Source organism: Brachybacterium sp. sponge, assembly GCF_001613775.1.
In the GTDB taxonomy this organism is placed as follows: domain Bacteria; phylum Actinomycetota; class Actinomycetes; order Actinomycetales; family Dermabacteraceae; genus Brachybacterium; species Brachybacterium conglomeratum.
This window is the reverse complement of the sequence record NZ_LRMP01000001.1, coordinates 1129815-1186187: the sequence shown is the minus strand read 5'-3', so window position 1 is coordinate 1186187 and position 56373 is coordinate 1129815. Positions and strand designations below refer to the sequence as shown.

The window sequence follows — 56373 nt, the reverse complement described above, 5'->3', positions numbered from 1 at the left end:
CATGTGCTCGATGCTCTCGCGCTGCGCCTCCTCGGTGGGGAAGCCGCCCGCGAGGGTCGCCGGCTCCACGGGCTCGAGCGCCTGATCGAGCTGCTCGAGGCCCTCGGCGCCGACGGAGATCTGGGTCGAGTCGTAGTACTCGGAGACCTCGCCGGTCACGCGCACCGAGTCGCCGAACGCGACCTGGGAGGCGGTCTCCGGGGAGTGCACGAACACGGCGGTGGAGCCGGTGTGCGTGGAGAAGTCCAGCGCACCGCCGGTGCCGCCGGTCTGGATGACGTAGCCGTTCAGGCCGCCGGTCGCGTAGACCGCGGTGACCACGCCCTCGGTGACCACGTTCTTCCCGACCATCGGGCTCTGCGCGCCGGTGCCCTGGATCTCGGCGATGCTCGCCTCGACCGTCTCGCCGGGCTCGCCCGGCTCCTCGGGATCGGTACCGTCGCCGCCGGAGTTGGTGGGCGTCGGCTCACCGGCGACGAAGTCGGTGGAGTTCTCGCCGGTCGCGGCGACGCGCGCGACGGAGGTCGCGTTCGTGGTGCGCGGGGCGGGGGCGGTGCCGGAGAAGGTGGTCGCGCCGCCCCAGCCGACGAGGTCGACGACGGCGGGGTCGTCGGCGCAGGCGCTGCCCGTGCAGACCAGGCGGCCCTCGGCGTCGGAGAGGGCGAAGACGCCCTGGGTGCCGGAGACGGCGGTGGTGCCGGTGAGGTCCGGCTCGGGCAGCGCCTCGGTGCCGCCGGCGCCCTTCGCGAGCTGGATCAGGAAGGTGCCGCCGGCGGGGACGGTGCCCTCGAGGGCGAGGACGCCCGGGGCGGTGAAGGTGCCGGTCGCGGAGGCGTACTGGAGGGACCAGCCAGCCAGGTCGATCGGCTCCTCGGAGGTGTTCACGAGCTCGACGAAGTCGTGGGTGAAGGTCGAGCCGGAGTTGCCGCCGCCGCCGTAGACCTCGTTGATCTGCAGGTCGCCGGGGACGACGACGCCGTCGGCCGCGCCGCCGCAGTCCTCGCTCACGGGCAGCTCGGTCTCGATCGAGGTGCCGGCCGCGGGGTCGGTCGCGATGGTGAGCGGGACGGGCGACTCCTCCGTGGCGCACAGGTCCGCGGGGAGGGCGACGTCGGCGACGAGCTCGCCGGACTCCTCGTCCTTCGCGTAGGGCGCCTCGAAGGTGCCGTGCTCGCCCGCGTCGACAGTCACGGAGGTGATCTCGGGGGCGCCGAGGCTCTGGGACTCGAGGCCCGAGAGCCGCAGCACCGGGGCCTCGCCGTCCGCGCCGCCGACGAGCTGGAGGTCGGCCTGACGCTGCGAGTAGTCGGGGGCGAGGTCGGGGTGGGCCTCGAGATAGGAGATGAACGCGTCGCGATCCAGCACACCGGTGTCTCGCACGTCCTGCGCCTCGGAGAGCGCCCACATGTTGTCGCCGCCCTCGAAGAGGAAGCTCGCGGTGACGATCGTGTAGGTCCCCTCGGGGTCGATCGGCTCGCCGTTCACGAGGATCTCGACGATGCGGTCGTCCCTCTCGCGGCTGCTGTCGAAGACGTACTCGACGTTCTCGGAGACGCTGAAGGCGAGGAAGGACTCGTCGCCCTCGTCCACGCCGCCGCCGTCGGCCTTGCGCTGCCACTGCTCCTCGAGCATCTGCTCGAACTGGGCGCCGGTGACCTCGCCGGAGTTGAGGGTGTTGCCGAAGGGCACCATGCCGTTGGCCTCGGCGTAGGTGACCACGCCGTCGCCCTCTCCCGTGGGCGAGGAGGCGTCCCACAGCTCGGCGCGGATCCCGCCGGGGTTCATGAAGCCGATGACCTCCCTCTCGCCCGCGAGCCCGGCGTCCTCGAGGTACCACTTCATGGAGTCGGCGAGCATGTTGCCGGCCGCGGAGTGGCGGAGGCGGTTGTCGCCCTTGGTGGTGGCCTGGTTCGTGACCGGGGCGCTCGGGGTGCGCGTGCCGTCCGCGTACTCGGCCTTGGAGTCGTCCCAGGAGGTGGTGATGTCACCGGAGATCGAGCCGACGGGCTCGGCGCCGACGACCGCGGCCTCGTCGATCGCGGTCTGCGCGATCGTGGTGACCTCCTCGGTGACCGGGGTGGAGGTCGCGCACTCGGCGTCGGTGGGGCGCAGGGCAGGGGCCGCGGCAGCGTCCCAGTCCCCCTCGGCGTCGCGCTCGAGGGTGACGGCGCCGAGGTTCGCGGCGCTGGAGCCGGTCTGGAGGATCGGGCGGGTCTCGCCCTCCTCGCCGGGAACCGCGGCCTGGTAGGCGTAGGTGCGGTGGGAGTCGCCGTTGAAGATCGCGTCGACCTCGGCGTCGGTCTCGGAGACGATCTTGTCGAAGATGGGGTCGGAGTTCTCCGGGGCGGAGCCGACCTCCCCGCTGCCGGAGGCGCCCTCGTGGTAGAGCGCGACCGCGGCGTCGTACTCGACCCCGTCGGCCTCGAGCTCGCCGATCACGTCGTTGACCGCGTCGACGGGGTCGCCGAAGGTGAGGCCCTCGATCGCGGCGGGGCTGACCTTGCCGACGGTCTTCGTGGTGACGGCCCCGATCACGGCGACCTTCACCCCGTCGCGCTCGACGATCGTGTATGCGTCGTGCACCCGCTCGCCGTCGGCGTCGTAGACGTTCGCGGCGAGGTCGGGGAACTCGGTGCGCGGCTCGATGCGGCCCGTGAGGTCGTCCTGCCCCTGGTCGTACTCGTGGTTGCCGATCGCGGTGGCGTCGACGCCGAGGGCGTTCAGCACGTCGATCGTCGGCTCGTCGTCCTGCACCGCGGACTCGAAGGCGGAGCCGCCCACGCTGTCACCGGCGGAGAAGAGGAACGAGGTCCCGCTCTCGGAGCGCACCGTCTCGACCTGGCAGGCCAGGGCCGAGGCGCCGCCGAGGGCGCCGTGGAAGTCGTTGAAGCCCATGAGGGTGATCTGCTGACCGGGCTCGGCGGCGGCCGCGCCCAGGGGCACGAGGGCGCCTGAGACGGCGAGGGCGGCGGCGCCGAGGCCGACGGTCGCACCGCGGACGACTCCTCTGACGGGATGGGGATGCATGGGGAGGCTCCTGGAGGGGTGGGGCCGCGGGATGGGGCACGACCTGGCGGGGAGAGCAGCGGAGAAGGGCGCACGGGGTGATGTGCGCCATCTCATCTCACCTCATCCGGGCACCGTCCGCCACCGGTTCGGCGATCCGGTCGGGAGTCGTTATCGAGAGTTCACCGGGCGGCAGTGCCCCGCCCTCTGTCCGGGAGACCCCGGTCACTGCGTACGGCGCGGAGGATGTGAATCGTGACGACCCGTCCCGTCGCCCGCTGTGCCGATGGGCGGCGAAGTGGGTAGCATCGATGGGGACTCTGGACGGACCGGGTCGCCCGCATCGCGGCATCGGCCCGACGATCTCGGACCGGCCGGCGGACATCCCGCCTCCGCCCGAAGCCCGCTCACTCCGCCGCTCTCCCTCTCGAACAGACGCGGTGCACGACCCGGCCGGCCACCGCCGCGCCCCGTCGGCCGACGCGTCGCCCCTAGGAGTCCTCCCCATGTCGCTGCCCTTCCTCACCCGCCGTCCCACGGTCCCCGCGAAGGACGGCGCGAGCTGGCCCCACGTGGTCATCGTGGGCGGTGGCTTCGCCGGCGCCAACGCCGTACTGGGCCTGCGCGACGCCCGCGTGCGCGTCACCCTCATCGACCGCAACGTCTACAAGACCTTCCAGCCGCTGCTGTACCAGGTGGCGACCGCCGGTCTGAACCCCGGCGACGTCACCATGTTCCTGCGCGGCCTCTCGCTGAAGGTCCCCAACATGCGCTACCGCCAGGGCGAGGTGGTCGGCGTCGATCCGGAGCGGAAGGTCGTCACGCTCAACGAGGGCCAGCGCGGCGATCAGGAGCTCTCCTACGACTACCTGGTGCTCGCCAACGGCGCGACCACCACCTACTTCGGCACCCCCGGCGCCGAGGAGCATGCGATGCCGATGTACACGCGCGCGCAGTCCCTCGCGATCCGTGACCGGATCTTCTCCGAACTCGAGCGTTCCAGCCGCGAGGCCGGCGTCACCCACGACAAGCTCCACGTCTGCATCGTCGGCGGCGGGCCGACGGGCGTGGAGATCGCCGGCGCCCTCGCGGACTTCCGCATGCAGGAGCTGGACATCCTCTATCCCGAGATGGATCCGGGGACCCTGCAGCTCACGGTGCTGCAGCGCGGCGACGAGCTGCTCAAGGAGTTCAGCGACAAGTACCGCCAGTACGCCGCCGACGAGCTGCGCGACCGCGGGGTCGTGCTGCGCCTGGGCCACGGCGTGAGGGAGGTCGGCTACGACCACGTGATCCTCGACGACGGCTCGATCCTCGAGTCCGACATCACCATCTGGGCCGCCGGCGTCGCGATCCCCAAGGCGGTCTCCCGGTGGGGCCTGCCGCAGGACAGGCGCGGCCGCATCGCCGTGGACGACACGCTGCAGGTCAAGGGCATGCCGGGGGTGTACGCCGCCGGCGACGTCGCCGCTCAGGACGAGGCCCTCCCCCAGCTCGCGCAGCCTGCGATCCAGACCGGTGCGGCGGTCGCGAAGTCCATCGCCGCCGACGTGAAGGGCAAGCAGCGCCCGACCTTCACCTACACGAATCTCGGCACCATGGCCACGATCGGCCGCCATGCCGCGATCGCGGAGATCCCCTTCGTGGGCGGGCTCTCCGGATCGCTCGGCTGGGCGGCCTGGCTCGGCGTGCACATCACGAAGATGCTCGGCCACCGCAACCAGCGCGCGGTCGCGATGAACCTCGTCTCGCTGTACGGCGGCACCCGCGGCACCCACCAGCCGAACCCCGTGGTGGGCGAGGTCGACTCGCTGCGTGCGGCACGTCTGTTCGAGGAGCAGGCGCCCCACCGCCGCTTCGGCCTGAACGCCGGGGCGCGGGAGAACCGAGCGGCGGCCGAGGACGCTCCCGGCGCGGCCGACGTCGCCGCCCCTTCCCAGGACTGATCCGGCCCCGCGCGGCTCAGCGCGCGGTGCGGATGAGCTCGACGATCCGGTCGGCGTCGCGGCGCAGGGGGTGCTGCGCCGTCCCGCCGGCGGCGTCGTCGCTCGGTGATGCGGTGCCGCTCGGCGCGGAGACCGTGGCCGGTTCGGGGAGCGGGGCGGCGTAGGCGGCGGCGGTGTGGGCATCGGCGAGGCGCGCGGCGGCGGCCCGGTCCTCGGCAGTGACCTCGGGCGTGCCCTCCGCGATTCGGTCCAGCAGCGCCTCGACGGCGCGGTGCGGGGGCAGCGCCGTGTCCATCGCCAGGCGCGTCGGCGGCCTGCCCCAGGCGCCGGTGAGGCCCAGCCAGCGGATCGCCGTCGAGCGCACCTCGAGCTCGTGGGTCAGCTCCGACCACGCCAGCTCGCCGGCGGCGCGGCGCAGCCGCTCGGCCTCGAGCGCGGAGAGAGAGCCGTCGCTAGCCGCACCGGGCCCTGCGCCCCCGGCGAGCGCCGCCCAGCGCTCCTCGCGGGAGCGGATCCGTCGGCGCCGGATCACCAGCACCACGGCGGCTGCGGTGGCGGCCAGGAGCGCGCCGAGGCCGAGCACGCTCACGGTGCCCCACTCGATGCGCTGGACCGTCTGGGGTGAGGGGCCCTGCTCGGCGGTCTCGTCCTCCTCGGTGCTCGCGCTGCTCTGCTCCTCGGTGGTGCCCTCCTCGCTGCTCGCGCTCTCCTCATCGGCGGTAGGGGTGTCGGAGGTCGTCTCGGGGGTCTCGACGTCCTCCTCGCTCGCGGAGAGGTCGGTGAGCTCGGGGGTGCGCACGCCGTTGTTCGCGGCGGCGGGGGTGGGCTCGAACTGGACCCAGCCGTGCTCGGGGCCGAACCACACCTCGGGCCAGGCATGGGCGTTGCGGGCGCTGACGGTGCGCTCGTCCCCGTCGGCGTCCCCGGCGGTGAAGCCGATGACGACACGGGTGGGATACCCCTGCGCGGTCATCATCAGCGCGAAGGTCGAGGCGAACTGCTCGCAGTAGCCGATGCGGTCCTCGAGGAAGGACTCCAGCGGCTCCTCCCCCGGCGGGGTGTTCACAGTGAGGGAGTATGCGAAGGCGGTGCGGAAGTAGTCCTGGAAGGCGACGGCCGCGTCGAAGCCGTTCTCCGCCCCGGCGTCCTGGACGAGCTGCTCGGCGAGGTCGGCCGCGACCTGCGGCACCTCGGCGCGGTCGGTGTAGCCGGTGTCGAAGGGGGCGCTCGCCGCGGCAGGCGTGACGGCGCGGAGCTGCTCGGGGGTGGAGGAGCGCGGCTCGGAGAGCACGGTGTACTGCTGCCCGGTCAGTCCCTCGGGGACGAACTCGAGCGCCGCCTCCCCGTCGACCGGCCGCAGGGTGAGCGCACGCTCCAGCGCCGGGGTCGGGGAGCTCACCTCGCGCACGTTCTCCGGCATCGGCAGCCGGTCCCCGCCCAGGCTCATCACCTGGACGTCCGTCTCCTCGAGATCGCCCGTGCCGCCGCTGACCGCCCTGCCGTCGTCGCGGGCGTCGGAGAAGGAGGATACGAGGTCCGGCTCCTCCCCGTCGCCGGCGTGGAAGGTCTCCCCGTCGAAGCGGTTCAGGGTGCGCAGGCGCAGGTAGGAGGGGTCCTCGGCGGTGGTGGTGTACCGCAGCACCTCGGTGTCGGACTGCTCGAGCAGGGAGCGGCGCACCGAGACGTCGTCGTCGATCATGACGGGGCCGAGCTGCGGAGTGTCGGGGTCCTTCCAGCGGTTCAGCACGTCGACGTTCAGCGCGATCCGCGGCGGGACCAGCTGGGGCAGGGCCGCGCCGAGCACGGGGGCGCCGGCGGCGACGAGCGCGACGCACAGCACCGCGGCGCCGAGGGTGCGGCCCGGTGCGGGGACGGGGCCGGCCTGCGGGCGGCGGTCCCCCTCGAGATAGCGGGGATCGCCGTGGACGGTGCGGACGGCGAGGACGGCGGCGCCGGCGGCGACCGGCGCGGCCACCTGCCACCACGCCCCGCCCGAGGGCTGCTGCAGCGCGGGCACGAGCACGGTGCCCATCAGCAGCAGGGCGGTGGGGGTGTGCCAGCCGAGGTCGAGATACAGCAGGTCCAGCAGCAGGGCGAGCAGCGCGACGAGCACGACGATGATCACCGTCCCGGGCCCGCCGAGCACCAGCGGCGGCAGGCCGGAGGCGAGTTCCTGAACGCCGAGCCGCAGCACCTCGAGCTGGGAGGCGAGGACCGCGACCGGCCCGTCGGACCACGGGGCGAGCCCCTGTGCCGTCTCGACGACGAGCATCAGCACGAGGATCAGGACCAGCTGGAGCAGCGGCACCAGCGCGGTCCGGGAGAGCAGGTGCCGCAGCACGATCCCGCCGAGGATCACGGGGGCGGCGCCGGTCAGGGTCAGCACCAGCCAGGACGCGCCGGCCAGCAGCTGGGAGGTGGGCGCGGCGGCGAGCAGCAGCGCGACCAGGAGCAGCAGGGCGCGGCCGGTGAGGTGGGGGCCCTCGAGGGAGGGGCGGCCCATCAGCGGGCTCATCGCGGGTCCTCCACGGCGGTGGTGAGCAGGTCGTCGAGGGTGTCGGCGGAGGAGCCGCGCACGAGGGCCCAGGTGCCCAGGCGCGAACGGCGCGGCGGTCGCTTGGCGCGCGCGGCGGCAAGCTGCTCGGCGTGCTGCTCGTGGGCGTGGCCGAAGTCGTCGCCGTCGGCAGGGCCGATGCGGCGGGCACGACGGGGCGTCTCGGGCTCCTCCTCGGGCAGCGCCGCGTCCAGCGCGATCGCGGTGCGGCGCGTGGCGCGGCCGGCGAAGCGGTCCAGCTCGAGGCCCGCGAAGGGCTCACCCAGGTCGGCGCCGAGCGCGATCGCGAGCTCGGCATGGCCGGCGGCGTGGTCGCGGCCCACTCCGTGCTGCTCGTCGTCGTCGAAGTCGACCTCGGCGAGCGCGAGGAGGGAGGCGCGGCGCTCGAGCGCGTCGGCCTCGCCCCCCAGCAGGGACGGGCCGGGGACGCCGCGTCGGCGCTGGGCGCGGGTGATCTCGTCGCCCGAGGCGTCCACGATCCGCACCTCCCAGCCGTTGCGGCCCAGGGAGTCCAGCACGGTCGCGGCATGGGAGACGAGCGCCTCCTCGACCTGCCCCTCGAGCCCGTCCCGCCGGGTGGTGTCCAGCACGACCACGGCGCTGCGGCCCGCGGTCGGCTCGTCCTCGCGGGTCATCAGCGTGCCGGTGCGGGCGCTGGCCCGCCAGTGGATGCGGCGGATGTCGTCGCCGGTGGCGTAGGGGCGGGCGATCGGTCCGATCTCCCCCACGCCCGCGACGGGCGCCGCGCCGGCCACGGCGCTGTCGGCGATGCCGGTCGAGCGCTCCGCCGCGGTCGACATCTCGGCGACCACGGGCAGGCCGGTGATCCGCAGCCCGTCCTCGACGGTGCGGCGGAGGTGGAACAGCCCGAACACGTCGCGCACCAGGATCGAGTACGGGCCCAGCGCATGGCCGCCGCGCCGGCTCACGTGCAGCACGTGCGGCATGCGCCTCGCCAGCGGCAGGTCGCCCTGGCCCCCGAGCTCCTCCGGGAGGTGCTCGCGCACCACCCCGCGGCCGAGCGGCACGACGGTGATCCACGGGCGGTCCTGCATCTCGAGCATCACGCGGGCGGAGCCGCCGACGGGCACCGCGTCGTCCACGACCCGGCGCCGCGGGGAGATGCCGCGGCCGGCGACGAGGATCCCGATCGCGCCGACAGCGAGGACCAGCACGAGGCCGGCGGCGAGCTGCCGGGCGGGCTCGATGCGGGTGAGGTCGCCCAGCAGCCACAGCGCCGCGCAGGCCACGAGCACGACGACGCCCCGCCCGGTGGGGCGGAGGATCGTGCGTGCGCGGCCCCTCACGTCTGCGGGGTGCTGCGCAGGACATGGTCCACGAGCTCCCCGGCGCTCGCGCCGCGGGAGAGCGCCTGCGGGGTCAGGTGGAGCCGGTGGCGCCAGACGGGGAAGATGACGTCGGCGATGTCCTGCGGGGTGACGAAGGTGCGGGCGGCGAGCGCGGCGTTCGCCTTCGCCGCGCGCACCAGATGCACGGCCGCGCGGGGCGAGGCGCCGAGGGTGACCTGGGGGTGGGAGCGGGTCGCCTCCGCCAGGCGCACCACGTACTGCAGGATCACGGGCGAGGCGTAGACGCTGCGCACCGCCCGCACCTGGGCGGCGATCCGCTCGGGGCTGGTGCGTCGGCGGACCGCGTCGACCACCTCCCGGTCCCCCTCGGCCACGGGCCCGGCCTGCGCCTCGAGCATCCGCGCCTCGGCGGAGGCGACGGGATAGCCCATCGAGGTCTGGGCGAGGAAGCGGTCGCGCTGCGCCTCGGGGAGGCGGTAGGTGCCCTCCATCTCGACGGGGTTGGCGGTCGCGACGACCATGAACGGCTCGGCGAGCGCGTAGGTGGTGCCGTCGACGCTGACCTGCCGCTCCTCCATCGCCTCGAGCAGCGCGGACTGGGTCTTCGGGGAGGCGCGGTTGATCTCGTCGGCCAGCAGGATCTGCGTGAACACGGCGCCGGGGCGGAACTCGAACTCCCCGCTGGCCTGGTTGAACACGCTCGCACCGGTCACGTCTCCGGGCAGCAGGTCGGGGGTGAACTGGATGCGGTGGCGGTCCGCGCCGAGCGCGGCGGAAAGGGACTTGGCGAGCATCGTCTTGCCGACGCCGGGGATGTCCTCGATCAGCAGGTGCCCGCCGGCCAGGAGCACCAGCACCGCGATCCGGGCCACTTCCTCCTTGCCCTCGACGACGGTCGCGATCTCTCTCACCACCGCGGAGGCGTCCTCGGCGATCTGGTGGGCCCGCTGCTCCGACAGGACCTCGGGCGGCTCGCTCCCCTGCAGGTCAGGGGCGGTTCCGGCACCGGATTCTTCCAGGATCATCACAGGCTCCTCCGATGCGCACCCCAGCGGTGTTCATGAAAAGTTTGCCGGGGGATGAATTCGTTGAGGTCCCCCGAGGCGCCGTCGCCTCCTACAGTATGGCTGGTCCTCCCCGTACACCCGAAGGGTTCCGATGTCTGTCCGCCGTACCGTCGCCCAGTCCTCTGCCGGGCTGCTGCTGCTTGCGGCGTTCGCTGTCGGGCCGACTGCTGTGTATGCCGCGCCGGGCGGTCCGTCCGACGGAGGTGGCGATCCGCCCGAACAGACCGAGTGCCCGCCGGACGCGATCCCGCAGGCGTTCGTCAGCCCGACCTCCCCGAAGGTCGGGGAAATGGTCACGATCACGGGTCAGTGCTTCCCGGAGCGCGGGGCGATCAAGCTCGACGTAATTGGGCCTGATAATGCCCCAACGCCAGTTGACGTTTCCACCGATGGATTCGGCTCAGTCAGTGGCACCTTCGAACCCGAGGTCGGCGGAGTGCACAGATTCATCTTCACTTACGAGGGCTCTGGGGCGCAGCCTGCAGACGGCTCGTTCACCGTCGAGGGAGCCCCGCCGGGGACTGGCGGTGGCGGCGACAACGGTGAGGGCGAAGACGACGGGGATGAAGGCTCCGACGAGGACGAGGGCGGCAGCGGCGACAATCCCGATGAAGGCGAAGACTCCGAGGAGTCCGGCGACGATGAGCAGGGCGGTGAGGGCTCGGACTCGGGCGACGAAGGCCAGGAGCAGGGCGGCGACGACCAGAACTCGGACGACGACGAGGTCGTCGACGGCGGCGGCTCCGACACCGGTGGCTCCGGCTCCGACGACGAGACGAATCAGGACTCCGTGAACAGCGACGAGTCCGGCAACGTTGAGGGCTCCGAGGAGGAGCAGCAGGGCGGCGACACCGCCGCGTCCGGCTTCCCCACCAAGCCCTTCCCTGGCGACGAGGAGGACGGCGAGACCTCGGCGTCCTCCGCGAACGACAGTGCCGCGAGCGGCAGCAACGCGCCCGCGCAGCCGCCGGTCGCGCCCGGCTCGGCGACCAACGATTTCCCGGCCGCCCAGCAGGAGGCGACCGCTGACCAGAAGCAGTCGGCCGCGCTCGCGGTGCTGATGACCAAGCTGTTCGCAGGCGGGGTCTCCACCGGCTCGGTCGGCACGACTCCCGAGCAGGCCCGCACCGTGATCGACCCGTCGGCCGACGCCTCCGAGATCGAGGTGCCCGCAGGCTCCGACAACGGCGGCTCGAGCGACGACGGCTCGGGCTCCGAGTCCTCCGACGGCGATGCGCTCGCCGCGACCGGATCGAACATGCTGGTCCCCGCCGGGATCGCGGCCGCCGCGATCCTCCTCGGCGCTGGGCTGAAGATCCACCAGATCCGCCGCGGACTCTGACCCGTCGGCGGGCACCGACCCGCACCGCCCCACGGTGACTGCTCGGCCGCCGGGCCGAGTCCCTCGACGACGCAGGTTTTGTGGCCTGGAGGACCGATGTCGGCCCCCGCATGAGTCGTGGGCTCACAAAAGGTGCGCTCCGCACCGGTCGGGTCGAGCGGCGCGGAGCCCGGCGGCAGTCGGAACGCCGGATGCGGTGACCCGCGCCCGCCGGGGCGATGGTGCGCCGGAGCCCGCGTCAGGCGGTGGCGCCGCGGCGAGTCTGCAGCGCGATGAGCACGCCGATCAGCAGCGCGCCGACCACGAGCGCGAGCCCGCCCACGGCGACCGCGCCGCTGACGCCGAGCAGCGCGCCGAGCCAACCGATCGTGATCCCGTTGCCGGTGCGCATGCCGCTGCCGATCATCGAGTAGACGCCGACGACGCGGCCGCGCTGGTCCTCCGGGGCGCGCAGCTGCACGAGGGCCTGCCCGATCGCGGTCGCGGCGAGGTTCGCGACGCCGCCGATCACCAGCGCGATCAGCGCGATCGGATAGCTGGTCGTGGTCGCGACGATCAGCGAGGTCAGCCCGAACATCACCGCCGCGATCACCGCACCGCGCACGTCGACCTTCAGGATCCCGGTGGCCTCGAGCAGGAAGCCGCCCACCACTCCCCCGATCCCGTTGGCGAACAGGAGCGCGCCGTAGCCGAGGCCGCCCTCGTCCCCGGCGCCGAGCACCTGGGCGAAGTTCGGCATCGCCACCTGCAGCGACGCGCCGACGCACACCGCGATCAGGCCGGCGAGCGCGATCATGCCCACCAGCACCTTGTCGCTGCCGACGGTGCGCAGCACCCGCGGGGTGTCCAGGATCGAGATCCGCTCGCGGCGCACGAAGCCGCTGCGGGAGTGGCCGGTGAACGGGGTGCGCAGCATCAGCAGCGTCATCGGCAGGTAGAAGACGATGTTGGCGAGGATCCCCCACGTCGGCCCCAGGAGCAGCAGCAGGAGCGAGCCGACGACGGGGCCCGCGAGCACGCCGAGGGACTTGAACGTCGCGTTCAGCCGCACGGCGCTCGGCAGCTCGGCGGGCTCGGCGAAGTCGTGCAGCATCAGCTGCTCGGCCGGACCCCACAGCGCACCGGCGCAGCCGTGCAGCACCAGCAGCACGCAGGCGCTCCACATCTCCAGCGTGCCCGTCAGGAACAGCAGGCCCCAGCTCAGGGACACGAACGCGAACAGGCCCTGGGCGATCTGGATGATGCGTCGGCAGTCGTACTTCTCCGCGAGCCCGCCGAACAGCACCGAGAACAGCAGGAACGGCAGCCAGTGGCTGATCACCTGGAAGCCCACCAGCCACGGCGAGGCGAACACCTCCCACAGCACCCAGTAGGTGATGACGTGCTCGATGTTGTCGCCCATCATCGACAGGCCGGCGGTCATCAGGTACGGGCGGGAGTAGCGGTCGCGGAGCGGGCCGAAGCGGCGCAGGGTCGGCGTGGCCGTGGGGATCGACCTTCTTCGTGGATCTCGTGGGCGGGACAGGCTTGTCGTGCGGAGCCCGTCTGCGCCGGAGAGGCGCTGGTCAGAGGGCCGGGGTCGGGCTCAGCCTACGGTCGGCCGCCGACGGCGGACAAGGGCGGCCCGGCAGGAGAGACTTCGCAGACAGGGCCGCGTCACTCGGCCCTGGATAACTCTTAAGGTGGTCTGCCACGGTCAACCATCCAACTTTAAGAGTTTTCCTTGGATCGCCGAGCAGTCCGAGCGTGCACCCTTCACCCCGGCCCAGCAGGGCCTGCCGTCGGCCGCCGCCGCATCCGCTGATCATCGGCGATTCTCCTGTCGTCGGTTCGCGTCCCCCGTACTGCTACGTCAGCCCCTCACGGCTCCAGCAGCACCGCGAACAGCTCGAGGGTCTGCTGCAGCTGGATCGAGGGCTCGAGCAGCCACTGGATCTGCAGGCCGTCCGAGGCGGCCACGATCAGGGCCGCCATCTGCTCGGGGTCGACGTCGCCCCGCACACGGCCCGCGGCCTGGTCCTCGCGCAGCCGGGTCGCGAGGCCCCCGCGCACGTTCTCGAACCGGGCGGTGAAGAACTCCTTCGCCGGTCCCCGCTCGCTCTCGAGCGAGGTCGCCACCAGCGTCGAGTAGAGCTGGACGAGTCCCGGCACCTCGAGGTTCGCCAGCGCGGCATTGGCCATCACCTCGACGGCGAGCTCGTCGTCGAGGGCGGTGGGACCTTCCCGCTCGAGACGGTCGAGGTCGCGTCGGCGCTCGGCGTGCTCGTAGACGGCGACCAGCAGCTCCTCGCGGGAGGAGAAGTAGTGCAGCAGCGCGCCGTGGGAGACGCCGATGGCCTCGGCGATCCGGCGCAGCGAGGTGCCGTCGGCCCCGCGGTCGCGGAACACCTCGATCGCGCGGTCGAGGATCTCCTGCCTCCGCGCGATGCCCTTGGAGTAGGAGCCTTGACGGCCGATGCCGCGGGCCCGCGGCGCTCCGGCGGCCGACGGACCGGCCGGTCCGGCGGCGTCGTCGGCAGGGGTCGCGGGATCCCCGGCGGGGCTCGAGGCGGAGCTCGCGGCTGGGTTCGCGGGGTCCTCGGCGGGCTCGTCGTCGGTGCTCATGGCGCCACAGTATGCGCCGTCGGACGCCGATCCCAGACAAAACCTCCAACTGGTGGGATCCGGTGTTACGCTGTCGTCCACGCACCGCCCCATCCCTCGCGCGCCGCGGGCCGGCGAGTGCGACCCGCCCTCTGACGACGACGTACCGAAAGCAGGTCACCCGTGGCATTGCCCCTCGCCTCCGTCCAGCTGTACACGCTGGCCGCGGAGTTCTCCGCAGACATGAACGGCTCCCTCGACAAGCTCGCCGGCATCGGCCTGAAGAACGTCGAGGCCTTCGACTTCGTGCGCCGCCCGAAGGAGATCCGCGTGGCACTGGATGCCTCCGGCCTCGCCTCCCCCACCGGTCACGCCCCGCTGCTCTCCGACGAGCTGTGGACCCCGGACGGCTCCATCCCCACCCCCTCCAACGAGGTCGTGTTCGAGGCCGCCGCCGAGATCGGCATGAAGACCGTCATCGACCCGATGGTCCCCACCGAGCGCTGGCTCACCGAGGACGGCGTGAAGGACATCGCCGAGCGCCTCAACGCCGCCTCCGAGAAGGCCAAGGAGTTCGGCCTCGCGGTCGGCTACCACAACCACGCCCAGGAGTTCCTCGCGGACTTCGACGGCCAGACCGCCTACCAGCGCTTCCTGTCGCTGGTCGATCCGTCGGTCGAGATCGAGCTGGACCTGTACTGGGCCCTCGTCGGCGGCCAGGACGTCGTCGCGCTGGTGCAGGAGCTCGGCGACCGCCTCGTCGCGATCCACGTCAAGGACGGCGTCAAGCCCGAGTCCAACCCCTTCGCTCCCGGCGCCCCGAAGTTCAGCTCCTCGAGCCTGGACCAGCGCCACGCCGGCCAGGGCGAGGTGCCCACCGTCGAGGCGATGAAGGCCGCGACGAACGTCAAGTACGCCGTCATCGAGTACGACAACGCCCCCGGCGACGTCTTCGCGGACGTCGAGAACAGCTACCGCTTCCTGATCGACGGAGGACTCGCAGCATGAGCACCCCTTTCAACGGCCCCGTGGGCGTCGGCTTCATCGGCACCGGAGTCATCTCCGACCAGTACCTGACGAACCTCACCACCTTCCCCGACCTCGAGGTCCTGATCCTCGGCGATCTCAACACCGAGGTCGCCGCGGCCCAGGCCGAGAAGTACGGCATCCCCGCCTCCGGCACCGCGCAGGACGTGCTGGACCACCCGGGCGTGCAGGTCGTCGTGAACCTGACCATCCCCGCCGTGCACACGGAGATCTCGTCGCAGGCGATCGCCGCGGGCAAGCACGTGTGGACCGAGAAGCCGCTGGGCCTGGACCGCGAGTCCACCGCCGCGCTGCTCAAGCAGGCCGACGAGGCCGGGCTGCGCATCGGCTGCGCCCCCGACACCGTGCTCGGCGCCGGCGTCCAGACCGCCAAGCGCGCGATCCTCGACGGCCTCATCGGCCGCCCGCTGTTCGCGCAGACCTCCATGCAGTGGCAGGGCCCGGAGGTCTTCCACCCCAACCCCGCCTTCCTGTTCGCCAAGGGCGCGGGCCCGCTGCTCGACATCGGCCCGTACTACTTCACCACCCTGGTGAGCCTCTTCGGCACCGTCGAGAAGGTCGCCGCGATGGGGCTGAAGGCGCAGGAGGAGCGCGAGATCCTGGTCGGCCCGAACAAGGGGCAGAAGTTCCCCGTCGAGCCGCCGTCGACCATCTCCGTGCTCACCCAGTTCGAGGGCGGCCAGACCGGCACCTCGCTGGTCAGCTTCGACTCGCCGCTGGCTCGTCAGGGCATCGTCGAGATCCACGGCACCGAGGGCTCGCTCTCGATCCCCGACCCGAACATGTTCGAGGGCCGCATCGCCTACGTGCGCCCCTTCGAGTCCTTCGGCGAGGCGCCGCCCGAGCAGGAGTGGATCGAGATCCAGCAGGAGGGCCCGGTCACCGGCCGTGGCCTGGGCCTGCTGGACATGGTCCGCGCCATCCAGGACGGTCGCCCGCACGTGGCGAGCGGCGAGGTGGGCTACCACGTGCTGGACATCATGCTCTCCGCGGAGGAGTCGGCCGAGCGCGGCGAGTTCGTCACCGTCGAGTCGTCGGTGGACACCGTGCCGGTGCTGCCCGAAGGCTTCGACCCGCTGGCGAAGACTCTCTGAACAGGGCTTCCGCAGGATCCTGACCCGCCGGGGCCGGTGCGAGCGATCGCATCGGCCTCGGCGGGTTGTTGCGTGGGTGGGGTGGGGGCAGGACGGGACGGCGCGGGGTGCGGGCTGGACGGGGCAGACCGGGCAACACGCGATCGAGATCTGAGTTTGTGACGGTATGAGGCCCAATACCGTCACATCGCCACGCCTCGGCGGCGGGAAGCGACGTCGTGGACCCGGCCGGCGCGGTGCCGGTGAGCTTTCGTGGCCGTGAGGACTCATCTGCGGGCTCGCATGAGTCGCCGCAGGCACAAAACTTTCGGCCCGAGCGAGGTCCTGCATGACGCGCCGTCGCAGGTCGGCCGGTCAGCAGACATGGGCTTTCGAGCACGCCCTTCGCCCATGTTCGCTATCCCTTCGTCGTGGATCTGTCCACCGGCCTGCCCGCGGTCGGGCCGCGTCGGCTCGGCGTCGGACCGCTCCCCTAGCCTGGACGCCATGACGTCCCCGCAGCCTGCCGTCTCGCCCGACACCCCGCCGAGCGCCGCCCTGCACTCGACAGATGAGGGCAAATCTGCGCACGCCGGGGGCGAGGACGTCTCGCGCCGGGTCGACCTCGTGATGGAGGGCGGCGGGGTCAAGGGCATCGCCCTGGCCGGGGCGATCGAGGTGCTCGAGGAGCGCGGCCACCGGGTGCACCGGGTGGCGGGGTCGTCGGCCGGGGCGATCGCGGGGGCGCTCGCGGCGTCGGGGATCGACGGGCCCACGATGGTGGAGATCCTCCGCGCCACCGACTACCGGCGCTTCGAGGACGGGCCGTGGTGGACCCGCACCCTGCCTGGCAAGGCGCTCTCGATCCTGCTGCACAACGGCATCCATCGCGGCACCTTCCTCACCCGGTGGCTCGAGGAGCAGCTCGCCGAGCACGCCCCGGCAGGCGGCACCGGCACCTTCGGCGACCTCGTCATCGACGATCCCGAGGTGGGCGTGAGCAGGGACGATCCGCGCCGTCACCGCCTGGTGGTCACCGCCTCGGACCTCTCGGCCGGGAAGCTGCGACTGCTGCCTCGCGACGCGGCCGAGTTCGGGCGCGACCCGGAGCGTCTGCGGATCGCGGAGGCGGTGCGGGTCTCGTCCTCGATCCCGCTGTTCTTCCGGCCGGTGCGATGGAAGTCCCCCGCGGGCGGCATTGCGGTGCTGGTGGACGGCGGGATGCTCTCGAACTTCCCGGTCTCCGTGTTCGATCGGCCGGGCGGCGAGCCGCCGCGCTGGCCCACCTTCGGCATCAAGCTCTCGGCCAAGCCGGAGGCGGACTTCGGCCAGCGCAACCGGATCCGCGGCCCGCTCTCCTTCGGGAAGGCGGTGGTGGACACGGTCACCGGGTTCTACGACCGGATGCACATCGACGCCCAGCATGCGGTGGAGCGGACCATCTTCATCGACACCGCGGCGGTGCGCCCCACCCAGTTCGACCTCTCCGACGAGGACCGCGACCTGCTGTACCGCAAGGGGCGCAAGGCCGCGACGGAGTTCCTCGACGGTGACGAGCGCGGGCAGGAGCCGTGGGACTTCCGGCGGTACGTGGAGCGGCACAGGAGCGGGCTGGCCCGCCCAGGGGGAAGCTGACGCCGGTGAGGTCCTCGGAGAGGCTCCACAGGCTGCGGGCCATCTGGGTGTCCTCCCGGCTCCGCGACCGTACGGTCGGACGCTCTCGACCTGGGCTACCTGGCGCCGGAACGCCGCAGGTCAGCGGCGCGCGACGGGCGGAGGACCTCCGCGCCGGTCCGCCGACCATGGCCGGTGCTGCCGCGCCGTCCCTAGGCTGTGGCCAGCACCACCAGATCCGTCTCGCACCCCGCCGCACAGCGCGCCGGGGCGGGGCTCCGCCCCGATCATCGGCGCGGCGTGGTGGGAGCGACTGCTGAGAAGGGAGCATCCCGTGACCACCTCTCGACCCCCCGGGGAACCGTCCGTCGCCGATCTCGTGGACCGATTGTCGGAGCAGACCGCACGGCTGGTGCGGGACGAGCTGAAGCTCGCCCGCGCCGAGTACACCGAGAAGGCCAAGCAGGGCGGGACCGCCGCCGGGCTGTTCGGCGCGGGCGCGATCCTCGCCTGGTTCGGCGTCGGCACGCTCCTGGCCACGCTGATCCTGGTCCTGGCTCTGTTCCTGCCGGCCTGGGCCGCGGCATTGATCGTCACCGTCGCCGTGTTCATCGCCGCGGGGATCGCCGCGCTGCTCGGCAAGAAGAAAGCCGAGGGCCTCACCCCCGCGCCGGAGCGCACGGTCGAGACCGTGCGCCGCGACGCCCGAGAGATCAAGGAGCGGATCTGACATGTCCCACTCAGCTGCCACGCCCGGCCAGGACGAGAACATCCGCGTGAACCCCGGCGCCGGCGAACCCCGCGAACCGGCCGACGACGCGAGCCCCGACGAGATCGAGGCCGACATCGCGCGCACCCGCCGCGATCTGGGCGAGACGGTCGAGGCCCTCTCCGACAAGCTCGACCCGAAGGCGCAGGCCGATGAGCAGATCAGCCGGCTCACGCACCGCGCCCGTGAGCAGGTCGACCACGCCCGCGAGAGCGCACTGTCCACGCTCTCCCACGCGCGGCACACAGCCGCCGACCCGCACAGCCCCGTCCCGGCGCTGCTCGCCGCGGTCGCCGGCGCCGCGGTCCTCGCCGGCGTCGGCCTGCTGATCACCCGCCGGCGCTGACCCGGCCCCTCCCGGCCGGGCCCGCCACACTGCACTGCACTGCGCGAAGGAGCACCTCATGGCCCATCGGAAACCCACCAGCACGTCCGCGAAGATCCTCTACCGGCCCGTCGGCCTGGTGAGCGGGATCCTCAGCGGCGCCCTCTCCGGGGTGCTGTTCAAGCAGCTCTGGAAGGTCGCCTCTCCCTCACGGTCGAAGGACACCCCCAAGGCGCTCGAGTCCGAGTTCCCGCTGCGGGAGATCCTCATCGCCGCCGCGCTCCAGGGCGCGATCTACGCGACGGTCAAGGCGCTCGTGGACCGCGGCGGAGCCCGAGCCTTCGAGAAGACGTTCGGGGAGTGGCCCGGCGACTGACCCGTCCGGAGACACCACCGGACCGATCGACCAGGAGACGAGGAACCGACATGACCAGCACACCGATGCACCACCCTGATGACGAGGCGCGCCCCCACCCGGAGGACCAGAGGGAGGAGAGCTCGTCGACGGACGAGATCGAGGACCTCGTCGACGAGCGCACCAAGAGGCTTTCCCGCGAGGAGGCCGAGCAGCACGACGGCATCATCGAGGCGCAGCAGGACGAGATCGATGCGGAGGAGCGGACCGAGCCGGGAAGCGGCTACGGGCACTGACCCGTCGGTCGCCCCGGGGCCGTCGGGCCGGCCGGGGGTCCGCGCCGCCTGAGCCCGACGCTGCGGGTCCAGGCGGCGAGGCCCCTCTGAGCGGTCGCGGAAGACCCGGGACGGACCAGGCCGGCAGTGCGTACTGTGGGTGCATCTCCGCCCCCCTCACCGGCAAGGTTCCTCGATGTCCTCCGTGCTGCGACTGTCCCGGCCGGCGCTCGCGCTCGGTGCGCTCCTGATCATCGTGACGGTCTCGCTGGGCCGCGGGATCGATGTCTTCTATCTGCTGGGGGTCGCGCTCGTCGTGCTGGGCCTGGTCGGCCAGTTCCTCCAGACCCGCCTCCAGCGCCCCTCGCAGGAGCAGGACCCGGTGCCGGTCGCGGTGCCGGTGTGCGGGCGGTGGCGCGGCCTGAACTCCCCCGCCTCATCGGTCCCGTCTCACACCCATCATCTCGCGCAGACCTACGCCCTGGACATCACCCACGAGCCCGAGGGCGCCTCGCCCCGGGCCCTGGATCCGTTCTGGGCGCCGATGCGTCGGCCCGAGGGGTTCCCGTCCTTCGGGCAGGAGGTGCTCGCCCCGTTCGACGGGGAGGTGATCGCTGTGCACGGCACCAGCCGCGACCATCTCAGCCGCCTCTCCCTGCCCGGCATCGCGTACCTGCTGCTCGAGGGATTCGTGCGCAGCCTCGGCTCGCCGCGGCACCTGCTGGGCAACCACGTCATGGTGGGCGCGGCCGGGAGCGGGGAGGCCCCCGACGACAACGGGGCTGACGTCCCTGCCGGGACGGTCGCGGTGCTCGCCCATCTCCGGCGCGGCTCCCCCACGGTGCGGGCGGGTGAGCGGGTGCGGGCCGGTCAGGTGCTCGGGCAGTGCGGTAACTCCGGCAACTCCTCCGACCCGCACGTCCACGTCCAGCTCATGGACGGTCCCGACATCACCACCGCGAAGGGTGTGCCGTTCCTCTGGCGCTATCTCGACGAGGAGGGCGCGGTGCGGACCGGGGTGCCCGCGAACGAGGAGCTGTTCACCGCAGTCGCGGAGGAGGCCGCCCGCTGACACCGGCACGGTGCCCGTCGGTCCCGGCTCAGCGGGCGACGACTCCCAGATGAGCGGCGAGCGCCTCGGCCTGGTCCCTCACGACGAAGCCGGTCGCCTCGATCTTCGCGAGGTCCAGCACCGAGCTGCGGGGGCGCGGCGCGATGGTGCCGTCGCCCTCGGCCCTCCCCTGGGCGGCGTAGTACTCGGCCGTCGGCACCGGGGTGACGCGCTCCGGATCATGGCCGGTCAGCGCGAACACCTGGCGCGCGATCCCGGCCCAGCTCGTCGGCTCCCCGCCGGCGCTGAGGTTGTACACCCCCGGCTCGGGCCGCACGGCGAGCAGGTGCTCGATCGCGGCAGCGAGGTCGTCCGTGAAGGTCAGCCGGCCGATCTGGTCGTCGACCACGGAGGGGTCGATGCCGCGCTCGGCGAGGCTCGCCATGGTCGCGACGAAGTTCTTACCCTCCCCCACCACCCAGCTAGTGCGCAGCACGTAGTGCTCCGGCAGGGTTGCGACGAGCCGGTCGCCGGCGGCCTTGGTCTGCCCGTAGACGCCGAGCGGGGTCAGCGGCTCCGGGTCGTCGTGGACCTTCGCGGTGCCGTCGAAGACGTAGTCGCTCGAGACGTGCACGAGGGCGGCGCGCTGGGCGCGGGCGGCCTCGACGAGCCGGGCGACGCCGTCGACGTTCACGGCCCAGGCCTCGGCCCGGCCCTCCGGCGTCTCGGCGGCGTCGACGGCGGTGTGCGCGGCGGCGTTGACGATAGTGCCGTAGGGGCGGAAGTCGAAGGCGGCGACCGACTCCGCCGAGGCGAGGTCCAGGCGATCGCGGCCGACGAGGTCCACGTCGGCCCGCCCCTGCCAGCGCGCGGCGAGCGCGCGCCCCAGCTGACCGTTCGCGCCGACGACGAGGGTGCGGCGCGGCGGGACCGGGGCGACGTCCGCCAGGCGCGGGTGGTTCAGGTCCTTCTCCGAGAGCTCCGCCTCCGCGAGCGGGATCGGCCAGGGGATCGCGACGGTCTCGTCGGCGAGGTTCAGGAAGGTGTACTGCGACTGCGCGGCGGCGGACCAATGATCATTGACCAGGTAGGTGTAGGCCGAGGGCGCATCGAGGGTCTGGAAGGCGTTGCCCACCCCGCGGGGCACGAAGATCGCGACCTCCGGGGTGATCTCGTGCCAGAACACGGCGCCGAACGAGTCGCCCTCGCGCAGGTCCACCCAGGCGCCGAACACCCGACCGGTCGCCACGGAGATGTACTTGTCCCAGGGCTCGGCGTGGATGCCGCGGGTGACGCCGGGGGCCTGGTTGAAGGAGATGTTGTTCTGGACGGGCCCGAAGTCCGGCAGCCCGGCGGCGAGCATCTTCTCGCGCTGCCAGTTCTCCTTGAACCAGCCTCGCGCATCCCCGTGGACGGGCAGGTCCACGACGAGCAGGCCGGGGATCGGGGTCTCGTGGACGACGGGCAGCGCGGTCACTGGCCCACCTGCGCGTACTTCGCCTCGGTCGCGGCCTTCTGCGGGCGCCACCAGGCCTCGTTCTCCCGATACCAGTCGACGGTCGCGGCGAGGCCGGCGGCGAAGTCCGGGTAGGCCGGGGCCCAGCCGAGCTCCTCGCGCAGCTTGGTGGAGTCGATCGCGTAGCGCAGGTCGTGGCCGGGACGGTCGGTGACGTGGTCGAAGTCGTCGGCCTCCCTCCCCATCAGCTGCAGCAGCATCTGCACGACCTCGAGGTTGTTCCTCTCCCCGTCGGCGCCGATCAGATAGGTCTCCCCGATCCGGCCCTTCTCCAAGATCGTCAGGACCGCGGAGGAGTGGTCGTCGGCGTGGATCCAGTCGCGCACGTTCTCGCCCTTCCCGTAGAGGCGGGGGCGGATCCCATCGATCAGGTTCGTGATCTGGCGGGGGATGAACTTCTCCACGTGCTGGCGGGGGCCGTAGTTGTTCGAGCAGTTCGAGAGCGTGGCCTGCACCCCGAAGGAGCGCACCCAGGCGCGGACCAGCAGGTCACTGCCGGCCTTGGTGGCGGAGTAGGGGCTGGAGGGGTTGTACGGGGTGGTCTCGGTGAACCGCTCGGGATCGTCCAGCGCGAGATCGCCGTAGACCTCGTCGGTCGAGATGTGGTGGTAGCGGGTGCCGTGCCTCCGCGCCGCCTCGAGCAGGGTGAAGGTGCCGGTGAGGTTGGTCTGCAGGAACGGGGACGGGTCCGCCAGGGAGTTGTCGTTGTGGGACTCGGCCGCGTAGTGCACGATCGCATCGCCCTCACCGGTCAGCGGCGCGACGAGCTGCTCGACCAGCGCCGCATCGGCGACATCGCCCTCGACCAGGCGCACCCGGTCCTCGGGAAGCCCCGCGAGGGTGGCGGCGGAGCCGGCGTAGGTGAGCTTGTCCAGGACGGTCACGCGCGCGTCCGTGTGGGCGAGGACGTGGTGGACGAAATTGCTGCCGATGAAGCCGGCACCGCCGGTGACGAGCAGGTGGGGGGACATCAGCGGGAACCTCCGGGGGTCGTCTCACGGTCGAGGACGTCGAGCAGGTAGCGGCCGTAGCCGGACTTCACCAGCGGCTGCGCCCGCTCTCGCAGCTCCTCGTCGGAGAGGTGGCCCATCCGCCAGGCGACCTCCTCGGGGGAGCCGATGGACAGGCCCTGCCGCTTCTGGACGGTGGCGATGAACTCGCCGGCCGCGGCGAGGTCGTCGAAGGTGCCGGTGTCGAGCCAGGCGGTGCCGCGGGTGAGCACCTCGACCTGCAGCTGCCCGTCCTCGAGGTAGCCGCGGTTGAGGTCCGTGATCTCCAGCTCGCCGCGGGCCGAGGGCCGCAGTGACTTCGCCCGCTCGACGACGGTGTGGTCGTAGAAGTACAGGCCCGGCACGGCGAGGTTCGAGCGGGGCGCGGCGGGCTTCTCCTCGAGGGAGAGCGCACGGCCGTCCTCGCCCATCTCCACCACGCCGTAGGAGCGCGGGTCGCTCACCCAGTAGCCGAACACGGCGGCGCCGTCGACCTCCGCGTAGCGGCGCAGCTGGGTGCCCATGCCCTGGCCGTAGAAGAGGTTGTCGCCGAGGATCAGCGCGCAGCGCTGCCCGTCCAGGAACTCCTCCCCCAGCACGAACGCCTGCGCGAGGCCGTCCGGGGAGGGCTGGACGGTGTACTCCAGCTCGATCCCGAAGCGGGAGCCGTCGCCGAGGACGCGCTGGAACGCGTCCCGGTCCTCGGGGGTGGTGATGATCAGGATCTCCCGGATCCCCGCGAGCATCAGCGTGCTCAGCGGGTAGTAGATCATCGGCTTGTCGTAGACGGGCATCAGCTGCTTGGAGACGCCGAGGGTGAGCGGGTGCAGCCGGGAGCCCGTGCCGCCCGCGAGGATGATTCCGCGCATGTGCCCATTCTGGCAGGCGAGAGGTGGAATCCTTCGTCCGTTCCGCGGGATGTGGCCGACACGGCAGGCGGCGCGGCCGACCGGCGCCGACGCCTTCGAGGACGTCGTGCGGGCGCCCCCGAGGACGGAGGTCCGACGCCTCCGTGGGCCCCGTGCGGGCGCCCCGCCGGGGCATCGGCCGGGGGATTCCCCCACCCCGGTCCGTGCAGGTCGTCCGGTCGTTCCGGTCCCCGCGGCGTCCTACGCTGGCCTCCATGACCTTCGCCGGCCTCCTCGCCTTCCTCGGCCTCGCCGTGGTGACGATGGACGTGCTCGGCGGGGTGCTCGCCATGGGGATGCTGCTGCGCGGCGGCACGATGCGGCACCTGCTGGCCTTCGCCGCGGGGTATGTCGCGGTCGTGGTCGCGGCGACGCTGGTGCTGCACCCGCTGCTGACCCTGCTGGGACGCTGGCTGCATCCCGTGCTGGAGTCGAACGACGCGATCGGCGCAGTCGAGGCGGTCGTGGGCCTGGCGCTGATCGGGTTCGGCGTGCACCAGTTCCGCGCCGCGTCGCAGCCGCCCGGACCGCACGGGCCGCTCGAGGAGAGGGCCGCGCCGAAGCGCCTGGCCACCGTCCCGCTGGTCCTCGGCGGGGTGGCCTTCGCCGGGACCGCGCTGGCCGATCCGTCGTTCACGATCGCCGTGGGGATGGCGTCCCAGGAGCAGCACCTCACGCTGCGGATCGCGCTGCTGGTGGTGTGGAACCTCGTCTACCAGCTGCCGCTGGCGACGGTGATCGTCGCCGCCGCCGTCGGCCGCCACGAGCAGATCGTGGCGCGGGTGCTCGAGATCTTCTCGCCGCGCCGGCGCATGCTGCGGACGGTGCTCGCGGCCGTGCTCGTCCTGGCCGGCCTCGCCGTGCTGGCCGACGGAGCGGTCGCCCTGCTGGGCGGGCACGTGCCCTGGCTGCGCCAGCTGATCATGCTGCGGTGAGCGAGGCCGGGCGCTCGGCAGCGGTGCCGCCGCGGACGACGCCCCGCCCCGCCCGGTCTCACCGCCGCGCGAACAGCCCCAGCGCGTCCCAGGCGACCCAGCCGCCCTCGGCGAGCTCGAGCTCGATGACGTTCTGCCCCTCCTGCAGCGCGGCGGCCGGGACGGGCAGCTCGAGCAGGGCGCGGCGCAGCGCCGTGCCGGGCACGGTCGCGTCGCCCTCGCGGGAGCCGCGGGTCGCACCGATCGGCAGCTCGAGATCGGTGACGTGCTCGCCGTTCGCCGCGATGCGCAGCACGCCGCCGAGGCGGGTGGTGTCCACGAGCCAGAGGGCCAGGTCGTGGTCCTCGCTCGGCGCGCCCTCGAGCGTCACGGTCCAGCGGGCGCGGTAGGCCCTGTTCCCCGCCCAGGCGTCCCCCGGGCCGGGCAGCAGGTAGGGCCAGGCCTCGCCGGGTGCGTCGGTCCCGTCCGCGTACTCGATCAGCGCGTCGGGGAACCGCCCGGGGATCTGCGCGTAGGAGGCGGGGGCGAGGAGGTGCTCGAGGGTGCGGCCGTCGAAGTCCCCGATGGTCGCCACCGGGGCCCCGGTCGCGGTGACCGAGGGCTCGGAGTCGGCGGTGACCGGGGCGGAGGGCTCGCCCCGCTCCCCCGCGTCGGTGACGGCGAGGACCGCGTAGGTCCAGGTCTCGCCGGCGACGTCCAGGCCGGTGTGCCGGAAGCGGGGGTAGACGGTCTTGGCCAGCAGCGCGGACTCGTCGGCCGTGTCGGGGGCCGTCCCGCCGGGAAGGCCGTAGATGCGGTAGTGGTCGATCAGCGGGTCGAAGCCGAGCGAGTCCCAGGTCAGGGAGATCGCGACGAGGGCGGGCTCGGCGGCGAGGCCGGTGACGACGGCGGGGCGCGGGCTCATGGCGGTGCTCCTTCGTCCGGCTCAGGCCGGGATCAGGCGGGGATCGCCCGCGGGGGTGGTGAAGCGGGCGGTGAGCTGCTTCGGAGCGGTGTCGTCGGCCTCGATCCAGTCCACGATGTGGAAGCTGGAGACCATCTCCTCGGGGGTCAGGCGCACGTGGACGTAGCCGCGTCGGCCGTCGTAGAGCTTCACGTAGTCGTGCCGGGTCCAGGTCTCGGGGCTGCCGGCGTCCTCGGCGCCGTCCCCGTCGGAGGCGACCGAGGTGCACACCAGCTCCACGCCCAGCCGCTCCGCGCCCGGGTCGTCGGGGTCGGCGGGGATCTCGGCGGCGACGTGCTTGTGGATGTCGCCGGTGAGCATCACCGGGTTCTGCGCCTCGGCCATCTGGGCGAGCAGACGCCGACGCGCGGCCGGGAAGCCGTCCCACATGTCGGTGCGGTCCTCGGTGATCGGCACCAGCACCACGCCGTTGGCCAGCAGGTTCCAGGTCGCCTCGGAGCTCGCGAGCCGCTCGCCGACCCACTCCTCCTGCGCGGCGCCGAGGATGGTGCGGTCCTCGCGCTGCTGCTCGTCGGCGTCGGCCGGCTCCGCGTCGCGGAACTGGCGGGAGTCCAGCAGGGAGAAGCGGGCGAGGGCGCCGACGTCGAAGCCGGCGGTGATGTCGGTGTCCCGGCCCTCGGGCAGCGCGGCGACGTCCAGCGGCATGTTCTCGTAGAACGCGCGATAGGCGACCGCAATCCGGTGGGCGAAGTCCTCCTCGCCGATGCCGGTGTCGGAGAGGGGGCCGGCGTAGTTGTTCTGCACCTCGTGGTCGTCCCAGACGGCGACCGCCGCGGCGCGGGCGTGCACGGCCTGCAGGTGCGGATCGGACTTGAACAGGGCGTAGCGCAGACGGTACTGCTCGAGCGTCTCGATCTCGACCCGGTGCGCCTCGCCCACCTCGGCGCCCTGGCGCCACAGGTTCGTCTCCGTGATGCCGTACTCGTAGATGTAGTCGCCGACGAAGACGACCAGGTCGAGGTCCTCCTCCGCCGCGAGGTGGCGGTGGGCGGTGAAGTGGCCGTGGTACCAGGCCTGGCAGGAGACGAGCCCGAAGGAGAACGACTCCGGGGTCTCGCCCGCGGCGGGCAGGGTGCGGAAGCGGCCGACGGGGCTGAGCTCGCGACCCACCCGGAAGCGGTAGAAGTGCTCGGTGCCGGGCTCGAGCCCCTCGACGCGCGGGTGCACGGAGTGGGCGAGGCCGGGCTGGGCCAGCGCCCTGCCATGGGCGACGATGCCGCGGAAGTCCTCGTCGGTCGCGACCTCCAAGCGCACCGTCACCTCCTTCAGCGGCATCCCACCGTGGCCGTCCTCGGCCAGCGGCTCGGGGGCCAGACGGGTCCACAGCACGGCCCCGTCGGGGCGCGGGGCGCCGGAGGCGACGCCGAGGGAGAACATCCCCGCGGTCTCAGGCGGCGGGGCGGCCTCGACGGAGGGGGCGTCGATGCCGAGCGCGATCATGGCGGCGGAGGCGCCGCTGAGCTGGAGCAGGCGGCGACGGCTGACGGGGGCGGCGGTGGGCGCGCTGGGCATGGGGACTCCCGGTCGGGGGCAGGGGTGCTCCTTCACCGTCTCCGTCGCACATGGACGCGGGATGAATCGCGGCGAACATCGGTCGGACGATCCCGCGACGCCTCGCCCGATTCCCGACACAGCGTGCTCAGGGCCCCGGAGGACTCAGCCGATCCCGCAGTGGGCGCAGAAGAGGCCGACAGTCAGGATCTGGCGACGTCGTCACGCGGCGGTCAGCTCGACGCTACGCGTCCTACGCGCCGGTGGTGCACGATCCGGTGCGGGTCGCCCCGAGAGAACTGTCCGCAGAGAGGAATCGTCCGGCGAGCGCTGACCACTCGGCCGAACCCGCTCACGCCGCTCGCGCACCCTCCCGCTCGCTCTGCAGCGCCGCCCCGGGCGGGTATGCCTCGCGCGAATGTACCGTTGATGTCAAGACCGTCGGTCGTCCCGGGCCACGGCCGATCACCCGCACGGCAAGAACGGAGCCGAGATGACCGATGACGTAGTCGCGATGGATCGACAGGAGCTCCAGGATCTTCTCCTGCACAGCGACGACATCTCCGCGTTCCTCGAGGACTTCACCGCGATGCTCGCCCGGGAGATCTCGGATGGCGACGCCCCGGCGTGGTGCGCGGTGACTCTGCTGCGGAAGAGGAAGGCGAGCACCGCCGCGGCCTCCGGGCTCGAGGCGCAAGCCCTCGACGAGCTGCAGAACAGCTTCACCGACGGGCCGTGCATGACGGCGATCCGGGAGGACACCGTGATCAGAGTGGGCGACGTGCGCGAGGACACGCGGTGGCCGGACTATCTCCCTGCGGCTGCGGAACAGGGCGTGCGCTCCATCCTCGGCGTCCCTTTCGAGGTGGACGACGATGCCTGGGCCGGCCTGAACGTCTACTCCCCCGCGCCCCACCATTTCGAGGCGGACGTGATCGCGAGCATCCAGCAGGAGGTCGACCGGGCCTCGGGCGCCCTGCGTCTCGCCATCCGCCTGGCCTCGCATCGCGAGGCCGAGCACGACCTGCACGCCGCGATGAGCTCCCACACGGCGATCAGCCTCGCGGCGGGGATCATCATGGGCCAGAACCGCTGCACCCACGCCGAGGCGATGCGCATCCTCAAGGACGCCTCCAACCACCGCAACGTCAAGCTCCGCGATCTCGCCGTCGAGCTCGTCTCGTCCCTGGACCCGGACTACCTCGAGAACCACTTCCGCGCGTAGGACGGCTCCTGCGGGGGCCCGAGGGGCGCGGACGGCATGCGGTTCCGGACCGGGCACCATGTCGTGGTCGACCGCACGCTCGATATCCATACGATCGGTCCGGCCCCTTCTGGTCGGGACCCGAGCGTGCCAGGGTGGTATGCACTAACCGAGATTCCGAACATCGCCTCCTCGAGGAGGTGGGAGTGATGGCGAACCACATGTACGCCGCCGGCCTCGTCTCCATCGGCCTCTCCCTCGCCCACATGGGGGATGTCGGCGATGAAGGCCGAGGACTCCCGCGCACAGGCCGACCGCTGGGGCCTGTTCGTCGGCGAGTGGGCACCGATCTCCTTCGCCATGGGCAGCGCGCTCAGGCTCGAGGAGCAGGGAGGCCTGCCGCACCGCGACAAGGGCTGACCGCAGGCGCTCATCGTCCCGTGCCGGAAGGCAGGCCTACCCTTCCGAACGTCCGCGGACCTCTGGACCGGGGAGAGTGGAAGCCTTCATGACACTTCACAAGCACCAGAACTCCGAGATGTTCCCGCGCAGATGCGAGGTCCGTCGATGCACGGCACCACCGCAGACGTGGTACTCCGCCGGGAGCTTCGAGTACGAGATATGCGGCAGGCATGAACTCGAGCTGCGTGCCGGCGAACCCTACTCGGTCGACGAGGGAGAGATCCTGGTGGGTCAGGACGCCACCGGCGAGCTCCTCGCTGTCGAGGTGGATCGGACAGCGGGCAGCGTTCTGCTGCGCCTCGGCCGGTTCGGTGCGGTGCACCAGGTGGTGCGCCTCGACATGCCGTCGGGGCTGGGCTCCGCCCTCGATGCTCTCGGCGCCGACGAGAGCGCCCTCTCCGACCGCTATCGGGACGACCGCTGAGTCACGTCCGCGAGGACAGGGCAGCCCAGGAGCACACCACCGTCAATCGGCCGAGAGCTGCTCCTCGAGGAAGAAGATGTCCACCTGCATGGCCAGGTCCTTCAGCGGCGCATCGTCATGGGAGCGGTGCTGCAGCGGCTGCACGGTCTTCTCACGAACGGCGAGGTTGAGCACCTGGGCGAACAGGGCGCGTCCCGCGAAAGCCGGATCCGTTCCGGCACGCAGGAGCCCCTGCTCGGCGAAACTCGTGAAGCAGTCCTCCAGGATGTGCTCGTGCACCTTCCGCAGCCTGGCCATCCGGTAGCGACCGGGGTGGTCCTCGCTGACGGATTCCGCATCCAGCGTGGCGAGCAGACGAATCGGAAGAAGAGCGGGGTGCCAGAGCTCGACGAGCCCTTGCAGCAGCGCACGCCGGTTCGCGCGCAGCTCCGGAGCGCGGTCCAGGGCGCTCTGGGCGTGCTCCTCGAGCCGGTCGATCACGCCGTCGAGCAGCGCGGTCTTGCAGTCGAAGTGGTGCAGCATCCCTGAGTGGGAGATACCGATGTGCTTCGAGATCTCGCGCAGGCTGGAGCCGTGATAGCCGTGGTCCGCGAACATCTCCGCTGCACCGTCGATGATCTCCTCGCGGCGTCCTCGAGCACCGGCGCGGGTCTCGGGGGGTTCCTCCCCTGCCGGTCTCGCCGACGTCGTGGCGCCCGACCCTTTCGCGATGGGCCGCGGGGCCTCCGGACTGTCGACCGTGCATCCTTGTGCAGACATCGTTCTCCTCATCTGTGGTCCCGCGGGGCTGAGGCGGCAGCCGACGACCTGGCTGCAGGCGCCGACCGTGATCGGTGTCATGGCGCCGTGATTGAAGATTACTGCATATCCGCCCGGACGCAGCCCGTTCTCCTCGATCACCTGCACGGACGCCCTCGCGTTCGAGTTCTCCGGCACGACTCCGATCCCCGGGGTGCGGGAGGCCGCGCACGGGCACGGTCGCGACGAGGCACCGGACGCGTCACCGGCTCCCCGGCCCGATCGGGACGGCTGACTCCGGCGCGATCCCCGCGACGCCGATGCCCCTCACGACCGGAGGCTGCCCGCCGTCTCCGGCGACTGCGTACCCCGGTGCCGCAGCGACAGCGCGCCGCCGACGGCGAGGGTGACCAGCACGCCCAGCAGCGGGTACCACTGCCAGGCCACCCACACCTCGCCGATCACGTACTTCTCCATCACGAAGAAGAAGGCGTTGACCGCCACGGCGAGCACGAAGGCGATGTTCGCGTCGGCCGACCTGGCCCTGCGGTTCACGATCCCGAGCACGAAGGCGCCCAGCAGCCCGCCGTAGGTGATGCCGGCGACGCCGAGGGCGAGCACCACGATGCTGCCCTCGTCGGAGCGGAAGATCGTGGCCGGCGCGATGAAGGCCAGGCCCCAGCAGATCGTGGCCCAGCGGCCGATCCGCAGGCCCTCCGCGTCGCTGAGCGGGGTGCGACGCAGCTTCGCGACCACGTCGGTGACGGTCGAGGAGCTCAGCGCGGATAGCGAGGAGGAGAGGGTCGACATCGCGGCGGCGAGGATCCCCGCCAGCAGCAGCCCGGACACACCCGCGGGCATCTCCTCGACGATGAACAGGGGGAAGATCTCGTCGTCACGGGTCAGGCCCAGCTCCGCCGGGGCGGCGGCGCCGTACCAGCCCCATAGCGCGAGCCCCACCAGCAGGAAGATCCCGAACTGCACGGTGACCACGACGCCGGAGACGATGATCGCTTTCTGCGCCTCGGCCTTCGAGCGGCAGGCGAGCAGGCGCTGGACGACCAGCTGGTCGGAGCCGTGGGAGGCCATCGCGAACACCGCGCCGCCCAGCACCGAGACCAGGAAGGTGTCGTCGCCGCTGAACGGGCTGCCGGACCACACGAGGACCTGGCTCTTCCCGGCCTCGGCCGCCTCGCCCAGCCAGCCGGTGCCGATCGAGGAGACGACGACGGCGATCGCGATCAGGCCGCCGACCACGTAGAGCAGCATCTGCACCACGTCCACCCACACCACGGCCGTGATGCCGCCGATGAAGGTGTAGAGGATCGTGACGACGGAGAGGATCACCGTGATCGCGAAGTAGGAGAGGTCCACGCCCAGCCCGTCGAGGATCACCTTCAGCGGGATCGCGGCGGCGAGCACCCGGATCCCGTCGGCCAGCAGGCGGGTGATCAGGAAGGTGACCCCCGCGGTGGTCTGGGTGCTCGTCCCGAACCGCTTGCCCAGGTAGGCGTAGGCGGTGATCATCTCGCCGTCGTAGTAGCGGGGCAGCATGAAGAAGGCGACCACGACCCTGCCCAGGATGTAGCCGAGGCCGAGCTGCAGGTACGAGAGGTTGCCCAGGTAGCTCATCACCGGGATCCCGATGACGGTCAGGGCGCTGGTCTCGGTGGCGACGACGGACAGGCACACCGCCCACCACGGCAGGTCCCGCCCGCCCAGGAAGTAGTCCTTCAGCCCGGTCTGCTTCCCGCTGAGCTTCAGGCCGAGCCAGGCAGTGGCGACCAGATAGGCCGCGATCACCAGCAGGTCGATCGTCTGCATGTCCGCTCTCCTTCGAGGTCCGCTGTCGACGGCGGCCCCGCGGCGACGCGGCCGGCGGCGGTCGGTCGGCGGCGCGGCCGATGCGGGGCACGGCCGCCCATTCGCTCACACCCGGGCCGACGGGGCAACCCCGGGACGGCGGACCCGCGGCCGCCGACGGCGGGGCACCCGGCTCCTGGCGACCGGGAGCCCGGTCTCGCGCAGCGGGTCCCGTGCCGCCCTCGGCAGGGCGCTCGACCCCGGTCTCGTGGCGCCGGTCACCGCGGGCGCATAGGCTCGAGGGCGATCCGCCCCCGCCGTCGGCACCGTCGCCGACCCCGGCACCGGGCGCACCGACTGACAGGAGGGACATCGATGTCCAAGGTCTCGGACGACATCGCCGCCGTGCTCGGCGAGACGCTGCGCGACGGGATGACGATCGCGGTGGGGGGATTCGGGCTGTGCGGCATCCCCAGCGATCTCATCGCGATCGTGCGCGACAGCGGGGTCGGCGGTCTCACCGTCGCCTCGAACAACCTCGGCGTGGACGGCAAGGGGCTGGGGATCCTGCTGGAGAACGGCCAGATCGACAAGGTCCTCTCCAGCTACGTCGGCGAGAACAAGTACTTCATGCAGCAGTACATCGACGGGAAGCTCGACGTGGAGTTCGTCCCCCAGGGCACCCTCGCCGAGCGGATGCGCGCCGGCGGCTCCGGCATCCCCGCCTTCTACACCGCCACCGGCTACGGCACCCCCATCGCCGAGGGCAAGCCCGTCGCCGAGTTCGACGGCCGCCACTACGTCCTCGAACGCGCCATCGACGCCGACATCGCCCTCGTCCACGCCCACACCGCCGACACCTACGGCAACCTCCGCTACCGCCTCACCGCCCGGAACTTCAACCCCCTGGCCGCGATGTGCGGGCGCACCACCTTCGCCGAGGCCGAGCACCTCGTCGAGCCCGGCGAGATCGGCCCCGACGACATCCACACCCCCGGCGTGTTCGTGCACCACCTGATGCGCTCCACCGCCGCCAAGGACATCGAGCAGCGCACCACCCGCCCCCGCCCCGACCAGAACCAGGAGGTGGCCTGACATGGCCTGGACCCGTGACGAGATGGCCGCGATCGCCGCGGCCGAGCTGCGCGACGGCGACTACGTCAACCTCGGCATCGGCATGCCCACCCTGGTCGCCAACAACCTCCCGGGCGGCGTGGACATCACCCTCCAGTCCGAGAACGGCGTGATGGGCATGGGCCCCTTCCCCTACGAGGGCGAGGAGGACCCCGACCTCATCAACGCCGGCAAGCAGACCATCACCCTCCGCCCCGGCGCCGCGATCTTCGACTCCGCCACCAGCTTCGGCATGATCCGCGGCGGGAAGATGGCCACCGCGATCCTCGGCGCCATGCAGGTCACCGCCACCGGCGACATCGCCAACTGGCAGATCCCCGGCAAGCTCGTCAAGGGCATGGGCGGAGCGATGGACCTCGTCGCCGGCGCCCGCCGCGTCATCGTGATGATGCAGCACGCCGCCAAGGACGGCACCGCCAAGATCGTCCACGAATGCACACTCCCGCTGACCGGCGTCGGCGTCGTCAACCGCATCATCACCGAGCTCGCCGTCCTCGACATCACCGCCGACGGACTCGTCCTCACCCAGCTCGCCCCCGACGTCACCGAGGACGACGTCCGCGAGGTCACCGAGCCGGAGTTCACCGTCCGCCTCGCCGGCTGAGGTCCGCCGCGCACCCGGACCGGTCCTGCGCACGGGCCGGCCCGGAGTCAGCGCACGAACTCGGGCCGGGCCTGCGCACGAGCCCGACCGACGAGCCCGACCGACGGAGCCGGATGCGGGTCAGCCCTCCACGCGCGCCTCACCGCCGCCGGTCTCCCCGCCGCCGTCGCTGGGCGGCGGGGAGTCGCCGGGCGGCGGGGAGTCGCCGGGCGGCGGGGTCGGGAGCGGTATCAGCACTCCCGGGCCCTGGGACGCCGGCGGCAGCATGGGCCCGGGACGGGTCCCCTGCTGCGGCGGCATCGGCCTGATGATGATCTGCCCGCTGCTGCCGCCGGTGCCGTCCCCGGAGCCGTCCTGGACGGGAGTGCCCTCCGTCGAGGTGCCGCCGCCGGGCCCTCCGGCGGCGCCCTCGCCGACCACGATCTCGGGGTCCGTGTCCCCGGGCGGGAGGGTGGGTCGGGGCAGGCCGGGCAGCGGGACCTGCGCGGGGCGATCCGGCGGGGTGGGGCGGGTCGCGGGGTCCTTCTCCGGGTCGTCCGTCGTGCCGCCGCCCGACGGGGAGCCGTCCGCCGGGGTCTCACCGCCCGAGGGGTCACCGTCCGAGGGCGTGCCCGTCGAGGGTCCGTCCGTCGCCGGGGTGCCCGTCGGGGTGCCGTCGGGCGTCGTCCCGCCGGCCGCGCCGTCCTCGGCGCCGCCGGGAGCGGTGGGAGATCCGGGCGCCGCGCCCTCCTCGGTCGCGCCGCCTCCCGGGGCCTGCGTCGCGGACGGGGCGCCGGTCTCCTGGCCCGCCCCGATCGGCGCGAGACCGGTCGGCGAGTCGGGCAGGGCGGGGTCCTCGTCGGCGGTGCCGCTCGCGGTCGTCGTGGTGCCTGCCTGGTCCTCGCCGACCGCAGGGACCTGCACCGGGGTGGTGGTGCCGTCGGTCGTCGCGGGCGTCGCCCCCGCGGACCCCGGGCCGCCCTGGGAGGACGGGGAGGCGGTCGTTGCGGCGTCGTCCTGCGCCCGGCCGGCCGCGGTCCCCTCGCCGTCCTCGGGCTCGTCCTCGTCGGTCCAGGTCGCCGCGGTGCCGAGCACTGGGCCGTTCACGCTCGAGGGGTCCAGCAGCACCATGCCGCCGACGACCACGGCGGCGATCGCCCCGGCGGTCACGAGCGCCCCGGCATGGGCGGAGACGGCGGACCGGAGAGCGCCGAGACCGCCTCCCCCGGCCCCGACCGGCTCGAGGACGCGCAGCGCGGTGCGCGGTGCGGGAGCCCCATCGGCCGCGGGGCCCACGGCGGCCACGTCGGAGGTGAGGTGCTGGAGCAGCAGCGGCGAGCCGAGCACCACCGGCAGCAGCACCGAGCGCATCTGCACGGCGAGGCCGCGCAGCTCCTCGCGCGCGGCGGCGCAGCGCGGGCAGGCCGCGAGGTGCCGCTCGACGCCCGCGGCCCGGGCGGGCGTGAGACGGCCGCGCTCGAGGTCGTCGAGGTCCCGGGCAGTGCTGCGGCAGAGCGGGGACGCGTGGGCGGTGTCGAGATGGGCCTCGAGCCAGGCGGCGCGCAGCCCCTCGCGCGCCCGGCGCGAGAGCTGCGAGATGGCGTTCGGGCTGCGGCCGAGCTGAGGGGCGAGGGCGCGGGGCGTCTCCCCCTCGACCTCGGTCAGCCACAGGATCCGCTGCCAGGTCTCGGGCAGGCGGGCGAAGGCGGTGCGGACCAGCTGACGGTCGAACAGCTCGTCCACGCCGTCGGAGGAGACGAGGCGGCCGGGCGCGGCGCGCTCGAGGTCCTCGACCGCGTCCTCGTGGGCGCGGCGTCCGCGGTCCACGGCCTCGTTGCGCACCACCCGCATGAGATAGGGCGCGAAGCCGCGGCGCGGGCCCGCTCCTCGCAGGATCGACTTGAGGATCTTCAAGAACGCCTCCTGCGCGACGTCGTCGGGGTCGTGATGACCGGGGAGGCTCCGCGCCAGGCGCAGCGCCTCGTGATGATGGCGGTGGTACAGCTCCGCATAGGCGCCCGTGTCGCCGGCGCGCACGGCGTCGAGCAGGGCGTCCTCGGAGAGCGCCTCGGAGGCGCCGCCGCGGCGGCGAGGACCCGGCTCCGGCTCCGACTCCGTCAGCATTCGGCCATTCCCTTCTCGGAGCCGCGACGTGCGGCTCCACCGGTGACGTCGCCGCCGGCCCTCAGGAGGACCACGGGCGACTTGCCCCAGTATGTCCTATTTGTGCGAAAGGTCACCAGTGGGTCACAGATTCGACGACGCGCGTCACGAAGCGCGTGCCGGCGCGTGGAACGGTCAGGGCGCCCACCGGGGGCCGCCCGGCCCTGAACCTGCGGAGAGTCATGAGCAACATCGAGCTGACGGATGTCGACGGGGACGCCCTGACGATCTACATCCGCGACGAGTCGACGTGGATCACGTGCACCAGCGGTGCCGAGGAGGTGACCGTCGGCCCCTTCCCCACCCATGTGGTGCGGTCCGTCGTGGACCGCGGCTTCGAGGTCGAGGGCGGGACCCTCTCCGCCCTGGTGCGGCGCACCTCGCAGTCGGGCACCCGCCTGACCGACGAGATGCGGCAGCGGGCGTGGGAGGTCTTCGCCCAGGAGAGCGGTCTGCCGGGCGAAGCGGACCCCGCGGCCCGCGAGGCGCTGGACCGGGCGCTCGAGGCCGCGCTCGCGCCGCCGGTCCGCACCCCGGCGGCGGAGGCGCTGGTCGGCGATCTGCGCCGCGCCGCCGTCACGATCACGGACGTCGAGGGCCTCGCCGACCATCTGGTCGCGAGCGGCTACCGCAAGGGCGCCGCCTCCTGACGGGCGAGGCCGCACCGGAACGTCGACCCGGCCTCTGGATGGGGATCCGCCGGGGTCGACGGGGAGAGCCGGCCGGGCCGCCACAGGGGCCCGGCCGGTTCGCTCACCTCGCCGCGTATCCTGCGGGGATGCCGCTGCCCCGTGACCTCGTCCGCTCCCTGCCCAAGGTCGTCCTGCACGACCACCTCGACGGCGGGCTGCGCCCCGCGACCGTGATCGACCTGTGCCGCGAGCTGGGGATCGACCCGCCGGGCGCGGACACGCAGCAGGTCACCGAGCAGCAGGTCGCCGACTGGTTCCACGACGCCGCGGACTCCGGCTCGCTGCCCGAGTACCTCTCGACCTTCGAGTGCACCGTCGCGCTCATGCAGTCCGCCGCGCACCTGCGTCGGATCGCACGCGAGTTCGTGGAGGACATGGCGGCCGACGGGGTCGTGTACGCGGAGACCCGCTGGGCGCCGCACCAGCACACGGACGGCGGGCTGTCCCTCGACGAGGCCGTCCAGGCCGTGCAGGACGGGCTCGACGAGGGGGTCGGCGCGGTCGAGGCCCGCGGCGACCGGATCGTCGTCGGCCAGCTGCTGTGCTACCTGCGCCATCTCGAGCCGGGCGACGACCTGGTGGAGATCGCCCTCGCGCGGCGCGCCGACGGCCCGCGCCCCGGGGCGCCCGTCGGCTCCGCGGGAGTGGTGGGGCTGGACCTCGCCGGTCCCGAGGCCGGCTTTCCCGCCTCCCGCTTCGGTGCGCAGTTCGCCCGCGCCCGGGCCGAGGGACTGCGCGTCACGCTCCACGCCGGGGAGGGCGACGGCCCCGCCTCGATCGCCGACGCGCTGGAGACCGGCGCCGAGCGGCTCGGCCACGGGGTGCGCCTGGTCGAGGACCTCGATGCCGACGGCGGCGACGCCCTCGGTCCGGTCGCCGAGCGCGTGCGCCGGGAGCGGATCGTGCTGGAGGTGTGCCCCAGCTCGAACCTGCAGACCGGGATCGCCGGGACCATCGCGGAGCATCCCGTCGGCCGCCTCCACGCGACCGGCTTCGCGCTCGCCCTCAGCAGCGACAACCGTCTGATGAGCCGCACCGGCACCACCCGTGAGACGGCGCTGGTCGCGGAGGCGCTGGACTGGGACGTCGACGAGCTCGAGCAGGTCGCGCTCACCGCGCTCGACAGCGGCTTCGCCCCGGCGGCTCAGCGGGAGGCGCTGCGCGAGGAGGTCGTGCGCCCCGCTTACGCGGCGGCGCGTCGGGCGGGCTGAGCGGGGCTCCGGTCGAGCGACCACCGTCAGCGCGACCGCAGACGTCGCCGACCCACAAGGCCCGTCGGCCCGTCGGCCGCCTGCCCGCCGGAGGGACGGCTCAGAGGCTCGAGCCGCGCACCTCGAGGCGCGGGCCGAGCACCTGGTGCCGGGGCGGCTCCGCCTCGCCCTCGACGAGGTCCAGCAGCGTGCGCCCGGCGAGCCGCCCCAGCGCCTTCAGCCCCATGTCGACCGTGGTCAGCGGCGGACGGGAGGCGAGCGCCATGACGTCCCAGTTGTCGAAGCCCGTGACCCTGACCTGGCCGGGCACGTCGATGCCGCGCTCGCGCAGCCGGTCGGTGACGCCCCGGGCGATCTGATCGGAGCCGCAGCAGAAGCCGTCCAGGTCCGGGTGCGCGGCGAGCATCATGTCCACGGCGTGACGCCCCCACTCCTCGGACCAGTGACCGTATTGGGGCGGGGCGATCAGCGACTCCCCCAGCGCGGCGGCGGTCGCCTCGGCGCGGACGACCGCGGAGTGGTGGCGCTGCGGCCCGGTGACGTGCACGATGCGCCGGGATCCCATGGCGGCGAGGTGCTCGGCCGCGGTCCGGGCGCCGGCCGCCTCGTCGGCGACGACGGCGAAGTCCGCCGGGTCGTCCGAGGGCGAGAAGGCGTAGACGGTCGGGATCGGGAGGCCGACCGAGGGGCGCGGGTCCGTGGTGCGCCCGGTGATGATCAGCCCGTCCACGCGCCGCTCCTGCAGCGAGGCCAGGTAGTGGCGCTCGCGCAGCACGTCGTCGCGGGTGTCGCACAGGATGATCGCCATCCGCCCGGCGGCGAGCGCGTCCTCGACGCCCATCAGCAGCGGGATCGTGAAGCGGCCGAAGCTGTCCGTGGTGAGCAGGCCGACGGTGTAGGTGCGGGTGTCCGCCGGGCCGCGCCCCGAGGCGCCGACGACGAAGCCGAGCTCCGCGGCGGCCTCCTTGACCCTCGCGCGCGTGTCCTCGCGGAGCTGGCCGGTGTCGTTCAGCGCCTTGGAGGCCGTGCTCACCGAGACCCCCGCGCGCTCGGCGACGTCGGCGATGCGGGGGACGGATCGGGAAATGCTCTTCACGTGACCTCCTGGGGTCTGTGGCTCCCGTCGACGGGACAGGCGGTGAGGGGGCAGGGGGTTGTCGGGGCGCGACGACCGTGCCATTATCGGCACAGAAACTTGTTTTCCGCACTTTCCGCAACGAAGCTCACAGTGAGGACCCACCCCATGGCCCCCGCCCGCACCGCCCTGACCTCCCTGGCCGCGCCCGCCGTGCCCACCCCCGACGCGGCCACGGCGCTGCGTCCCCTCGACTCCGGCCGCGCCCGGATCACCGGCGGCTTCTGGCACACCCGCCAGCAGCGCAATCGTCTCGCCGGGCTCCGCTCCGGCCATGCGCAGCTGGAGGCCTCCGGCACGCTGCGCAACTTCCGCCTCGTCGCCGGGACCGAGACGGGCGAGGCGGCCGGGATGATCTTCCAGGACTCCGACGTGTACAAGTGGCTCGAGGCCGTGGCCTTCGAGCTGGGACGCGAGGACGACCCCGAGCTGCGCACCATGGCCCGCGAGGTCACGGATCTCGTCGCCTCCGCACAGCTCGAGGACGGCTATCTCAACAGCGTCCACACGCTCCGCCACAGCGCCGAGGAGCGGTACACGAACCTCGCCTGGAACCACGAGCTGTACTGCTACGGCCACCTGATCCAGGCCGCCGTGGCCCTCGCCCGCAGCGCCGGGGAGGAGCAGCTGCTCGACGTCGCCCTGAGGATCGTCGCGCACCTGCGCACCGTCTTCGGCCCCGGGCTGCGCCAGGCCACGGGCGGCCATCCCGTGTTCGAGATGGCGCTGGTGGAGCTGCACCGCCTCACCGGGCGGCCCGAGATCCTCGACCTTGCACGCTTCTTCCTCGACGTGCGCGGCAAGGGCGAGCGCTTCGACCAGGTCCGCCCCGGTCCCGGCTACTTCTCCGCCGATGTGCCCGTGCGGGAGACCGTCTCCGTCGAGGGGCACGCCGTGCGGGCCCTGTACCTCTTCGCCGGCGCGACCGACCAGGCGATCGAGGACCGCGACGAGGAGCTGCTGGCCCGCTGCGAAGCCGTGTTCGCCGATCTCCTGGCCACGAAGACCTATGTCACCGGAGGGATGGGCGCCCGCTGGGACTGGGAGGCCTTCGGCGACCCCTACGAGATGACCACCGACCGCGGCTACGCCGAGACCTGCGCCGCGATCGGCGCGATCCAGTGGGCGTGGCGGCTGCTGCTGGCGACCGGGAAGCCCCAGTACTCCGACGCGATCGAGCGCCTCCTGTTCAACGCGTTCCTGGCCGGGGTGTCCCTCGCGGGCACCGAGTTCTTCTACGTCAACTCCCTGCAGCTGCGGGACGGCGCGAAGGCCGACGAGGGGCGCTCGATCGTCCACGGCCGCCGCGGATGGTTCGACTGCGCCTGCTGCCCGCCGAACGTCATGCGCACCCTGGCGAGCCTGGACCACCTGGTCGCGACGCAGGACGCGCACGGCCTGCAGCTCCACCAGTTCGCGAGCGGGACCTGGTCGGCGGGCGAGGACGAGGAGACCCTCACCGTCTCGACCACGACCGACTACCCCCACGACGGGCGGATCACGGTGCGCATCGACGCCGCCCCGTCGGCCCCGCGCCGCCTCTCCCTGCGGATACCCGCCTGGTCCCGCGGCCGGGCCCGGCTTACCGTCGACGGCGCCGAGGCGACCGTCCCCGCGGACCAGGCCCTCGCCGTGGTGGAGCGGAGCTTCGCTCCGGGCGAGGAGATCGTGCTGGAGCTGGACATGACCCCGCGCTTCGTCGGCACCCACCATCGCCTCGACGCCTCCCGCGGCGCCGTGGCCCTCGAGCGCGGACCGCTCGTCTACGCGCTGGAGAACGAGAACCAGGACGAGGGCGTGAGCGTCGACGACGCGCAGATCGACCCGTCGGCGGTCCCCGAGGCCGGGGCGCCGCTCGACGTGCTCGACGGCGCGGTGCCGCTGCGGCTCGCCGGCAGCGTCGTGCGCTCCTCCCCCGCCGCCGAGGCCTGGCCCTATCCCGTCCACGGCAGCGCCGACGCGGAGCTCGAGCGCACCGCGCACACCTGGACCGCGATCCCCTACTTCGCCTGGGGCAACCGCTCCGTCGCCGCGATGCGCGTCTGGCTGCCGGTGCAGGAGCAGTCGTGATCGACCGTCGACAGCTGCTCCGTGCCGGCCTCGCCCTCGGCGCGGCCGGCACGGGCACCGCGGCCCTCGCCGCCTGCGCCGGGACGCTGCCCCCGATCGACACGACCGCGGACGACTTCGGCAGCGGCGCCACCGGGTCCGTGACCGTCTGGTGCCGTGCGGCGACGCAGACCGCCATCCAGGCCGCCGCCGAGAGCTTCAACACCCTCCACGACGACCTCCAGATCACCGTGCTGCCGATCCCGGACGCCCAGTACGTCACGAAGCTCGCCACCTCGATCCGCGGCGGCTCCGTCCCCGACATCGTCGACTTCGACCTCATCAACTGCCCGCTCTTCTCCGTGCGCGAGGCCTTCGCCGACATCACCGAGCTGGTCGAGGCGCTGCCCTTCCGGGACTCGCTCTCGGCCGGGCACATGGGGCTCGCGAGCTACGAGGACCGCCTCTACGGCATCCCGTTCATCGGCGACTACTCGACGCTGTTCGCCAACACCGACCTGCTCGCCAAGGCTGGTCTCGACCTCGAGGAGGTCTCCGGGAGCCTCGAATCGCTGATGGAGGCCTGCCACGCCCTGAAGCGCGAGCTGCCGGACGTGGCGCCGTGGACCTTCCCCGGCAACGCCTCCGGCGCGATGGGCTTCACGATCCAGCCGATGATCTGGGCCGCCGACACCGACCTGATCGCCGGCGAGCTCGGCGACCAGTCGGGGAACGTCGTCGGCAACGACGTCGTCGAGGCGGTCCTCGAGTTCCACCGGCAGCTGTGGGTCGACGAGCTCGTGCCGCAGCGCGCCTTCGTGGAGGACGGCGCCCAGTGGGGCCACGACTACCGCTCGGGAGAGGTGGTCTTCTTCCCCGGCGCGTACGGCTCCGCGGTCGCCGAGGCCGACGAGTCCTTCCGCCCGTCCTCGCAGAACGTGCTGCTGCCCGGACCGACCGGCGGGCGCGCCACCTTCTCCGGCGGCGACAACATGTGCCTGCTCAACGGCGCCCCGAACCCGTCGGGCGCCTGGATGTTCATGCGGCACACCCTGGAGCTCGACGTGCAGCGGGCGCTCCCCGACAGCGGCTACATGCCGATCCGCTCGGACAGCGCCGACGACGCCTTCGCGGAGTCCTACGAGCAGGCCGTCCTGCCCGTCACGCACCTCGACGAGGGCTACGTGCCCTCGACCCTCGCCTACAACCTGCTCTACAACCAGTCGACCAGCCCGTGGCTCGCGATGATCCGGCGCGCGGTGTTCGACGGCGACGTGCCGGGCGCGATGGCGGAGGCCCAATCCGAGTACGACCGCATCCTCACGCAGACACAGCTCTAGGAGCACGTCATGACCGCACTCGACGCGACGACGCGTCCCGACTCCCTGGGGAGCCGACATGCGGAGGGCGCCCCCGTCCCCGCCTCGCGGCGCCGTCCCCGTTCGCTCACCCACCGTCCCGCCACCGGGGTGCTGCTGGTCGCACCCGCCCTCGCCCTGGTCGCCTTCTTCGCGCTGGCCCCGATCGTGCTCGCGCTGTTCATCTCCTTCACCAACTGGCCGCTGATCGGCGAGTACCGCTTCGTGGGGCTGGAGAACTACCTCCAGGCCGTGCAGGACCCCGGCATGTGGAAGGCGCTGAGGTACACGCTGCTCTACACCGGGATCGTGACCGGTCCGATCCTGCTGCTCGGCTACGGGCTGGCCGTCCTCGTGCGCTCCAACCGGCGCGGCGCGACCGTGCTGCGCACCATCTTCTTCCTCCCCTATGTCATCGGGCTGACGACGCTGAGCTACATGCTCGTCCTCGAGGCGCAGCCGGACTCCGGGGTGCTGAACCGGATCCTGGCGGGCCTCGGGCTGACCGACGGCAGCACGGCGTGGCTGCTCGACGGCGTGCTCGGCACGATCGTGCTCTCCGCACTCGTGATCTGGGCGGTCCCGGGACTGACCATGATCCTGCTGCTTTCCGCGATGCAGGGGGTGCCCGCCGAGGTCTACGAGGCCGCCGACATCGACGGCGCGAGCTGGCTGCGCCGCGAGTGGTCGATCACCGTCCCGATCATCCGACCGGCGATCGGGATGTCGCTGATCATCTCCGTGATCGGCTCGTTCCTGGCCTTCAACCAGTTCTTCATCCTCACCAAGGGCGGACCCGGCACCGACACCACCACCATCGTCGGGTTCGTCTACAACCGCGCCTTCGTCGAGCTGCAGCTCGGCTCGGCCACCGCGATCTCGCTGATCCTCGTCGTGTTCACGGCGCTGGTCACGATCGCCCAGTTCGTCCTGCTCCGAGGAAGTGATGAGTGATGAGCCGTCCCGTCGTCAAGGACCGTCGTGCCGTGCCCTATGCCGTGCTCGGCATCCTGTTCGCGCTGATCTTCAGCCTGCCGCTGCTGTGGTCGATCCTCCGCGCCTTCCAGCCCAACGAGACGATCCTGGGGACCCCGGCGATCCCGGAGCTGTTCGAGCTCACCTGGCAGAACCTCTCCGTCTTCCTCTCCTCCGACGCGGTCATGCTCCGCCCGGTGCTCAACAGCATCGCGGTCTCCCTGTCGACCGCGGCTCTCACCGCCGTCGTCGCGACCCTGGCCGGGTACGGCTTCTCGAAGTTCAGCTTCGGCGGCTCGCGCCTCGCCTTCGGCCTCATCCTGCTGTCGATGATGGTGCCCTTCCAGGCGATCCTCACCCCGCTGTACCTGCTGATGAACTCGGTGGGGCTGACGGACTCGCTCCTCGGACTGGTGCTGTTCTCGACGAACTTCGCCCTCCCGTTCGGGATCTTCCTGATGAAGAACACCTTCGACACGGTGCCGCTGGCCCTCGAGGACTCCGCGATCATCGACGGCGCCGGGACGCTGCGGATGCTGGTGGAGGTGCTGCGGCCGATGATCATCCCCGGGATCGCGAGCTCCGCCCTCTACGCCTTCCTCACCTCGTGGACCGAGTTCCTGGGCGCGCTGACGTTCCTGACCACGGAGAAGTACTTCACGCTCCCGATCGCCCTGCTGAACATCCAGGTGGGCACCTACGGCGAGGTCGACTTCGGCCAGCTCGTCGCCGGCTCGGTGATCGCGATGATCCCCTGCGTGATCCTCTACGTCTCGCTGCAGCGGTTCTACGTGCAGGGCCTCGCGGCCGGGGCGGTGAAGGGCTGAGCGGCTCAGCCCGCGACCGGATCGACCCGCCTGCCGGGAGCACCGGGTCGTGTGACCAGCGCGCTCGCCCCCGCCGGGGCCGTGCCCGCGGCGCGGTAGCGGTCCATCCACTCCGCGGCGAAGCCGTCGGCGTCGGCCGTGGGGACCAGCGCCCAGACGCTCCCGCCGAAGCCGGCGCCGAAAGAGGAGGCCGCCCGGGCGCCGAGCGCTCTTGCGTGCCGGACCAGGGCGATCGTCTCGGGGATCTGGTTCCCGAGGTGCGTCTCGGCGAGGCGCTGGGAGGCGTCGACCGCGGCCGCGAAGGTGTCGAGGTCGCCGGTCCGCAGGGCGCGATGGGCGCGGGGCACGAGCACCGCGGACTCGAGCAGGAACTGGTCCAGCCGGTCCCGCTCGGCGCCCTCGGCGGCGAGGCGGCGCAGCGGCTCCCAGCGGTTCTCGTCCTCGGCGAGCGGAGCGGCGAGGTCCTCCCCCACCAGCGACCGCAGCGCCCCCTGCAGCGAGTCGTCGGCCCGGCCGGTCTCGAGGTTCCAGCGCGCGAGGATCTGCCCGAGCAGGGCGGGGCCGCGGTTGTAGGAGGCCTGGGCGGCGCCGGTCTTCTCGGCGAGCACGCCGGAGACGGCGACGACGAAGGACCAGCCCTCCGGCAGGGCGACCTGGTCGAGGATCTGCATCGGGTCGAACTCGGCGTAGGAGATCATGCCGTCGTGGCCGGCGAGCATGCCGGTGTGGTCCAGCGAGCCGCCGCTGGTGCCGACGCCGGGCCGTCCGGCGAGGGCCCCGAAGGTCTTCCCGTTCTCGATCGAGGCGGCGTAGCCGGCCAGCGCCACGCGGTCGGGGATCTGCGAGGTCCAGGCCTCGGTGGCGGGCAGGCCCGCGAGGTCGGCGAGCGCGAGCGCGGTGCCGGTCAGCAGCGCGGAGGAGCTGGACATGCCGGAGGCGGGCGGGAGGTCCGAGGTGATCGTGAGCCGCGCGGCGGGCAGCGGGCCGAAGTTCGCCCCCAGCCGCTCGATGACGGTGTGGACGTAGCGGCCCCAGTGCCCGGGCGGGAGGTCCGGGGCGGTGCCGGCGGCGAGGCGGAGCGTGCCCGGGTAGGCGTCGGTGCTCGCCCGGAGGGTTCCCGTCGGCCCGTCGACCCGCTCGGCGTGCACGGTGACGCCGCGGTCCACGGCGCAGACCAGCACGCGGCCGCCGCCGTAGTCGGTGTGCTTGCCGAGCACCTCGATGCGGCCGGGCATGGTCCAGCGCGCCGTTGCGCTCACAGGGCGACCTCGACGCCGGTCAGGCGGCGCTCGACCTCGTCGATGTCGTCGCGGCGCGAGAGGTCCAGGACCCCGCCCGCGAAGGGCAGCACGCGCACGTCCGGCAGGGCGCGGACGGCGTCGACGATCTCGAGCTCCCCGCGCTCGGACGGCTCGATCGAGGCGCAGGCCTCGAAGATCTCCGGCTGGAAGGCGAAGGCGTTCATGCTGACCAGGGCGTCGGGGCCGGCGGCGGCGAGCTGCTCGGCCGTCGGCTTCTCGAGGATCCGCCGCAGCGCGCCGTCCTCGTGCTCGACGATCGCGAAGGCCGCGACCCGGTCGGCGGCGATGTTGGAGTGCTCCACGAGCGCGGTCCGCTCGAAGCCGAGCAGGGTGGTGCGCTCCTGCTCGAGCAGGGCCGCGATCCCGTCGCGGGGGTAGAGGTTGTCGCCGTTGACCATCACGAAGGGCCGCTCGCCCACGGCGTCGTGGGCGGAGGCGACGGCGTCGGCCGTGCCCTTCGGCTCGGCCTGGACGGCGAAGCCGATCTCGAGCCGGCGCGGCGCGAGCTGCTCGACGTGGCGCGCGAACTCCTCGTGCTCCGGGGCGACCACGAGCACGGCGCGCCGGATGCCGGCGTCGGCCAGGGCCGAGAGGGAGTAGTCGATCAGGCGGTGGGGGCCGATGGGCATCAGGGCCTTGTGGCCGGAGGCGGCGGCCGCGGCCTGCTCCGGGGTGAGGGCGCCGGCGCCCTCCTTGCGCATGCGGGAGCCGAGGCCGCGGGCCAGGACCACTGCGGTGTCGATCATCGTCATGCCCCCAGACGGTAGTGCCCGGCGACGGTGCGGGAGAGCCGCTGGGCCTCCTCGGCGGTCTCCGCCTCCGAGAACACGCGGATCACGGGCTCGGTGCCGGAGAAGCGGATGGTGAGCCAGGAGCCGTCCGCGAAGTACACCTTGCCGCCGTCGGACCAGGAGATCCGCTCGATCTCGCGGCCGAAGGCGGGCAGTTCGTGATCTTCGAAGATCCGTCGCTGCAGCTCCTCGCGACGCTCGGGCGTGTACTCGTAGGCGGCCTCCTCCATCACGAGGGAGCCGTAGCGCCGGGCGATGTCCGCGTAGATCTCCGAGAGCGGCTTGCCGGCGCGGGCGACCATCTCCACCAGCAGCCCGGCGGCCTGGATGCCGTCCTTGCCGGGGATGTGGCCGCGCACGGTGAGGCCGCCGGAGGACTCCCCGCCGATCACGGCGTCGGTCTCGGCCATCTTCGCGCTGATCCACTTGAAGCCGACGGGCACCTCGTGGCACTCCTGGCCGTGCGCCTCGGCGACCCGGTCCAGCAGGTGGGTGGTCGACATGTTCCGCACGACGGGGCCGGTCCAGCCCTTCCCGGTCAGCAGGTACTCGTACAGCAGCACCAGCACCTGGTTGGGGCTGATGTAGGCGCCTGTGTCGTCGATGATGCCGAGCCGGTCCGCGTCGCCGTCGGTGGCGATGCCGAGGTCGGCGCCGCGCTCGAGCACGGCCTGGCGCAGCGGGGACATCGACCCCTCCGCCGGGGAGGGCATGCGCCCGCCGAACAGCGGGTCGTGCCGGGCGTTGATGACCTCGACCTCGCAGCGGGCGCTGATCAGCACGGTCTGCAGGGAGGTCTGGGAGACGCCGAACATCGGGTCGAGCACGATCTTCAGGTGCGCGTGGCGGATCACCTCGAGGTCGAGCTGCTCGATGATCGCGTCGAGATACCAGTTGATCGAGGACTGCTGGGTGACGAGCTCCGAGTCGCGCACCTCGTGCGGGGCCAGGGCGCGGACGTCCGCGGGGTCGAGGGTCGCGGTGTGGGCGGCGAGCTCGTCGGTGACCTCGAGCTCGGCGTCGCGCCCGCCCTCGGTGAAGATCTTCAGTCCGTTGTAGAGGGCGGGGTTGTGGGAGGCGGTGACGGCGATGCCGTAGGCCGCGCCGGTCTGGCGCACGGTCCACATGCACATCGGCGTGGGCACGGGACGGGTGATCACGCGGACGGGCACGCCGTTGCCGGCGAGCACCTCGATCGCCCACCACGCGGCGACGTCGGAGAGGAAGCGGCGGTCGTAGCTGATCACGAGCCCGCGCTCGACGACGCCCTCGGCGTGCATCCGGTCGGCGAGCCCCTGCGCGAGCAGACGCACGTTCTCGCGGGTGAACTCGTCGCCGATGATGGCCCGCCAGCCGCCGGTGCCGAAGCTGATCATGGTGGTTCCTCCTCGAAGCCCCAAACGTTCACATTACGAACAAACTAGGGCCGGGCGGCCGACGTGTCAACCGCAGGAACCGGCCGGGCCGCACGTCGGCCGGGCCGCTCGCCAGTTGGGCCACCCGCCGGTCGGGCCGCTCGACAGCTGGGCCGCCCGCCGGCAGGAGCGCCCGGCCGCCCAGCTTTTGTACCGCCACGACTCATATGGGAGCCCCGATGAGTCGCCAGGGCAGCAGAACCTCCTGCCGGCTCCCGCGCGACGGAGGTCAGCGGGAGGCGTCGGCGGGGAGGATCGGGGCGAGGAGCGGGTCCGCGAGCACGCGCTCGAGGGCCATGTCGGCGCCGCCGATCGCCGCCGCGTCGAGGCCGAGCGCGGAGGCGCTCACCTCCACCCGTCCGTCCGGGGTGAGCAGCCGCGCGTCCAGCGCCTCCTGCACCGGCTGCACGAGCACGTCGGCGAAGGCGCCGAAGAAGCCGCCCAGCACGATGGCCTGCGGGTTCAGCACGTCCACGAGCACCCCGGCCCCCCGCGCGAGATCGCCCGGCAGGGTCCGGAAGCGCTGCACGAGGCGCTCGTCCCCGGCGTCGAGCAGGTCCCGGAGACGGCGGAGCCGCTCCTGCAGGGGCAGGTGGCCCGACCGCGCGGGATCGTCGGGGTCCAGCACGGCCAGCACGGTGTCGAAGCCGACGAGGGTCTCCCAGCAGCCGCGCCGCCCGCAGCGGCATGCCGCCCCGGCCGGGTCCAGGCCGATGTGCCCCACTTCGCCGGAGAACCCGGACCAGCCGCGGATCAGCCGTCCGTCGGCGATGATGCCGGCGCCCACGCCGATCTCGCCGGTGAGATAGACGAGGTCGGTGATCCCCTGCCGGGCCAGGCGCGGTGCCTCGGCGAGCGCGGAGAGCTTGGCGTCGTTCTCGATCGAGAGCGGCGGCATGTCCGGGCCGAGGCGCCTCGCGAGCTCCTCGCCGAGGGGGACGCCGGACCAGCCGAGGTTGGAGGCGAAGCGGACGCCGGCGCCCGCGTAGTCCACGGCACCGGGCGGGGAGATGGTGGCCCCGGCGACCCAGAGGCCCTGCGCGGCGGCGGCCTCGAGCGTCTCGCGCAGCTGCTGCGCGACGAGGTCCATGACGGGGGCGACCGGGTGGGAGCGGCCGTCCTGGCCGTCCGCCACGGGCGTCGGCACGGAGGAGCGGAGGCGCACCTGGCCGCCGAGGTCCTGCAGGGTCACCGCGAGATGGTCGACGTTGAGCTCGAGGCCGATGCCGGCAACGTGGCCGGGGTCGATGCGCACCTCGGTGCCGGGCCGTCCCACGGTGCCGCGCCGCTCGACACGCCCCTCCTGGACCAGTCCGCGCTCGGCGAGGTCACCGATCAGCGAGGTCACCGAGGCCTTGGACAGTCCGGTCTCCTGGGCGAGGGTGGCGCGGGAGCGGCCGCCGTGGGAGTGGAGGTGGCGCAGCAGCAGGCTCAGGTTCGCCGAGCGCATCGCGGCGTGTCCCACCGGGGCGGCGCGACCGGCCGAGGCGGCGCGACCGGCCGAGGCGGCGGGGCCGGGCGTCCCGTCCGCCGCCCCAGGCGCGGGTCGGCTCGGTGACGTCATGGCGGCCATCGTAGACGGGCCCGCCTCCGATCAGCGCGGCTCGGCCAGCTCGAGCAGGCGGGCATGGGCGAGCTCGCGCTCCTGCTCGGTCGCATAGGGCGTGCCCATGTTCATCGCGAGCCCCTCGGTGGCCAGGCGCACCACGAGGGCCTGCGCCGGGTCGAAGCCGTCGGCCGAGAGCGCCTCGCGCCAGCGTGCCGCGTCCTCGTCGACCAGCTCCTCCATGCCCGGGCGGTCGCCGAGGACGGTCAGCAGGGAGGACGGGGAGAAGATCTCGGCCGCCCGCGAGTCCGGTGCGGTCAGGGCGCGCACGTAGGCGCGCAGCAGCTTGCCGGGACGGTTCTCGGAGAGGTCGACGAGGGCGTGCACATCGGCCCAGAACTGCTCGTTGGAGCGGTGCACGAGGGCCTTCTCGAGCTCGAGGCGGTGCGGGAAGTGATGGGTCAGCGCCCCCTTGGACACCCCGGCCCGCCGAGCGATGTCCGCGAGGCTCACCCCGCTGCCGTGCTCCACGATCATGCTCGCGGCGGCGTCGAGGATCGCGGCGCGGGTGCGCTCCTTGTCGCGCTGGGGCGCGGGCTGCGCGGCGGGCTCGTCGGCGGTGCCGGGGTCGTCGGCGGTGCCGGGGTCGTGGTTCTCCACGGTCAGCTCCTGGGGGTCGTCTCGGAGGGGATGAGGCGCCAGGCGAGGAAGGCCGCGAGGGCCAGCAGCCCGGCGGCGACATAGGCGGTGGCCTGGGTGGCGTGCGTGAAGGCGTCCTGCGCGAGGTCGAGCAGGGGCGCCCCCTCCTCCATGATGCTCGACGTGTGGGCGAGGGAGTCCTCCATCGCCTCGGCCTGCGCCGCGGGGGTCCCGGAGGGGATCGTGAGGTCCCCGCGGTAGATCGCGGTGTGCAGCGAGCCGAGCACGCCGATGCCGAACGCGACGCCCAGCTCGTAGGCGGTCTCCGAGATCGAGGAGGCGGCGCCGGCGCGCTCGGGCGGCACCGCGGAGACCACGGCGTCGGTGGACAGCGTCATCGACAGGCCCGTGCCGAGCCCGATCACCGCCAGGGCGATCCCGATCCCGAGATAGCCCGGCAGCCCCTCGGCGACGCCGAGGCCGGCCAGGCCCAGCGCCCCGACGGCGAGCCCGAGGGCGATCGCGCGGCCCCGTCCGAGCCGGGCGAGCGCCACGCCGACGACGACCACCACGACGAGGGAGGCCAGCGTCGCGGGCATCTCCGCGAGCCCGGCCACGAAGGGCGAGAAGCCGCGGACCAGCTGGAGGTACTGGGAGAAGAAGTAGAGCATCCCGAGGAAGGCGAAGATCGACAGGCCGTTCGCGGCGATCGCACCGCTGAAGGCGGGGATGCGGAAGAGCTCGACGTCAATCAGCGGGGTGGCCAGGCGCCGCTGGCGACGCACGAAGACGACGGCCGCGGCGGCGCCGACCAGGGCGGCCAGCAGGGCGGGCGTTCCGGCGCCGCCGCCGAGCACCTGCTTGATCGCGAAAACGACGGGCACCACGGCGAGCACCGACAGCAGCGCGGAGAGCAGGTCGATCCGCCCCGCGACAGGGCTGCGCGACTCGGGCAGCAGCCAGGCGCCGAGCCCGACGACCGCCACGATCACCGGGACGTTGATGAGGAACACCGAGCCCCACCAGAACATCTCGAGCAGCGCCCCGCCGACCAGCGGGCCGACGGCGCCGCCGGCCATGGCGCCCGCGGACCACAGCGCGATCGCGCGGGTGCGCTGGGCGGGGTCGTGGAACAGGTTGCGGATGATCGACAGGGTCGAGGGCATGATCGTGGCGCCCGCGAGTCCCAGCAGCGCACGGGCGGCGATCAGCATCCCGGCGCTCGGGGCGAAGGCCGCCAGCAGCGACGCGGCGCCGAAGGCGGTGGCGCCGATCAGGAGCAGGCGCTTGCGGCCGAATCGGTCGGCGAGGTTGCCCATGGTGATCAGCAGTCCGGCCAGGACGAAGGAGTAGATGTCCCCGATCCACAGGATCTGCGTGGCCGTGGGAGCGAGGTCCGCGGTCAGCGAGGGGATCGCGAGGAAGAGCACGGTGCCGTCGACGGCGAGCAGCGTCACCGCGAGCACGAGCACGATGAGCGCCGCCCACTCCCGGCGCCCGGCCAGGGGCACGGTCGGGGGCGAGGGGACGGCGGAGGTCCGGGAGGTCGTCATGCCCCGGAGACTAACGAACCGATCGGTTCGTTGCCAGAGCCATTCGGCTCGTGTGAGTCATCTGGCGCGGGATGTGACGCACGGAGCAGAACCCGCACGCTCCCGCCGGGTGCATCGGGCCGCAGCGGTGGCATGATTTCGCTCCGTGCACGAGGACACCTCGAGCTCGCCCCGCTCCGACGAGCCCCTCACCCCAGATCCCGAGCGAACCCCTCCGGCCGACGAGCCCGCCTCGCAGGCCCCTCCCCCATCGGCCGCGCCGCGCTCCCCCGCTGGGCCCCGCGACCACCCGCACAGCCATCACCATCTCGACCACCGCGGCATGCCCCGCTCCCGGACACCGCTCGCCGCGGCCTCGCTCGCCGCGCTCGGCGTGGTCTTCGGCGACATCGGCACGAGCCCGCTGTACGCGCTGCAGACCGTGTTCAGCCTCCACCACCACGCCGTCGGCCCCACCGAGGCCGACGTGCTCGGGGTGATCTCGATGGTCGTGTGGTGCCTGCTGATCATCGTGACCTTCGCCTACATCGGCCTGATCATGCGGGCGGACAACCAGGGTGAGGGCGGCATCCTCGCCCTCACCGCGCTCGTGCTGCGCAAGCTGCACGGGCCCGGCGGGGTCGGTCCGCGCGAGGCGTCCGTCGCGCTGGTGCTCGGCGTGATCGGGGCGGCGCTGTTCTTCGGCGACTCGGTGATCACCCCGGCGATCTCCGTGCTCTCCGCCTTCGAGGGCATAGAGGTGGCCGCCGCGGTGCCCAACGCCGTGATCGTGCCCGGCGCGCTGATCGTGCTCACCGCGCTGTTCGCCGTGCAGCACCGCGGCACCGGCGGCATCGGGCGGTTCTTCGGCCCGGTGATGGCGCTGTGGTTCCTGACCCTCGCCGCGATCGGGCTGCCGCACCTGCTGGCCGGGCCCTCGATCCTGCGCGCACTGTCCCCGCACCACGCGATCGCGTTCATGGCGGACCGTCCCTTCGTCGCGTTCATCGCGCTCGGCGCGGTGGTCCTCGCGATCACCGGCGCGGAGGCGCTGTACGCCGACATGGGCCACTTCGGGCGCCGCCCGATCGCGGTCGCCTGGCTCGCGCTGGTGCTCCCGGCGCTGGTGATCAACTACCTGGGCCAGGGCGCGCTGATCCTCGCCGACCCCGCCGCGATCGCGAACCCCTTCTTCACCCTCGTGCCCGAGGCGCTGCGGATCCCGCTGGTGGCGCTCTCGGCCGTCGCGACGGTGATCGCCTCCCAGGCCGTGATCTCCGGGGCGTTCTCGGTGGCGCGGCAGGCGACGCGGCTGTCGCTGCTGCCGCGGCTCAAGGTCACCCAGACCTCCCTCGAGCACGGCGGCCAGGTCTACCTCCCCGCCATCAACCTGCTGCTCTTCGCAGGGGTGGTCATCCTGGTGCTCGTCTTCCGCCGCTCCGAGGCGCTCGCGGCGGCCTACGGCCTGGCCGTCACCGCGACGATCCTGCTGGTGCTCGCGCTGTACCTGCTGTACGCGCGACGGATCCTGCGCCGACCGCTGTGGCAGGTGGTGGCGCTCGCGGCGGTGGTCGGCGGGCTCGAGCTGCTGCTGCTCGCCGCGAACATCGTCAAGATCCCCGCCGGCGGCTGGATCTCCCTGCTCATCGCGGCGGCGCTCACCACGATCATGCTGGTGTGGCATCGCGGGGCGCGGATCCTCTTCGGCCGCCGACGGGAGCTCGAGGGGCCGCTCGAGCAGTTCGTCGCCGGTCCCGACTGCGCGGTGCGACGGGTGCCGGGCCTGGTCGTCTACCCGCACGGCGATCCGACCACCGTCCCGCTCGCGCTGCGCACCGGGGTGGAGATGAACCGGGTGCTCCACGAGCACGTCGTCATCGTGACGATGAAGCACATCGGGGTGCCGCACGCCCACCGCGACGACCGGATCCACGCCCGCGAGATCGGGCCGGGGATCGTGCAGGTGACCTACCTGGTCGGATTCCACGACTCGCAGGACGTCCCCGCCGCGCTGCGCACCGCCGTCGCGCTGCTCGGGCACCCGCACGAGGCGGACTGTCCCGACGACTGCCGGCGGCATCTGCCCGCACTCGCGGTCGACGCGGACGAGGCGATGTACGTGCTGTCGGTGTTCCGCATCGAGGCCGCGCAGGAGCCCGTCATGCCGCGCTGGCAGAAGCGGCTCGTGCGCCTCCTCGAGAAGGGCTCCGCGAACCGCACCCAGGTGCTGCACCTGCCGCCCCCGCGCACCGTGGTGATGGGCGCCGAGACGGTGCTCTAGCGGGGCTCGTCCTCGGGGGCGGAGCTCTCGACGTGGTGCCCGCGGCCCGGGTCCGGGCGGTCGTCCGGGCCTGCCGCGTCCTCGGCGCCGGCCCGGTGGACGGACCCGTCGGCGGCCCCCGGGCCTGCCGCGTCCTCGGGCCCGAGACCGAGCGCCTCGGCGGCCTCGCGCAGCTCCTCGGGGCCGACGTGCGCGGTCGCGGGCGGGCGCCTCCCGGCCCGCGCCGTCGCGGCGTCCACGCGCAGGCGCACCACCGCGTCCTCATCCGGCGCGGGACTCGCCCCGGACGGGGTCAGCCCCCCGATCGCCGCGGCCGGGATCATCACCGTGCGCGAGCTCAGCTGGCGGGGCATGACGGTGAGCGCGGCGAGCTCGCCGCTCGCATCGTGCTGGTAGACGTCGCGCACGCGGCCGACGACCCGGTCGTCGCTGCCGCGCACGGTGAGCCCGGCGAGGGCCTGCAGGCCCGGCGCCCGGTGGTGGACGAGGGGCTGGTCCCGCGCGTCCCCGGCCTCCGGCCCGCCGGTGAGGCCGGAGGTGCGATCCTCCGGGGTGCGCTCGGCGCTCATCGGGTCTCCTCGCAGGGGGTCACGCCCACGGAGTCTACCGACGGGGTCCGGGCGCTCAGTCGGTCACGCAGCAGAGCCGTACGAACTCCTGCACGTCCGCGATCGGGTCCGCGTCGGCGGTCTTCTGCAGCTCGCGGACCGTGTGTTCGCGCACCGTGAGGCTCAGGAGCAGGGAGAAAAGGGAGCGGGCGAGGAACTTCGGCGAAGTCCCGGCGACCAGGTGCCCCTGCTCGTCGAGGCCGTCGAACACGCGCTCCAGCACGTGCTCGTGGACCAGTCGGAGCCGCGCGATGCGGAAGCGGCCGGGATGGCCCGGGTCCACGATCTCCGCCGACAGCGTCGCCAGCAGCGCCATCGAGTGCTTGCGCGGGTCCCACGGACCGCCCAGCGCCGCGATCAGCGTCTCCGGCGAGGAGGCGATCGAGTCGGCCGAGTCCAACAGACCCTGCGCATGCGCCTCGAGCCGGTCGATCACCGCGCCGAGCAGCACCTCCTTCGACGAGAAGTGGTGCAGCATGCCGGGATGCGATATCCCGACGCGCCGCGAGATGTCGCGCAGGCTCGCACCGTCGTAGCCGCGCTCGGCGAACAGGGCCGAGGCGGCGTCGAGGATCATCTCCCGCCGCGAGGGCTCGGCGGCGGTCGAGCCCTCGGCCGCGCCGGACCCGTCGGCCGTGCCGGAGCCGATGGCCGTGCCGGAGCCGATCGTCGTGACTGCCCCGTCGGCCGCCCGTGCGGCCCCGTCGGTCGAGGCGCCGCGCGCGCCCTCGAGGCCCGCGCCGAGCCCGTCCTGGGCCTCGGTGACGGTGTCGAGGTTGCGCAGGACCCGGCCCAGCGGTTCCTCGAGCGCCCCGCCGCCTGCGCGGCACGGCGCCTCCTCGCCGGCTCGATCGGAGAAGACCGCCGACGGCGGCACCGGTCCCGTCCCCGCCCCCAGCGACCCGTTGGTCACGACACCCGTCATCGGCGTTCCTCCTCCATCATCAGCGGGAGACGATCAGCTCCGCGATCTCGATCGCGTTCAGCGCTGCTCCCTTGCGGAGATTATCGGCCACCGCGAAGAGGATCAGCCCCTTCCCGTCCGGCACCGAGGCGTCCTGTCGGATGCGGCCGACGAATGTGCCGTCCTTGCCGGCCGCCATCAGCGGGGTGGGCAGGTCCACGACGGTCACGCCCGGCGCCGCCTCGAGCAGCTCGCGGGCGCGCTCCGGGGTGATCGGCTGATCGAACTCGGCATGGATCGCGAGGGCGTGGCCGCTCATCACCGGCACGCGCACGCAGGTGCCGGCCACGGGCAGGTCCGGCAGGCCCAGGATGCGGCGGGACTCGTTGCGGAGCTTCTGCTCCTCGTCGGTCTCGCCGGTGCCGTCGTCCATCAGGTTCCCGGCGAGCGCGACCACGTTGTACGCGATCGGCGCCTGGTACACGCCGGGCTCGCCGAGGTCCACCGAGGAGCCGTCCAGCGCGAGCTCCTCGACATTGTCGACGCCCTTCCTGACCTGCGCGGCGAGCTCCGCGACACCGGCCACGCCGGAGCCGGAGACCGCCTGGTAGGTGGCGACCTTCAGACGGGCCAGGCCCGCCTCGTCGTGGAGGGCCTTCAGGGTCGGCATCGCGGCCATGGTGGTGCAGTTGGGGTTCGCGATGATGCCGCGCTTCGGGGCGGTGATCTGCTCCGGGTTCACCTCGGAGACCACCAGCGGCACCTCCTCGTCACGGCGCCAGGCCGAGGAGTTGTCGACGACCACGGCGCCCGCCTCGGCGAAGCGGGGCGCGAGCGCCTTCGAGGTCGAGCCGCCGGCGGAGAAGATCGCGACGTCCAGCCGCTGCCCCTCGGAGGTGATGTCGGCGGTCTCCGCGTCCTCGACCACGAGGTCGAGACCCGCGTAGGAGACGGTGCTGCCGGCGCTGCGGGCGGAGGCGAACACGCGGATCGCGGAGTGTGCGACCGAGCGGTCGGCGAGCAGGGCGAGCATCACACGCCCGACCTGGCCGGTGGCGCCGACGACGCCGAGGACGGGCCCGTCAGCCGCGTAGCCGGGGGTGCCCGAGAAGTCGGGCGCGGTGGTGGAGCTGGGGGTGCTGGTGGTGCTCATCGTCCGGTCCCTCCGTAGACCACGGCCTCGGTCTGCTCGGCGTCGAGGCCGAACGCCGTGTGGATCACGCGCACCGCGTCGTCGAGCCGCGACTGCTCGGTGACGACGGAGATGCGGATCTCCGAGGTGGAGATCATGTCGATGTTGATGCCCGCCTCGCCGAGCGAGCGGAACAGGGTCGCCGAGACGCCCGGGTGCGCGCGCATCCCGGCGCCGACGATGGAGACCTTCCCGATCTGGTCGTCGTAGCGGACCTCGGTGAAGCCGATCGCCTCGCGCGCCTTCTCGATCGCCTCGAGGGCGGCCGGGGCGTCGGACTCCGGGA

General features: G+C 72.8%; 48 protein-coding genes (2 of these 48 running past the window's edge). 23 read left to right on the top strand and 25 right to left on the bottom strand.

Features of this window, described 5'->3' with window-relative positions; all coding sequences use genetic code 11:
* Positions 1-3027 carry the 5' portion of an ExeM/NucH family extracellular endonuclease gene (locus tag A4A78_RS05165; RefSeq protein ID WP_062947289.1) on the bottom strand. Its footprint begins 1971 nt before the window's first position, so the window shows 3027 of its 4998 coding nt (coding positions 1-3027); the start codon lies at positions 3025-3027; its stop codon lies off the left edge, out of view.
* A 485-nt stretch (positions 3028-3512) separates the two neighbouring features.
* Between A4A78_RS05165 and A4A78_RS05160 the strand changes: the two genes are divergently transcribed.
* The gene (locus A4A78_RS05160; RefSeq protein WP_062947288.1) at positions 3513-4952 is read left to right on the top strand and encodes an NAD(P)/FAD-dependent oxidoreductase; all 1440 of its coding nucleotides are present in this window, start codon (positions 3513-3515) and stop codon (positions 4950-4952) included.
* A gap of 16 nt (positions 4953-4968) precedes the next feature.
* On the opposite strand, the gene A4A78_RS05155 is transcribed toward A4A78_RS05160, so the two are convergent.
* From A4A78_RS05155 to A4A78_RS05145, 3 genes are read right to left on the bottom strand one after another with little or no spacing between them, the layout of a single operon-like run.
* Positions 4969-7467, bottom strand: a complete 2499-nt coding sequence (locus tag A4A78_RS05155) for a DUF3488 and transglutaminase-like domain-containing protein (protein ID WP_062947287.1) — start codon at positions 7465-7467, stop codon at positions 4969-4971.
* Entirely contained in the window at positions 7464-8813 is a 1350-nt protein-coding gene (locus tag A4A78_RS05150) for a DUF58 domain-containing protein (RefSeq protein ID WP_062947286.1), read from the bottom strand. The genes A4A78_RS05155 and A4A78_RS05150 overlap by 4 nt, the downstream gene beginning before the upstream one ends.
* The gene (locus A4A78_RS05145; protein WP_156488557.1) at positions 8810-9841 is read right to left on the bottom strand and encodes a MoxR family ATPase; all 1032 of its coding nucleotides are present in this window, start codon (positions 9839-9841) and stop codon (positions 8810-8812) included. The genes A4A78_RS05150 and A4A78_RS05145 overlap by 4 nt, the downstream gene beginning before the upstream one ends.
* A 478-nt stretch (positions 9842-10319) precedes the next feature.
* Here A4A78_RS05145 and A4A78_RS05140 point away from each other — a divergent pair, with 478 nt between their 5' ends.
* Entirely contained in the window at positions 10320-11225 is a 906-nt protein-coding gene (locus tag A4A78_RS05140) for a hypothetical protein (protein ID WP_062947285.1), read from the top strand.
* 238 nt (positions 11226-11463) lie between these two features.
* Here the strand turns inward: A4A78_RS05140 and A4A78_RS05135 are convergent, their stop codons facing one another.
* On the bottom strand, positions 11464-12696 hold the full coding sequence (locus A4A78_RS05135) for an MFS transporter (RefSeq protein ID WP_255360969.1): 1233 nt from the start codon (positions 12694-12696) through the stop codon (positions 11464-11466).
* Positions 12697-13085: 389 nt separating this feature from the next.
* A complete protein-coding gene (locus A4A78_RS05130) occupies positions 13086-13829 on the bottom strand; it encodes a TetR/AcrR family transcriptional regulator (protein ID WP_231880846.1) in 744 nt (247 codons plus the stop codon).
* Between the two features lie 162 nt (positions 13830-13991).
* On the opposite strand from A4A78_RS05130, the gene A4A78_RS05125 reads away from it, so the two are divergent.
* From A4A78_RS05125 to A4A78_RS05090, 8 genes are all read left to right on the top strand, one after another.
* Positions 13992-14816 (top strand): sugar phosphate isomerase/epimerase, encoded by an 825-nt coding sequence (locus A4A78_RS05125; RefSeq protein ID WP_062947283.1) that lies wholly within the window; start codon positions 13992-13994, stop codon positions 14814-14816.
* Positions 14813-15949, top strand: a complete 1137-nt coding sequence (locus tag A4A78_RS05120; RefSeq protein ID WP_062947282.1) for a Gfo/Idh/MocA family protein — start codon at positions 14813-14815, stop codon at positions 15947-15949. The genes A4A78_RS05125 and A4A78_RS05120 overlap by 4 nt, the downstream gene beginning before the upstream one ends.
* 486 nt (positions 15950-16435) lie before the next feature.
* Positions 16436-17563 (top strand): patatin-like phospholipase family protein, encoded by a 1128-nt coding sequence (locus A4A78_RS05115; RefSeq protein WP_231880845.1) that lies wholly within the window; start codon positions 16436-16438, stop codon positions 17561-17563.
* Between the two features lie 313 nt (positions 17564-17876).
* Positions 17877-18272, top strand: coding sequence for a phage holin family protein (locus A4A78_RS05110; RefSeq protein WP_062947281.1), 396 nt, complete (start codon positions 17877-17879; stop codon positions 18270-18272).
* A gap of 1 nt (position 18273) precedes the next feature.
* On the top strand, positions 18274-18657 hold the full coding sequence (locus tag A4A78_RS05105; protein WP_062947280.1) for a DUF3618 domain-containing protein: 384 nt from the start codon (positions 18274-18276) through the stop codon (positions 18655-18657).
* Positions 18658-18715: 58 nt separating this feature from the next.
* Positions 18716-19012 carry a DUF4235 domain-containing protein gene (locus A4A78_RS05100; RefSeq protein WP_010549391.1) on the top strand — a complete coding sequence of 99 codons (297 nt, stop codon included), beginning with the start codon at positions 18716-18718 and terminating at the stop codon, positions 19010-19012.
* A gap of 50 nt (positions 19013-19062) precedes the next feature.
* Positions 19063-19287 (top strand): hypothetical protein, encoded by a 225-nt coding sequence (locus A4A78_RS05095; protein WP_062947279.1) that lies wholly within the window; start codon positions 19063-19065, stop codon positions 19285-19287.
* Between the two features lie 175 nt (positions 19288-19462).
* Complete coding sequence (locus A4A78_RS05090; protein ID WP_082835192.1) at positions 19463-20338, top strand: M23 family metallopeptidase; 876 nt, start codon at positions 19463-19465, stop codon at positions 20336-20338.
* 28 nt (positions 20339-20366) lie between these two features.
* On the opposite strand, the gene A4A78_RS05085 is transcribed toward A4A78_RS05090, so the two are convergent.
* From A4A78_RS05085 to rfbA, 3 genes are read right to left on the bottom strand one after another with little or no spacing between them, the layout of a single operon-like run.
* Complete coding sequence (locus tag A4A78_RS05085) at positions 20367-21794, bottom strand: bifunctional dTDP-4-dehydrorhamnose 3,5-epimerase family protein/NAD(P)-dependent oxidoreductase (protein WP_062947278.1); 1428 nt, start codon at positions 21792-21794, stop codon at positions 20367-20369.
* Positions 21791-22804: a dTDP-glucose 4,6-dehydratase gene (gene rfbB, locus A4A78_RS05080; RefSeq protein WP_062947277.1), complete on the bottom strand. Its 1014-nt coding sequence runs from the start codon at positions 22802-22804 to the stop codon at positions 21791-21793. Before rfbB ends, A4A78_RS05085 begins: the two co-directional genes overlap by 4 nt.
* The gene (gene rfbA, locus A4A78_RS05075) at positions 22804-23691 is read right to left on the bottom strand and encodes a glucose-1-phosphate thymidylyltransferase RfbA (RefSeq protein WP_062947276.1); all 888 of its coding nucleotides are present in this window, start codon (positions 23689-23691) and stop codon (positions 22804-22806) included. The genes rfbB and rfbA overlap by 1 nt, the downstream gene beginning before the upstream one ends.
* 254 nt (positions 23692-23945) lie before the next feature.
* On the opposite strand from rfbA, the gene A4A78_RS05070 reads away from it, so the two are divergent.
* Complete coding sequence (locus tag A4A78_RS05070) at positions 23946-24665, top strand: GAP family protein (RefSeq protein ID WP_062947275.1); 720 nt, start codon at positions 23946-23948, stop codon at positions 24663-24665.
* Between the two features lie 58 nt (positions 24666-24723).
* Here A4A78_RS05070 and A4A78_RS05065 read toward each other — a convergent pair whose 3' ends face one another.
* Positions 24724-25569: a polysaccharide lyase family protein gene (locus A4A78_RS05065; protein WP_062947274.1), complete on the bottom strand. Its 846-nt coding sequence runs from the start codon at positions 25567-25569 to the stop codon at positions 24724-24726.
* Between the two features lie 21 nt (positions 25570-25590).
* Positions 25591-27141 (bottom strand): alkaline phosphatase, encoded by a 1551-nt coding sequence (locus A4A78_RS05060; protein WP_062947273.1) that lies wholly within the window; start codon positions 27139-27141, stop codon positions 25591-25593.
* Between the two features lie 472 nt (positions 27142-27613).
* Between A4A78_RS05060 and A4A78_RS05055 the strand changes: the two genes are divergently transcribed.
* The 3 genes from A4A78_RS05055 to A4A78_RS05045 all read left to right on the top strand — a co-directional run bounded on the left by A4A78_RS05055 (position 27614) and on the right by A4A78_RS05045 (position 29210).
* Positions 27614-28345: a GAF and ANTAR domain-containing protein gene (locus tag A4A78_RS05055; protein WP_010549382.1), complete on the top strand. Its 732-nt coding sequence runs from the start codon at positions 27614-27616 to the stop codon at positions 28343-28345.
* A gap of 261 nt (positions 28346-28606) precedes the next feature.
* Complete coding sequence (locus A4A78_RS05050) at positions 28607-28744, top strand: hypothetical protein (protein WP_231880844.1); 138 nt, start codon at positions 28607-28609, stop codon at positions 28742-28744.
* Positions 28745-28832: 88 nt separating this feature from the next.
* A complete protein-coding gene (locus tag A4A78_RS05045; RefSeq protein ID WP_062947272.1) occupies positions 28833-29210 on the top strand; it encodes a hypothetical protein in 378 nt (125 codons plus the stop codon).
* Between the two features lie 42 nt (positions 29211-29252).
* Here A4A78_RS05045 and A4A78_RS18080 read toward each other — a convergent pair whose 3' ends face one another.
* Positions 29253-30146 (bottom strand): TetR/AcrR family transcriptional regulator, encoded by an 894-nt coding sequence (locus A4A78_RS18080; RefSeq protein ID WP_231880843.1) that lies wholly within the window; start codon positions 30144-30146, stop codon positions 29253-29255.
* Between the two features lie 129 nt (positions 30147-30275).
* Positions 30276-31772, bottom strand: coding sequence for a sodium:solute symporter (locus A4A78_RS05035; protein ID WP_062947270.1), 1497 nt, complete (start codon positions 31770-31772; stop codon positions 30276-30278).
* Between the two features lie 354 nt (positions 31773-32126).
* On the opposite strand from A4A78_RS05035, the gene A4A78_RS05030 reads away from it, so the two are divergent.
* Positions 32127-32846 carry a CoA transferase subunit A gene (locus A4A78_RS05030; protein ID WP_062947269.1) on the top strand — a complete coding sequence of 240 codons (720 nt, stop codon included), beginning with the start codon at positions 32127-32129 and terminating at the stop codon, positions 32844-32846.
* Position 32847: 1 nt separating this feature from the next.
* Entirely contained in the window at positions 32848-33489 is a 642-nt protein-coding gene (locus A4A78_RS05025) for a CoA transferase subunit B (protein WP_062947268.1), read from the top strand.
* A 120-nt stretch (positions 33490-33609) separates the two neighbouring features.
* On the opposite strand, the gene A4A78_RS05020 is transcribed toward A4A78_RS05025, so the two are convergent.
* A complete protein-coding gene (locus tag A4A78_RS05020) occupies positions 33610-35592 on the bottom strand; it encodes a sigma-70 family RNA polymerase sigma factor (protein ID WP_062947267.1) in 1983 nt (660 codons plus the stop codon).
* A gap of 221 nt (positions 35593-35813) precedes the next feature.
* On the opposite strand from A4A78_RS05020, the gene A4A78_RS05015 reads away from it, so the two are divergent.
* Both A4A78_RS05015 and A4A78_RS05010 read left to right on the top strand, forming a co-directional pair.
* On the top strand, positions 35814-36281 hold the full coding sequence (locus A4A78_RS05015; protein WP_062947266.1) for a hypothetical protein: 468 nt from the start codon (positions 35814-35816) through the stop codon (positions 36279-36281).
* A 128-nt stretch (positions 36282-36409) separates the two neighbouring features.
* Positions 36410-37534, top strand: a complete 1125-nt coding sequence (locus tag A4A78_RS05010) for an adenosine deaminase (protein WP_062947265.1) — start codon at positions 36410-36412, stop codon at positions 37532-37534.
* A gap of 100 nt (positions 37535-37634) precedes the next feature.
* Here A4A78_RS05010 and A4A78_RS05005 read toward each other — a convergent pair whose 3' ends face one another.
* Positions 37635-38630, bottom strand: coding sequence for a LacI family DNA-binding transcriptional regulator (locus A4A78_RS05005; RefSeq protein WP_231880842.1), 996 nt, complete (start codon positions 38628-38630; stop codon positions 37635-37637).
* A 147-nt stretch (positions 38631-38777) separates the two neighbouring features.
* On the opposite strand from A4A78_RS05005, the gene A4A78_RS05000 reads away from it, so the two are divergent.
* From A4A78_RS05000 to A4A78_RS04985, 4 genes are read left to right on the top strand one after another with little or no spacing between them, the layout of a single operon-like run.
* Positions 38778-40739, top strand: a complete 1962-nt coding sequence (locus A4A78_RS05000; RefSeq protein ID WP_062947264.1) for a glycoside hydrolase family 127 protein — start codon at positions 38778-38780, stop codon at positions 40737-40739.
* Entirely contained in the window at positions 40736-42058 is a 1323-nt protein-coding gene (locus tag A4A78_RS04995; RefSeq protein WP_062947263.1) for an extracellular solute-binding protein, read from the top strand. Before A4A78_RS05000 ends, A4A78_RS04995 begins: the two co-directional genes overlap by 4 nt.
* 9 nt (positions 42059-42067) lie before the next feature.
* Positions 42068-43030 carry a carbohydrate ABC transporter permease gene (locus tag A4A78_RS04990; protein WP_082835190.1) on the top strand — a complete coding sequence of 321 codons (963 nt, stop codon included), beginning with the start codon at positions 42068-42070 and terminating at the stop codon, positions 43028-43030.
* Positions 43030-43878 (top strand): carbohydrate ABC transporter permease, encoded by an 849-nt coding sequence (locus A4A78_RS04985; RefSeq protein ID WP_062947262.1) that lies wholly within the window; start codon positions 43030-43032, stop codon positions 43876-43878. Before A4A78_RS04990 ends, A4A78_RS04985 begins: the two co-directional genes overlap by 1 nt.
* Before the next feature lie 5 nt (positions 43879-43883).
* On the opposite strand, the gene A4A78_RS04980 is transcribed toward A4A78_RS04985, so the two are convergent.
* From A4A78_RS04980 to A4A78_RS04955, 6 genes are all read right to left on the bottom strand, one after another.
* Positions 43884-45137 (bottom strand): galactokinase family protein, encoded by a 1254-nt coding sequence (locus A4A78_RS04980; RefSeq protein WP_197466627.1) that lies wholly within the window; start codon positions 45135-45137, stop codon positions 43884-43886.
* Positions 45134-45931: a sugar phosphate nucleotidyltransferase gene (locus A4A78_RS04975; RefSeq protein WP_062947260.1), complete on the bottom strand. Its 798-nt coding sequence runs from the start codon at positions 45929-45931 to the stop codon at positions 45134-45136. The genes A4A78_RS04980 and A4A78_RS04975 overlap by 4 nt, the downstream gene beginning before the upstream one ends.
* Complete coding sequence (locus tag A4A78_RS04970) at positions 45928-47346, bottom strand: phosphoglucomutase/phosphomannomutase family protein (RefSeq protein WP_062947259.1); 1419 nt, start codon at positions 47344-47346, stop codon at positions 45928-45930. Before A4A78_RS04970 ends, A4A78_RS04975 begins: the two co-directional genes overlap by 4 nt.
* A 268-nt stretch (positions 47347-47614) precedes the next feature.
* Complete coding sequence (locus A4A78_RS04965) at positions 47615-48949, bottom strand: ROK family transcriptional regulator (RefSeq protein WP_062947258.1); 1335 nt, start codon at positions 48947-48949, stop codon at positions 47615-47617.
* 30 nt (positions 48950-48979) lie between these two features.
* Positions 48980-49591 (bottom strand): TetR/AcrR family transcriptional regulator, encoded by a 612-nt coding sequence (locus A4A78_RS04960; RefSeq protein ID WP_062947257.1) that lies wholly within the window; start codon positions 49589-49591, stop codon positions 48980-48982.
* 2 nt (positions 49592-49593) lie between these two features.
* Entirely contained in the window at positions 49594-51123 is a 1530-nt protein-coding gene (locus tag A4A78_RS04955; protein WP_062947256.1) for an MFS transporter, read from the bottom strand.
* A 322-nt stretch (positions 51124-51445) separates the two neighbouring features.
* Here A4A78_RS04955 and A4A78_RS04950 point away from each other — a divergent pair, with 322 nt between their 5' ends.
* On the top strand, positions 51446-53383 hold the full coding sequence (locus A4A78_RS04950) for a potassium transporter Kup (protein WP_062948065.1): 1938 nt from the start codon (positions 51446-51448) through the stop codon (positions 53381-53383).
* On the opposite strand, the gene A4A78_RS04945 is transcribed toward A4A78_RS04950, so the two are convergent.
* The 4 genes in view from A4A78_RS04945 to A4A78_RS04930 are tightly spaced (at most 55 nt apart) and all read right to left on the bottom strand, a layout consistent with a single transcriptional unit that may run on beyond the window.
* Positions 53380-53952, bottom strand: coding sequence for a PRC-barrel domain-containing protein (locus A4A78_RS04945; RefSeq protein WP_062947255.1), 573 nt, complete (start codon positions 53950-53952; stop codon positions 53380-53382). The genes A4A78_RS04950 and A4A78_RS04945 overlap by 4 nt on opposite strands.
* Before the next feature lie 55 nt (positions 53953-54007).
* Positions 54008-54916, bottom strand: a complete 909-nt coding sequence (locus A4A78_RS04940; RefSeq protein WP_062947254.1) for a TetR/AcrR family transcriptional regulator — start codon at positions 54914-54916, stop codon at positions 54008-54010.
* A 19-nt stretch (positions 54917-54935) separates the two neighbouring features.
* Complete coding sequence (locus A4A78_RS04935) at positions 54936-56048, bottom strand: aspartate-semialdehyde dehydrogenase (protein ID WP_082835188.1); 1113 nt, start codon at positions 56046-56048, stop codon at positions 54936-54938.
* Positions 56045-56373: the 3' portion of an aspartate kinase gene (locus A4A78_RS04930; protein ID WP_062947253.1), read on the bottom strand. It continues 1039 nt past the right edge of the window; 329 of the gene's 1368 nt are visible here — the last part of the coding sequence; its start codon lies beyond the right edge, outside the window; it ends in the stop codon at positions 56045-56047. Before A4A78_RS04930 ends, A4A78_RS04935 begins: the two co-directional genes overlap by 4 nt.

Excerpts from the sequence above, each read along its gene's own strand:
- A4A78_RS05160 (WP_062947288.1), top strand. The coding sequence starts at position 3,513 with ATGTCGCTGCCCTTCCTCACCCGCCGTCCCACGGTCCCCGCGAAGGAC.
- A4A78_RS05155 (WP_062947287.1), bottom strand. The coding sequence starts at position 7,467 with ATGAGCCCGCTGATGGGCCGCCCCTCCCTCGAGGGCCCCCACCTCACC.
- A4A78_RS05145 (WP_156488557.1), bottom strand. The coding sequence starts at position 9,841 with ATGATCCTGGAAGAATCCGGTGCCGGAACCGCCCCTGACCTGCAGGGG.
- A4A78_RS05130 (WP_231880846.1), bottom strand. The coding sequence starts at position 13,829 with ATGAGCACCGACGACGAGCCCGCCGAGGACCCCGCGAACCCAGCCGCG.
- A4A78_RS05120 (WP_062947282.1), top strand. The coding sequence starts at position 14,813 with ATGAGCACCCCTTTCAACGGCCCCGTGGGCGTCGGCTTCATCGGCACC.
- A4A78_RS05115 (WP_231880845.1), top strand. The coding sequence starts at position 16,436 with ATGACGTCCCCGCAGCCTGCCGTCTCGCCCGACACCCCGCCGAGCGCC.
- A4A78_RS05105 (WP_062947280.1), top strand. The coding sequence starts at position 18,274 with ATGTCCCACTCAGCTGCCACGCCCGGCCAGGACGAGAACATCCGCGTG.
- A4A78_RS05100 (WP_010549391.1), top strand. The coding sequence starts at position 18,716 with ATGGCCCATCGGAAACCCACCAGCACGTCCGCGAAGATCCTCTACCGG.
- A4A78_RS05095 (WP_062947279.1), top strand. The coding sequence starts at position 19,063 with ATGACCAGCACACCGATGCACCACCCTGATGACGAGGCGCGCCCCCAC.
- A4A78_RS05090 (WP_082835192.1), top strand. The coding sequence starts at position 19,463 with ATGTCCTCCGTGCTGCGACTGTCCCGGCCGGCGCTCGCGCTCGGTGCG.
- rfbB (WP_062947277.1), bottom strand. The coding sequence starts at position 22,804 with ATGTCCCCCCACCTGCTCGTCACCGGCGGTGCCGGCTTCATCGGCAGC.
- rfbA (WP_062947276.1), bottom strand. The coding sequence starts at position 23,691 with ATGCGCGGAATCATCCTCGCGGGCGGCACGGGCTCCCGGCTGCACCCG.
- A4A78_RS05070 (WP_062947275.1), top strand. The coding sequence starts at position 23,946 with ATGACCTTCGCCGGCCTCCTCGCCTTCCTCGGCCTCGCCGTGGTGACG.
- A4A78_RS05065 (WP_062947274.1), bottom strand. The coding sequence starts at position 25,569 with ATGAGCCCGCGCCCCGCCGTCGTCACCGGCCTCGCCGCCGAGCCCGCC.
- A4A78_RS05060 (WP_062947273.1), bottom strand. The coding sequence starts at position 27,141 with ATGCCCAGCGCGCCCACCGCCGCCCCCGTCAGCCGTCGCCGCCTGCTC.
- A4A78_RS05055 (WP_010549382.1), top strand. The coding sequence starts at position 27,614 with ATGACCGATGACGTAGTCGCGATGGATCGACAGGAGCTCCAGGATCTT.
- A4A78_RS05050 (WP_231880844.1), top strand. The coding sequence starts at position 28,607 with ATGAAGGCCGAGGACTCCCGCGCACAGGCCGACCGCTGGGGCCTGTTC.
- A4A78_RS05045 (WP_062947272.1), top strand. The coding sequence starts at position 28,833 with ATGACACTTCACAAGCACCAGAACTCCGAGATGTTCCCGCGCAGATGC.
- A4A78_RS05035 (WP_062947270.1), bottom strand. The coding sequence starts at position 31,772 with ATGCAGACGATCGACCTGCTGGTGATCGCGGCCTATCTGGTCGCCACT.
- A4A78_RS05030 (WP_062947269.1), top strand. The coding sequence starts at position 32,127 with ATGTCCAAGGTCTCGGACGACATCGCCGCCGTGCTCGGCGAGACGCTG.
- A4A78_RS05025 (WP_062947268.1), top strand. The coding sequence starts at position 32,848 with ATGGCCTGGACCCGTGACGAGATGGCCGCGATCGCCGCGGCCGAGCTG.
- A4A78_RS05020 (WP_062947267.1), bottom strand. The coding sequence starts at position 35,592 with ATGCTGACGGAGTCGGAGCCGGAGCCGGGTCCTCGCCGCCGCGGCGGC.
- A4A78_RS05015 (WP_062947266.1), top strand. The coding sequence starts at position 35,814 with ATGAGCAACATCGAGCTGACGGATGTCGACGGGGACGCCCTGACGATC.
- A4A78_RS05010 (WP_062947265.1), top strand. The coding sequence starts at position 36,410 with ATGCCGCTGCCCCGTGACCTCGTCCGCTCCCTGCCCAAGGTCGTCCTG.
- A4A78_RS05000 (WP_062947264.1), top strand. The coding sequence starts at position 38,778 with ATGGCCCCCGCCCGCACCGCCCTGACCTCCCTGGCCGCGCCCGCCGTG.
- A4A78_RS04990 (WP_082835190.1), top strand. The coding sequence starts at position 42,068 with ATGACCGCACTCGACGCGACGACGCGTCCCGACTCCCTGGGGAGCCGA.
- A4A78_RS04985 (WP_062947262.1), top strand. The coding sequence starts at position 43,030 with ATGAGCCGTCCCGTCGTCAAGGACCGTCGTGCCGTGCCCTATGCCGTG.
- A4A78_RS04975 (WP_062947260.1), bottom strand. The coding sequence starts at position 45,931 with ATGACGATGATCGACACCGCAGTGGTCCTGGCCCGCGGCCTCGGCTCC.
- A4A78_RS04970 (WP_062947259.1), bottom strand. The coding sequence starts at position 47,346 with ATGATCAGCTTCGGCACCGGCGGCTGGCGGGCCATCATCGGCGACGAG.
- A4A78_RS04965 (WP_062947258.1), bottom strand. The coding sequence starts at position 48,949 with ATGACGTCACCGAGCCGACCCGCGCCTGGGGCGGCGGACGGGACGCCC.
- A4A78_RS04955 (WP_062947256.1), bottom strand. The coding sequence starts at position 51,123 with ATGACGACCTCCCGGACCTCCGCCGTCCCCTCGCCCCCGACCGTGCCC.
- A4A78_RS04950 (WP_062948065.1), top strand. The coding sequence starts at position 51,446 with ATGCCCCGCTCCCGGACACCGCTCGCCGCGGCCTCGCTCGCCGCGCTC.
- A4A78_RS04945 (WP_062947255.1), bottom strand. The coding sequence starts at position 53,952 with ATGAGCGCCGAGCGCACCCCGGAGGATCGCACCTCCGGCCTCACCGGC.
- A4A78_RS04940 (WP_062947254.1), bottom strand. The coding sequence starts at position 54,916 with ATGACGGGTGTCGTGACCAACGGGTCGCTGGGGGCGGGGACGGGACCG.
- A4A78_RS04935 (WP_082835188.1), bottom strand. The coding sequence starts at position 56,048 with ATGAGCACCACCAGCACCCCCAGCTCCACCACCGCGCCCGACTTCTCG.